44 protein-coding genes, 1 tRNA gene, 1 pseudogene and 1 riboswitch are annotated in these 43,579 nt (G+C 61.6%); of the genes and pseudogenes, 20 read left to right on the top strand and 26 right to left on the bottom strand.

The features are described from left to right. The 3 genes and pseudogenes from ACPYOI_RS15905 to ACPYOI_RS15895 form a co-directional block, all read left to right on the top strand. Positions 1 to 989 (top strand): alkene reductase (locus ACPYOI_RS15905; RefSeq protein WP_481423018.1); only part of this gene is annotated, 989 nt, incomplete at its 5' end. Between the two features lie 43 nt (positions 990 to 1,032). Next, positions 1,033 to 1,164 (top strand): annotated as a pseudogene (locus ACPYOI_RS15900) (ATP dependent DNA ligase); the annotation flags it as partial. A gap of 74 nt (positions 1,165 to 1,238) precedes the next feature. Next, positions 1,239 to 1,541, top strand: a complete 303-nt coding sequence (locus ACPYOI_RS15895; protein WP_481414596.1) for a hypothetical protein — start codon at positions 1,239 to 1,241, stop codon at positions 1,539 to 1,541. A 216-nt stretch (positions 1,542 to 1,757) separates the two neighbouring features. Here the strand turns inward: ACPYOI_RS15895 and ACPYOI_RS15890 are convergent, their stop codons facing one another. The 3 genes from ACPYOI_RS15890 to ACPYOI_RS15880 form a co-directional block, all read right to left on the bottom strand. Next, positions 1,758 to 2,879: an FRG domain-containing protein gene (locus ACPYOI_RS15890; RefSeq protein ID WP_481414595.1), complete on the bottom strand. Its 1,122-nt coding sequence runs from the start codon at positions 2,877 to 2,879 to the stop codon at positions 1,758 to 1,760. Between the two features lie 72 nt (positions 2,880 to 2,951). Then, positions 2,952 to 3,209, bottom strand: a complete 258-nt coding sequence (locus ACPYOI_RS15885) for a hypothetical protein (protein WP_481414594.1) — start codon at positions 3,207 to 3,209, stop codon at positions 2,952 to 2,954. Between the two features lie 322 nt (positions 3,210 to 3,531). Continuing rightward, positions 3,532 to 3,607: transfer RNA gene (locus tag ACPYOI_RS15880), tRNA-Val, on the bottom strand. Positions 3,608 to 3,868: 261 nt separating this feature from the next. Between ACPYOI_RS15880 and ACPYOI_RS15875 the strand changes: the two genes are divergently transcribed. Continuing rightward, positions 3,869 to 4,474 carry a class I SAM-dependent methyltransferase gene (locus ACPYOI_RS15875; protein ID WP_481423017.1) on the top strand — a complete coding sequence of 202 codons (606 nt, stop codon included), beginning with the start codon at positions 3,869 to 3,871 and terminating at the stop codon, positions 4,472 to 4,474. Positions 4,475 to 4,484: 10 nt separating this feature from the next. On the opposite strand, the gene ACPYOI_RS15870 is transcribed toward ACPYOI_RS15875, so the two are convergent. Both ACPYOI_RS15870 and ACPYOI_RS15865 read right to left on the bottom strand, forming a co-directional pair. Then, positions 4,485 to 5,216, bottom strand: coding sequence for a YoaK family protein (locus ACPYOI_RS15870; protein ID WP_481414592.1), 732 nt, complete (start codon positions 5,214 to 5,216; stop codon positions 4,485 to 4,487). A gap of 187 nt (positions 5,217 to 5,403) precedes the next feature. Beyond that, positions 5,404 to 5,610, bottom strand: coding sequence for a hypothetical protein (locus tag ACPYOI_RS15865; protein WP_168829814.1), 207 nt, complete (start codon positions 5,608 to 5,610; stop codon positions 5,404 to 5,406). A gap of 197 nt (positions 5,611 to 5,807) precedes the next feature. Between ACPYOI_RS15865 and ACPYOI_RS15860 the strand changes: the two genes are divergently transcribed. Further along, the gene (locus ACPYOI_RS15860) at positions 5,808 to 5,993 is read left to right on the top strand and encodes a hypothetical protein (RefSeq protein ID WP_168829815.1); all 186 of its coding nucleotides are present in this window, start codon (positions 5,808 to 5,810) and stop codon (positions 5,991 to 5,993) included. 46 nt (positions 5,994 to 6,039) lie between these two features. On the opposite strand, the gene ACPYOI_RS15855 is transcribed toward ACPYOI_RS15860, so the two are convergent. Both ACPYOI_RS15855 and ACPYOI_RS15850 read right to left on the bottom strand, forming a co-directional pair. Further along, a complete protein-coding gene (locus ACPYOI_RS15855) occupies positions 6,040 to 7,245 on the bottom strand; it encodes an MFS transporter (protein WP_481414591.1) in 1,206 nt (401 codons plus the stop codon). A gap of 321 nt (positions 7,246 to 7,566) precedes the next feature. Further along, the gene (locus ACPYOI_RS15850; RefSeq protein ID WP_481414590.1) at positions 7,567 to 7,764 is read right to left on the bottom strand and encodes a hypothetical protein; all 198 of its coding nucleotides are present in this window, start codon (positions 7,762 to 7,764) and stop codon (positions 7,567 to 7,569) included. Between the two features lie 24 nt (positions 7,765 to 7,788). Here ACPYOI_RS15850 and ACPYOI_RS15845 point away from each other — a divergent pair, with 24 nt between their 5' ends. The 10 genes from ACPYOI_RS15845 (at position 7,789) to ACPYOI_RS15800 (ending at position 17,806) form a co-directional block, all read left to right on the top strand. Continuing rightward, positions 7,789 to 8,691: a DMT family transporter gene (locus ACPYOI_RS15845; protein WP_481414589.1), complete on the top strand. Its 903-nt coding sequence runs from the start codon at positions 7,789 to 7,791 to the stop codon at positions 8,689 to 8,691. A gap of 234 nt (positions 8,692 to 8,925) precedes the next feature. Next, the gene (locus tag ACPYOI_RS15840) at positions 8,926 to 10,089 is read left to right on the top strand and encodes an isovaleryl-CoA dehydrogenase (RefSeq protein WP_481414588.1); all 1,164 of its coding nucleotides are present in this window, start codon (positions 8,926 to 8,928) and stop codon (positions 10,087 to 10,089) included. Then, positions 10,086 to 11,693 carry a carboxyl transferase domain-containing protein gene (locus tag ACPYOI_RS15835; protein ID WP_481414587.1) on the top strand — a complete coding sequence of 536 codons (1,608 nt, stop codon included), beginning with the start codon at positions 10,086 to 10,088 and terminating at the stop codon, positions 11,691 to 11,693. The genes ACPYOI_RS15840 and ACPYOI_RS15835 overlap by 4 nt, the downstream gene beginning before the upstream one ends. 7 nt (positions 11,694 to 11,700) lie before the next feature. After that, a complete protein-coding gene (locus ACPYOI_RS15830) occupies positions 11,701 to 12,084 on the top strand; it encodes a RidA family protein (RefSeq protein WP_481423016.1) in 384 nt (127 codons plus the stop codon). Positions 12,085 to 12,093: 9 nt separating this feature from the next. Further along, positions 12,094 to 14,070 carry an acetyl/propionyl/methylcrotonyl-CoA carboxylase subunit alpha gene (locus tag ACPYOI_RS15825; protein WP_481414585.1) on the top strand — a complete coding sequence of 659 codons (1,977 nt, stop codon included), beginning with the start codon at positions 12,094 to 12,096 and terminating at the stop codon, positions 14,068 to 14,070. Further along, positions 14,070 to 14,936, top strand: a complete 867-nt coding sequence (locus ACPYOI_RS15820) for a hydroxymethylglutaryl-CoA lyase (protein WP_481414584.1) — start codon at positions 14,070 to 14,072, stop codon at positions 14,934 to 14,936. The genes ACPYOI_RS15825 and ACPYOI_RS15820 overlap by 1 nt, the downstream gene beginning before the upstream one ends. Then, entirely contained in the window at positions 14,936 to 15,724 is a 789-nt protein-coding gene (locus tag ACPYOI_RS15815; RefSeq protein WP_481423015.1) for a crotonase/enoyl-CoA hydratase family protein, read from the top strand. The genes ACPYOI_RS15820 and ACPYOI_RS15815 overlap by 1 nt, the downstream gene beginning before the upstream one ends. Positions 15,725 to 15,785: 61 nt before the next feature. Beyond that, positions 15,786 to 16,157: an antitoxin Xre/MbcA/ParS toxin-binding domain-containing protein gene (locus ACPYOI_RS15810; protein WP_481414582.1), complete on the top strand. Its 372-nt coding sequence runs from the start codon at positions 15,786 to 15,788 to the stop codon at positions 16,155 to 16,157. Then, positions 16,150 to 16,668, top strand: a complete 519-nt coding sequence (locus ACPYOI_RS15805) for an RES family NAD+ phosphorylase (RefSeq protein ID WP_481414581.1) — start codon at positions 16,150 to 16,152, stop codon at positions 16,666 to 16,668. Before ACPYOI_RS15810 ends, ACPYOI_RS15805 begins: the two co-directional genes overlap by 8 nt. A gap of 136 nt (positions 16,669 to 16,804) precedes the next feature. Further along, positions 16,805 to 17,806, top strand: coding sequence for a LacI family DNA-binding transcriptional regulator (locus tag ACPYOI_RS15800; RefSeq protein WP_481414580.1), 1,002 nt, complete (start codon positions 16,805 to 16,807; stop codon positions 17,804 to 17,806). A gap of 33 nt (positions 17,807 to 17,839) precedes the next feature. On the opposite strand, the gene ACPYOI_RS15795 is transcribed toward ACPYOI_RS15800, so the two are convergent. The 14 genes from ACPYOI_RS15795 to ACPYOI_RS15730 all read right to left on the bottom strand — a co-directional run bounded on the left by ACPYOI_RS15795 (position 17,840) and on the right by ACPYOI_RS15730 (position 33,051). Next, a complete protein-coding gene (locus ACPYOI_RS15795; RefSeq protein WP_481414579.1) occupies positions 17,840 to 18,631 on the bottom strand; it encodes a transporter substrate-binding domain-containing protein in 792 nt (263 codons plus the stop codon). 22 nt (positions 18,632 to 18,653) lie between these two features. Further along, entirely contained in the window at positions 18,654 to 19,571 is a 918-nt protein-coding gene (locus ACPYOI_RS15790) for a glycosylasparaginase (protein WP_168829827.1), read from the bottom strand. Positions 19,572 to 19,580: 9 nt separating this feature from the next. Then, complete coding sequence (locus ACPYOI_RS15785) at positions 19,581 to 20,315, bottom strand: amino acid ABC transporter ATP-binding protein (RefSeq protein WP_168829828.1); 735 nt, start codon at positions 20,313 to 20,315, stop codon at positions 19,581 to 19,583. Position 20,316: 1 nt separating this feature from the next. Continuing rightward, the gene (locus ACPYOI_RS15780; RefSeq protein WP_481414578.1) at positions 20,317 to 20,988 is read right to left on the bottom strand and encodes an amino acid ABC transporter permease; all 672 of its coding nucleotides are present in this window, start codon (positions 20,986 to 20,988) and stop codon (positions 20,317 to 20,319) included. Continuing rightward, positions 20,988 to 21,662 (bottom strand): amino acid ABC transporter permease, encoded by a 675-nt coding sequence (locus tag ACPYOI_RS15775; RefSeq protein ID WP_481414577.1) that lies wholly within the window; start codon positions 21,660 to 21,662, stop codon positions 20,988 to 20,990. Before ACPYOI_RS15775 ends, ACPYOI_RS15780 begins: the two co-directional genes overlap by 1 nt. 175 nt (positions 21,663 to 21,837) lie before the next feature. Next, positions 21,838 to 23,331, bottom strand: coding sequence for a DegQ family serine endoprotease (locus ACPYOI_RS15770; protein WP_481414576.1), 1,494 nt, complete (start codon positions 23,329 to 23,331; stop codon positions 21,838 to 21,840). A gap of 232 nt (positions 23,332 to 23,563) precedes the next feature. After that, positions 23,564 to 25,045 carry an FAD/NAD(P)-binding protein gene (locus ACPYOI_RS15765; protein WP_481423019.1) on the bottom strand — a complete coding sequence of 494 codons (1,482 nt, stop codon included), beginning with the start codon at positions 25,043 to 25,045 and terminating at the stop codon, positions 23,564 to 23,566. A 157-nt stretch (positions 25,046 to 25,202) separates the two neighbouring features. After that, positions 25,203 to 26,894 (bottom strand): ABC transporter ATP-binding protein, encoded by a 1,692-nt coding sequence (locus ACPYOI_RS15760; protein WP_481414575.1) that lies wholly within the window; start codon positions 26,892 to 26,894, stop codon positions 25,203 to 25,205. After that, entirely contained in the window at positions 26,891 to 27,835 is a 945-nt protein-coding gene (locus tag ACPYOI_RS15755; RefSeq protein ID WP_481414574.1) for an acetamidase/formamidase family protein, read from the bottom strand. Before ACPYOI_RS15755 ends, ACPYOI_RS15760 begins: the two co-directional genes overlap by 4 nt. 68 nt (positions 27,836 to 27,903) lie before the next feature. Beyond that, positions 27,904 to 29,538: an ABC transporter substrate-binding protein gene (locus ACPYOI_RS15750; protein ID WP_481414573.1), complete on the bottom strand. Its 1,635-nt coding sequence runs from the start codon at positions 29,536 to 29,538 to the stop codon at positions 27,904 to 27,906. Positions 29,539 to 29,569: 31 nt separating this feature from the next. Continuing rightward, on the bottom strand, positions 29,570 to 30,490 hold the full coding sequence (locus tag ACPYOI_RS15745) for an ABC transporter permease (protein ID WP_481414572.1): 921 nt from the start codon (positions 30,488 to 30,490) through the stop codon (positions 29,570 to 29,572). A gap of 1 nt (position 30,491) precedes the next feature. Then, entirely contained in the window at positions 30,492 to 31,340 is an 849-nt protein-coding gene (locus ACPYOI_RS15740; protein WP_481414571.1) for an ABC transporter permease, read from the bottom strand. Next, positions 31,340 to 31,921: an ANTAR domain-containing response regulator gene (locus tag ACPYOI_RS15735; protein WP_481414570.1), complete on the bottom strand. Its 582-nt coding sequence runs from the start codon at positions 31,919 to 31,921 to the stop codon at positions 31,340 to 31,342. Before ACPYOI_RS15735 ends, ACPYOI_RS15740 begins: the two co-directional genes overlap by 1 nt. Then, the gene (locus tag ACPYOI_RS15730; protein WP_481414569.1) at positions 31,918 to 33,051 is read right to left on the bottom strand and encodes a transporter substrate-binding protein; all 1,134 of its coding nucleotides are present in this window, start codon (positions 33,049 to 33,051) and stop codon (positions 31,918 to 31,920) included. The genes ACPYOI_RS15735 and ACPYOI_RS15730 overlap by 4 nt, the downstream gene beginning before the upstream one ends. A 248-nt stretch (positions 33,052 to 33,299) precedes the next feature. Next, a riboswitch (TPP riboswitch) is annotated at positions 33,300 to 33,411 on the top strand. A 93-nt stretch (positions 33,412 to 33,504) separates the two neighbouring features. On the opposite strand from ACPYOI_RS15730, the gene thiC reads away from it, so the two are divergent. Genes thiC through ACPYOI_RS15705 form a run of 5 tightly spaced genes read left to right on the top strand, consistent with a single transcriptional unit; the run spans position 33,505 to position 37,889 of the window. Beyond that, entirely contained in the window at positions 33,505 to 35,331 is a 1,827-nt protein-coding gene (gene thiC / locus ACPYOI_RS15725) for a phosphomethylpyrimidine synthase ThiC (protein ID WP_481414568.1), read from the top strand. Between the two features lies 1 nt (position 35,332). Continuing rightward, positions 35,333 to 36,301 carry a glycine oxidase ThiO gene (gene thiO, locus ACPYOI_RS15720; protein WP_481414567.1) on the top strand — a complete coding sequence of 323 codons (969 nt, stop codon included), beginning with the start codon at positions 35,333 to 35,335 and terminating at the stop codon, positions 36,299 to 36,301. Continuing rightward, positions 36,298 to 36,495 carry a sulfur carrier protein ThiS gene (gene thiS / locus ACPYOI_RS15715; protein WP_481414566.1) on the top strand — a complete coding sequence of 66 codons (198 nt, stop codon included), beginning with the start codon at positions 36,298 to 36,300 and terminating at the stop codon, positions 36,493 to 36,495. The genes thiO and thiS overlap by 4 nt, the downstream gene beginning before the upstream one ends. Before the next feature lie 3 nt (positions 36,496 to 36,498). Then, on the top strand, positions 36,499 to 37,272 hold the full coding sequence (locus ACPYOI_RS15710) for a thiazole synthase (RefSeq protein WP_481414565.1): 774 nt from the start codon (positions 36,499 to 36,501) through the stop codon (positions 37,270 to 37,272). Beyond that, the gene (locus ACPYOI_RS15705; RefSeq protein ID WP_481414564.1) at positions 37,269 to 37,889 is read left to right on the top strand and encodes a thiamine phosphate synthase; all 621 of its coding nucleotides are present in this window, start codon (positions 37,269 to 37,271) and stop codon (positions 37,887 to 37,889) included. Before ACPYOI_RS15710 ends, ACPYOI_RS15705 begins: the two co-directional genes overlap by 4 nt. 29 nt (positions 37,890 to 37,918) lie before the next feature. Here ACPYOI_RS15705 and lpdA read toward each other — a convergent pair whose 3' ends face one another. The 5 genes from lpdA to ACPYOI_RS15680 all read right to left on the bottom strand — a co-directional run. Continuing rightward, positions 37,919 to 39,316 (bottom strand): dihydrolipoyl dehydrogenase, encoded by a 1,398-nt coding sequence (gene lpdA, locus ACPYOI_RS15700; RefSeq protein WP_481414563.1) that lies wholly within the window; start codon positions 39,314 to 39,316, stop codon positions 37,919 to 37,921. 3 nt (positions 39,317 to 39,319) lie between these two features. Further along, entirely contained in the window at positions 39,320 to 40,573 is a 1,254-nt protein-coding gene (locus ACPYOI_RS15695; protein WP_481414562.1) for a dihydrolipoamide acetyltransferase family protein, read from the bottom strand. Between the two features lie 3 nt (positions 40,574 to 40,576). Then, positions 40,577 to 41,590, bottom strand: a complete 1,014-nt coding sequence (locus tag ACPYOI_RS15690) for an alpha-ketoacid dehydrogenase subunit beta (protein WP_481414561.1) — start codon at positions 41,588 to 41,590, stop codon at positions 40,577 to 40,579. A gap of 1 nt (position 41,591) precedes the next feature. Next, positions 41,592 to 42,824 (bottom strand): thiamine pyrophosphate-dependent enzyme, encoded by a 1,233-nt coding sequence (locus tag ACPYOI_RS15685; protein ID WP_481414560.1) that lies wholly within the window; start codon positions 42,822 to 42,824, stop codon positions 41,592 to 41,594. Positions 42,825 to 42,889: 65 nt separating this feature from the next. Beyond that, on the bottom strand, positions 42,890 to 43,579 hold a 690-nt coding region (locus ACPYOI_RS15680), incomplete at its 5' end, for an acyl-CoA dehydrogenase family protein (RefSeq protein WP_481423014.1).

The raw sequence follows: 43,579 nt of genomic DNA, 5'->3' as shown, positions 1-43,579 counted from the left end.
ATTTTGCGCAGCGTGCCGGCGCCGCATTCATCGTGACCGGCAGTATCGCCATCAGCGAATGGGCCCGGACCTGGGCGTTCGAGCCTGGCCTATATACCCGGACCCAAATCGAGGCCTGGCGCCATGTTACCGGTGAGGTGCATGATCATGGTGGGGTGATTTTCGGTCAGCTCCGGCATGGCGGCCGAGCGAGTCATGTCTCGCATCAGCCACATGGCCAAGCCACTGTTAGCTCCACAGACGTAGGGGCGACGAAAGCCATCTCCATGGCCTTCGACGCGGGCGGCAAGCCAGCTTTTCTTCTCCAAAGTAAGCCCCGAGCTCTGCTGACGGACGAGGTGCCAATTATCGTTGGCGAGTTCGCGCAGGCTGCCCGCAATGCCCTCGAGGGCGGCTTTGACGGCGTCGAGATTCATGCCGCCAATGGCTATCTCCACGACCAGTTTATCAATGGGGCGTTAAACACGCGCAACGATCGTTACGGCGGTTCGATTGACAATCGGATCCGCTTTACACTCGAAACAGTAGACGCCGTAATCGACGCGATTGGCCGCGAGCGCACCGGCATCCGCTTGTCCCCCTTTGGCCGATTCAATGAAATGCCTGCGTTTGAAGACGAGGCTGAGACCTATCTACGGCTGGCGGCTGAACTCGCAAAGCGCGACATCGCCTACGTACACGTTAGCGATCAAACGCGCTGGGCCGACGATGTCTCGATTCCCAGCAATTACCTTCGAGATTTTCGGAAGGCCTCTCAGCGACCGCTGATTCTTTCCGGCGGCTACCTCGAAACGAACGGGCAAGCCGCAATCGACAATGATGAGGCAGACCTGATCGCGGTGGGCAAGCCGTTTCTGGCCAATCCTGACCTGGTTGAGCGGCTTCGTAACGGATGGCCACTCAATGAGTGGGACACCAAAACCTTCTACACGCAGGGACCCGAAGGCTACATCGACTATCCGTTCTATCAGGATAGACCTGCCTCGTGAGCGGATGGTCAGCCGCCGATACCGGCAGGAAGAGCGCGATGCGGTCTATGTGAAACCGATACTCATTGCCGAGATCGAATACCGCGCCTGGACGCATGACGGGAAGCTGCGGCACGCCTCTTATAAGGGGCTTCGAGAGGAGCAGGACGAGGCGGCGATTTACGAGATCGAGTGAGAATTTAAGGTGGAACTAATTTTTCATGCTGGAGTTCGCCCCCCCAGAAGCAAAAGCAAGAATAGGAGAATCCAATGCTTTTGAAACTCATCACGGTCTCCGCACTTTCGATCGGTCTTGCAACGTCGGCGATGGCTCAGGCCAGCGGCGGATCGGGTGGGAGCGGCGGTTCCGGCAGCACGAGCGGTTCCGGCGCCACCGGCGGTTCTGGCGGCGCGCAAAATCAGAACACGAGCGGTAACTTCAATGGCGGGAGTGATGCCGCCGGGAGTGATATCAGAGAGTCCTCGGACTGCGTTCAGGGCAAGACCGCAGCCAACAAGGCGGGTAAGCCCGTAGCTGGTACAGCCAAGGATGCCGGTGGCAACTGCCAGTAACATTAAGCAGACGATCGAGAAAAACCCCGCGGTCGCTCTGCGGGGTTTTCTTTGGTGTGCCCGGCAGGTGCGAAGAAGCGGCGATCTACGAGATCACGTGAGACACTACCGGCGAAAAGCAAGATGATTTCGCAAACCGTCTTTTTGTCTCAAAAAATTGGCAAGCTGTTGACTCTGACGGATTGCCTTACTCCCGCATGGGGCACCATCGCAGCGCTAATACCGAAAATTTTTCAGTTTCATCTCTTCGCATGCTCCGTCAATTCCTGGAAAAAGAGAGCCGGCGGCCACTCCCATCAAGCGAAGTTCCGTTAAAACTGGGCCACGCTCAGTAAAGGGTAGTTCGAAAACGCTGAGGTATGTCTTGTTCGCTGCCTTGCCACATTGGGTCAAGTAATCTTCGACATCATCGACGGTTGTGATCGAGCAAATTGCTTGTTGCGGCAATGCCCGCGGATTTTCAAGTGCGATGGGATTGAGAAGAGAGAAGTGCGGCCTGACGTTTACAACGCTGTAAATCTGACGAAAATCGCTAAGCCAAGCAGCCCGATCGAACATAAATATCCTGATCTTACGGTTTGCCTCAATTGCGCCTTGGGGCTTTTCTCTGAAAGCAAAGTATGCGGCGACATAGGGTGAATGCGTCCAATCTAGCAAGGGCGTGGGATAGCCATGATGTTGGAGCAAATTCCAGAAAGCCGCATTCTGTACGTTGTCACGAAGATCGAAGTAATGGTTTGTTTTTGAGGTCACCATTGCATGCAACTGAGGGATGTCGTCCGCTTGAAACTTATGCAAGTCGCTTCGATTGGTCCGATGAAATGAGGTTCTAAGTCGGTTAACAACAGGCTGACCTCGAAAGATGAAGCGGTCAGGCTCCATCGATCCCACCATTTGTTTGAACCTTTCCCAGCTCCTGACCGTCTTGTCTACGACCAGCTTGCTCTTCTTTTCCGCAGATCCACGGGTCAGCAGAGAAGTAATTGTTCCAAGCGTTTTGGTGTCCATCATCGTTGTGGCGGTAACGCGCAGCCCTTTGCTCAACATTTTCAGGTCGATCAAAGCGTGTGTAGGAAAATCAATACCGGGGAAAGAGGAGGATAACTCCGATCTGGGTATGTCGGTGGCATCAAGATATCGCTGAATTGTGACCGGCACTTTAAGCTGTTGATGATCCTTTTTGTCCTGAGTCTGGAACCCGCAAACGTAAATTCCGTAGTCGTTACCGGCCTCGAATACGCACGCTCTGCCGGCGAAGTGCGTTTCGTACTCGTCAATCTGAAGCGTAACTTGTCCAGAAGAATACCCGCTATAATTGCCTTGCCACTGCCCTCGCATCGACACCTCTCCGCAATCACACTTGGTCTTTAATCGCTTAAATACACCGGCCTATCTGCTAGTCGCTTAATGTCAGTCGAGCGGAAGTTCAGCGTCAAGGGCATCGTGGGCCTGGATTTTCGTCAACAAGCCAAGCAGTCTCTCTCCCAAATAGATAGCCGTATCCAAGTCCTTGTTAGGCAACTCATCGGCGTGGATGGCTGCACTTGCTATCCGGAAGAAAACATCAAAGCTGTCACGCTGCCCGCTTAGTTCGGGATAGAGCCCCATGGCTACTTTTACAAGCTCCCGTGTTGACATCGAACGGCGTCTAACACCCCACTCTGGCATGCGACGTTCCCCGAGTTCCCGGTGGGTTGATACCACGGGGGCAACTGCCGGAAAATGTGGATCAAGATTTATCCGGAGACATTTCTGATGAATAGATTTTCTTCAAGCTAAATTTCCCGGAGACCCTAGGGGCGCGGTCTACGCCATAGAGCCGCTAAAGCGCTTGTAATGTCTGCCTGCTGGAGGGGTGAGGGGAGCGTTTCGGGTTCCCTTTTAAAATCAAGGGGCGGTTTAGGCCGATAGGTGAGGGGAATTGCACGTGGACGAGAGTTGCTAAGCAATTAATTTTGCTTCGAGAACGAACGATTTTTTATGGAAAGCATGGTGGGCGATGAGAGACTCGAACTCCCGACATCCTCGGTGTAAACGAGGCGCTCTACCAACTGAGCTAATCGCCCCCGGGTGCCGCAGCACCTAGCGTGGATGGCTCTCTAACGATATCGGCGTCGAACTGCAAGACCGTTGCCGGGATTTTTCTCCAATTTTTTCTGACCGGCAATCACCATCCTGCCGCAGCACGCCCTTCAGATTGTTGTGAAGGGCGGCGGATGCCTCGCCTCGTGAGTTTCGCAAGCCGGGATTTGTGTATAGAGATAGACTGCATCCCGGCACCCTTGGTGCTGTGCCGATCATGAAATCATTCTCTCATGGAGCATAGAGTGAAAACGCGCGAAGAGCGGTTACGCCTGAGGAATAGCACACCGCGTACAAGGCTGGATTTCGTTCATACCGAAGGCGCCAAGCTGCTGCCGGATCGCAACGAGCTTCTGCATCGTCTGCCGAATGGCGGGATCGCGGCCGAGATCGGCGTCGCCGAAGGCGAGTTCACGGCAGAAATTCTCAAGCGCAATCGCCCCGCCAAGCTTTTCCTCATCGACCCATGGGGCATGGATCGCTACTCCGCCGGCATGGCCACTGTGCGCGAGAAGTTCGGCGGCGAGATAGCCGATGGAACGGTGGAGATAAGGCAGGGTACGTCGCTCGACGTCTTGCGCACGTTCGAGGACGGCTTTTTCGACTGGCTATACATCGATACGGACCACTCCTTCGACCTCACCTGGCAGGAACTGGTGCTCTCAAACAGCAAGGTCAACCGGGGTGGCAGGATTGCGGGCCACGACTTCTGTACCGGCAACACCGTCAAGCCGATCGTCTATGGCGTGGTGGAAGCCGTCCACAAGTTCTGTGCCGATTACGGATGGCGCTTCGAATATCTGACGCTGGACCCGGATGCGCATTTTTCCTTTTGTCTGCAGCGCCTCTGAGGTAGCGCCTCTACGAGACGGCCTGCGCGCGCTGGTTCCGTGCGCGGGAAATGCCGGTCGCGGCGATCATCAGCAGTAGTGCGGCGGCGCCGATCAGCATGAAACCACCGACGGCGCGATAGGCCAGAACCCCGACGATCCCGCCAACCAGAAAGGCGAGGATCGTATGGACATGCAAAAGGAGCTTGGCGCGGTTATGTCGTGCCTCGCTCGACGGCTCCTTACCGCGGAGGATGTCAAATGCCATCCCCAGCTCGATCCCGATATCGGTCGCCATTCCCGAGATATGGGTTGTTCTCACCCGCGCGTCCGAAATGCGCGTGACGACAGCATTTTGAAGGCCCATGAGAAAGGCAAGGCCGATGACCAGCACCGGCGCGCGCCAGGCTCCAAGCAGCCAAAGGTCGGCGCAGCCGAGGATCGCAAGCAGGATCGCTTCGGTCAGGATGCTATAGGCATAGATGCCATGCATGTTGCGTCTGCGGCCGGCATTGATGAGCAGGGTCGAGATGGTGGCGCCGACGATGAAGGTGACGACGATCGCAAGATAGAACAGGCCGGAAAACCATGCGCCAACGGCAATATGATCGGAGAATGTCGAGACGTTTCCGGTCATGTTAGCGGAGAAGAAGCCGACCGCGTAAAACGCTGCTGCGTTCAACGCGCCCGCGATCGCGGCGAGCCACGAGGCTAGCTTCCTATCGATTTGTTCGTTTCGTTCGTGCCCCTGGCGGATCAGCATGCGCTTTGTCGGTCGTGCGAGATGCCGACAGCATAGAAAGGAAAGGGCCGGCAGGAAAGGCCCAGCGCCAGCATTGTCCCGTTATTCTCTGATCCGGAAAACGAGAGCGTCAGAACGCTGCCGCCGACCCCTTTGAGGGATCGGCGGTCATCGGAGCCATCCGTCCGTCGGCCGAAAAAAGGCCGGCTTAGTGCGCCGTACGCAGCTTCGAGGCGAGAGCCAAGATCATGTCGTCAGCAGCATCGGCGATCGCCATAGCGACCTCAGCCGGCTCAAAGCCGTTCTTCTGCGCTTCCTTGATGATCTCAAGAAACATTGGTTCGAAGGATGCCCGGCAATCGAGAAGGCGCTGCGCATACTGCGTTGGTTCAGCATTCAGGCTGTGAATATCCATGCTCTAAACCCCTCAATTGAGCACTCAGCATGGCAAGAAAATTCGGCTTAGGCAAGAACATGCTTAAATATCGGTTAATTCCTAAGGATGATCCCGAGTTCGTCAGCGGGCAAACCGCGCCGGGAGCGTATGATCACTCGGATTGACTTCCGGCTAAAATAAGAACATATAGTGAACAAACTTTCGTGGAGGTTCTCATGACTCACGCAGAGCTTGTCATCAAGAATGCCCTGGATTTCGTTGCCGCGTCGCGTTCGGCCCGCGAGCGCGACCTCGAACGTCGCGGGCGGTTGCTCCAGCGGATTGAGCTGATGAGAGCGCCGAACCCTTACCTCGTAAAAACCCGCGGCGGCGAGCAGCTGAAGCTTGATCTGGATCGCTGAAGAAAAGCGGCCGCCGCCGCAATGCAGGATGTTGGACTGCTCCGTGTCAGCTTTCTTCCGGTGGTTTGAGCTGCCGGAACTGCAGCAACAATAGCAGGTCATAGACGATCTTCAGCGTAGCGCAGATGAGGAGCGGCCAGGCTCGGTATGAGGCGGCAAAGAGAGCACCCGCAAGCGCGGGGCTGGCCGCTGCGGCTAGGCTGCGCGGCACGGATGTGAAGCTCGCGGCGGCCGCTCGCTCCGCCTCCGTCACAACGGCCATCACGTAGGAAGATCGCGTCGGCACATCCATCTGCGAGAGCGCCGCCCGGATCAGCAGCAAGCTGAGTGCGACGGGCAGGGTGGGCGCAAATGCCGCCAGCATCAGGGCAACGCTCGATGGAATATGGGTGAACACCATGGTGTTGATCAGTCCGATGCGCCGCGACAGCCATGCGGCGACAGGAAAGGAGAACGCCGACAGCACGCCCGTCCAGAAGAAGAACACTCCGGCTTCGGAGAGCGACAGATCGAAACGCTTGAACAGCCAGAGGGCGAGTAGCGACTGGACAACGAAGCCCCCTGCGAAGGCGTCGAGGCTGAACAGCGCTGCAAGCTTCAAGACAATGGCGCGCGAGGGACCGAGTGCGGCGGCTTGGGTAGGCTTGTGGCTAGCAATACGCGTTGGGATGCGTGCATAAAGGAGGCCGCCGGCAGTGCCCAGGAGCGCGTAAAGCACGAACATCAGCTTGATTGCGGTCAGTTGGCCAAGCCCTATGGCACTTGTTAGATCGGGCAGGGCGGCCGCGAGCGCGCCGGCGGCACCTGCGAGCGCCCCCACGAGGCTGTAGCGAGCAAACATCTTCGTCCGCAGCGCATCGTTCACTTCGCGGGTGAGTGCCGCGTGTTCCAGTGGCACGAAGACACTCACGCTGCCGGCCGACGGATTGATTGTGCCGGCGAATGCGATCACCAGCAGCAGCAAGTAATCGTCCATCAGCGACATTGCCACACCCGTGGCAGTCATCAGGCTTGCGGCGGCCAGAAGTAACCAGCGGAGATCATAGCGGACTCCGAGGAAGCCGACGGCGATCGTCAAGAGTGCAGAGCCAAACAGCGATGCTGTCGCGATGATGCCGACCTGCAGCGGGGAAAATCCGAGAACGAGCAGGTAGACCGGTAACAGGATGGCGACGAAGCCGTCACCGAAATCGCGCAGCGCGCGCGCCGCGAAAAGACATGTGGCGGGATGGCTACTTTGCACGGGTCTCACTGCCGAAATGACCTATCGCTTGGTCCCGGCCTTTTGCGTTGCCGGCCGGATGGCCGCGCCCGGCGCAGGATTCGAGGCCGCCTTCCGAGCCTGGTATCAAGGTGCGGGTTGCCGCCGAAGCCCTCGTCGATGCGGACGTCGGCGCTAACTTGCCGGACAAATTTTCGGAGGAAATTTCAAGAGGTGATGACATCATGCGTCCTCCGGGTGAGCGGTCGAATGGACGCGATGCTTCGGCTGTCGCCTCGTGGGGTGATCGCAACCCCATGCGCGATCTTTCCTCTCTTTGCCGGAAGCTGTCAAGCGGCGCGACCGCTCAGATCAGCGCATCCAGACCTCGTGAATCGCGACGATGACAAGGGTCGATTCTGTCGCAAACTCCGGGGTAGCCGTGATCATCAATGCCATCACATCCGTCAGCAAGAAGTTTGCAGCAGAACCATGAGAAAATATGCATGCTTGCGTCGCGTTGCCATTGTCAACGCGAGCGCTGGTTGCTACTCCGGGTGGCGTATTCAAACGCATTTTCCTTCGCAGGCTCCCATGTTTTTGAGATCAGCCGATGAGGCGCCGTCGCCGCTTTTTGGCATAGCGCTGGCGTGCATCGGCTATTCGCTCTTTGCCGTCCAGGATGCGATCGTGAAATGGCTGGTCGCGGACTATTCGGTGCCGCAGATCCTTTTCCTCCGTAGCATCGTCATCGTCATCTTCGCCGGCATCTTCGTGCGTCGGCGCCGTCATCCGTCGATCCTGAAAAGCGCCCAGCGGGGCCTGCTCCTGACCCGCGCGCTGCTGATGTTCGTCGCCTGGCTCGCCTATTATTCATCAGCGCGCCATCTCGGGCTTGCCGAGATCACGACGATGTATTTCTGCGCGCCTGTCATCGTTGTTGTTTTGTCGATTTTCGTGCTTCGCGAGAAAGTCGGTCCGGTTCGCTGGCTAGCCTGCATCGGCGGCTTTGCGGGCGTGGTGCTTGCCGCGAACCCGGCACAGGCGCCAAGCCTCATCCCGGCCGGGATGGTCCTGTTTGCAGGTTTCTGTTGGGCCTGGAGCGTCGTCCTTCTGCGGCTGAGCCATGCGGAAAGCACGATGAATCAGATGATGGCGACGAGTTTGCTTTTTGTCGTCGCTTGCGGAGCGGCGCTTCCCTGGGTCTGGAAATCGCCTGATCTCTTCGACTGGTGCCTGATGATCGGGCTGGGCTGCGTCAGCGCTGCCGGCCAGTATCTGCTCTACGAGGGTTTTCGCCATGCGCCCGCCTCGACGCTTGCGCCCATCGAATATAGCGGCCTCGTCTGGGCCTTTCTCTATGGTTATCTCATCTGGGCAGAAGTTCCGACGCCGAACGTCTTTGCCGGTGCGCTGTTGATCGTCGCTTCCAGCCTCGCGCTCATCTGGTGGGAGCGCCGGCTCGTGGTCGCCTCAAGGCGACGTCTGGCCGCCTAGCGTCCGACAGGTGCGATGCCATTACGAAAATATCGCGATCATAGTAAGCTGCTTTTCGATTGATGCGCGCCAGCGCCATTTTTGGCGCGGAAATTCCGCGGATCGGGTGCTATTGTCCTGATCGTGGACGGATGGGCGGAAGAGGAGCTGCTTTCCGGACTACTGATCAACCTGCGATCTCGGGAGGGGAATAGATTTGCTGACGCGGGATCGGCGGCTAGGAGGAGAGGCCGGATGTATTCAGGCGGTTTGAATTTCGCCCTCGGCGACGAGATCGAGGCATTGCGCGAAAGCGTCAGGCGGTTTGCAAGCGAGCGTATCGCACCGCTGGCGGAAGAGACCGATCGCAGTAACAGTTTCCCGGCGCCGCTCTGGCGTGAGATGGGAGACATGGGCCTGCTCGGCATCACCGCCGATGAGAGCCATGGTGGTGCTGGCCTCGGCTACCTGGCGCACTGCGTCGCCATGGAGGAAATCAGCCGGGCGTCGGCCTCGGTCGGATTGAGCTACGGCGCGCATTCCAATCTCTGTGTCAACCAGATCAACCGCAACGGCAATGACGCGCAGAAAGCCCGCTATCTGCCGAAGCTGATTTCGGGCGAGCATGTCGGCGCGCTGGCCATGTCGGAGCCGGGCTCCGGTTCGGATGTCGTCTCCATGAAGCTTCGGGCTGACAAGCTCGGCGACCGCTATGTGCTGAACGGCAGCAAGATGTGGATCACCAACGGTCCGGATGCCGATGTTCTGGTGATCTATGCGAAGACCGATCCGCAAGGGGGGCCGCGCGGTATCACCGCCTTCCTCGTCGAAAAGACCTTCAAGGGCTTTTCGACTGGCCAGAAACTCGACAAGCTCGGAATGCGCGGTTCGAACACCTGCGAGCTGGTCTTTGCGGATTGCGAGGTGCCCGAGGAGAACGTCCTGGGGACCGTCGGCGGCGGCGTCAAGGTACTGATGTCGGGGCTGGACTACGAGCGTGTGGTGCTTTCCGCCGGACCGCTCGGCATCATGGCGGCATGCATGGACATCGTCCTGCCCTATCTGCATGAACGCAAGCAGTTCGGACAGGCGATAGGCGAGTTCCAGCTGATGCAGGGCAAGGTTGCCGACATGTATGTGACGCTGAACACGGCACGCGCCTATGTCTACGCGGTCGCGGCTGCCTGCGACCGCGGCGAGACGACCCGAAAGGATGCCGCCGGTTGCATTCTCTACGCAGCGGAAAAGGCGACGGGAATGGCGCTCGAAGCGATCCAGGCGCTGGGCGGCAACGGCTACACCAACGACTACGCCGTGGGGCGGCTGCTGAGGGATGCCAAGCTTTACGAGATCGGCGCCGGAACCTCCGAAATCCGGCGCATGCTGATCGGGCGCGAACTCTTTGCGGAGACGGCATGACCGTACTCAAATCCCAGATTTCGACCAGTTCCGAAACCTTCAGGGTCAATCAGGCGGCGATGCGGGCGGCAAGCCAGATCGTTGAAGAAGCAGCGCGCACGGCCGCGAACGGCGGCGGCGCAGGGGCGCGGGAAAGGCATGTGAGCCGCGGCAAGATGCTGCCGCGGGATCGGGTGATGGGACTGATCGATCCGGCAACGCCGTTTCTGGAAATCGGCACGACCGCCGCCTACGGCATGTACGGCGACGAGGCGCCGGGCGCCGGGCTGATCACGGGCATCGGGCGTGTCGCCGGACGCGAATGCATGATCGTCTGCAACGATGCGACCGTCAAAGGCGGTACCTACTATCCGATGACGGTGAAGAAGCATCTCAGAGCGCAGGAGATCGCGGCAGAGAACAATCTGCCCTGCCTCTATCTCGTCGACTCCGGCGGTGCCAATCTGCCGAACCAGGACGAGGTCTTTCCAGACCGCGAGCACTTCGGCCGCATCTTCTACAATCAGGCGAACATGTCGGCGGCCGGTATTCCGCAGATTGCCGTGGTCATGGGCTCCTGCACGGCGGGCGGGGCCTATGTTCCGGCCATGTCGGATGAAGCGATCATCGTCGAGGGACAGGGAACGATCTTTCTCGCCGGCCCGCCGCTCGTGAAAGCAGCGACCGGCGAAGTCGTCTCGGCGGAGGATCTCGGCGGCGGCGATGTGCACACCCGCGTTTCCGGCGTTGCCGATCATCTGGCGCGCGACGACGCCCATGCCTTGGCGCTGGCGCGCCGGGCCGTTGCTTCGCTGAACCGGGTGAAGGCGCTGACGATCGAGCTTCGCGAGCCGGAGCCGCCGCTCTACGATCCGGCGGAAATCGCAGGCATCATACCGGCCGATCTTCGCACACCCTACGAGGTTCGTGAGGTGATCGCCCGCATTGTGGACGGTTCGCGGTTCGACGAGTTCAAGGCGCGCTACGGGACCACTCTCGTCTGCGGCTTCGCCCATATCCATGGCATTCCGGTCGGGATCATTGCCAATAACGGCGTGCTCTTTTCCGAATCCGCAGTAAAGGGCACGCATTTCGTCGAGCTCTGCTCACAGCGGAAGATCCCGCTGGTCTTCCTGCAGAACATCACCGGTTTCATGGTCGGGCGGAAATACGAGACGGAAGGCATTGCCAAGCACGGCGCCAAGCTGGTCACGGCGGTGGCAACAACCAGGATGCCGAAGATTACGATGCTGATCGGCGGCTCCTTCGGCGCTGGCAACTACGGCATGGCCGGCCGCGCCTACTCGCCGCGCTTCCTGTGGACATGGCCGAACAGCCGGATCTCTGTCATGGGAGGTGAGCAGGCGGCGGGCGTTCTTGCCACCGTTCGAAGCGAAGCGCTCAATCGCGCGGGAACAGCCTGGAGTGCCGATGATGAGGCGGCCTTCAAGAAGCCCATTCTCGATCTTTTTGAGAGCCAGAGCCATCCGCTCTACGCCTCCGCACGCCTTTGGGACGATGGCATCATCGATCCGTTGAAGAGCCGCGACGTGCTCGGGCTCTCGCTTTCGGCGGCGCTCAACGCGCCGGTCGAAGAAACGCGTTTTGGTTTGTTCAGGATGTGAGGAAGACATGAAACGGGAAGCGATCAACGCCCTCGATGCACCCCAGCCGCAGGGCGGTTACTCCCAGGCCGTGAGGCTGGAGAATTTCGAAAGGCTGCTGTTCGTCAGCGGCCAGGTTCCGGTCCTGCCGGGGCAGGCGATCCCGGAGGATTTTGCCGCGCAGGCCCGGCAGGTCTGGCAGAACATCGATGCCCAGCTCCGGGCCGCGGGCATGAGCAAATCGGACATCGTTAAGATCAACACCTACATCGCCGACCGCAGCTATTTGGCAGTCAATCGCGAAGTCCGCAGCGAATATCTGGGTTCGCTGCTTCCGGCCTCGACGCTCGTCGTCGCCGGGCTCGTCGATTCCGCCTGGCTGCTCGAGATCGAGGTGGTCGCGGTGCAATAGGAAACAGCGATGTTCTCGAAGGTCCTGATAGCCAATCGTGGCGAAATCGCCTGCCGCATCATCCGCACTGCGCGTCGCATGGGCATCCATACGGTCGCCGTCTATTCCGACGCCGATACCGGCGCGCTGCACACCGAGCTTGCCGACGAGGCCATCCGCATTGGCGGTGCGGCGGCGCACGAAAGCTATCTTTCGATCGAGCGCATCGTCGCGGCTGCCACGCGTGCCGGGGCTCAGGCGATCCACCCGGGCTACGGTTTCCTTGCGGAAAATGCCGATTTTGCCGAGGCCGTCGAAGCGGCCGGGCTGGTCTTCATCGGACCCCAGCCATCCGCAATTAGGGCAATGGGTCTGAAGGATGCCGCCAAGGCATTGATGGACAGAGCACGCGTTCCGGTCGTGCCCGGCTATCATGGTGACCGTCAGGAGCCGGACTTCCTGGCCGACAGGGCCGCTGAGATTGGCTTCCCGGTGCTCATCAAGCCGCGGGCAGGCGGCGGCGGCAAGGGTATGCGCCGTGTCGACCGGGCCGAAGACTTTCCCGCGGCGCTCGAAGCAGCAAAGCGCGAGGCGCATGCGGCTTTCGGCGACGATGCGGTGCTCCTCGAAAAATACCTGCTCCTCTCCCGCCATATCGAGGTGCAGGTTTTCGGAGACCAGCACGGCAATGTCGTTCACCTTTTCGAGCGTGACTGCTCGCTGCAGCGGCGGCACCAGAAGGTGATCGAGGAGGCGCCGGCACCCGGCATGACGGCCGAGATGCGCCGCGCCATGGGTGAGGCAGCCGTGCGTGCGGCGCATGCGATCGACTATCGCGGCGCCGGGACAGTGGAATTCATCGCGGATGTTTCGGACGGGCTCCTGCCGGATCGATTCTTCTTCATGGAAATGAACACGCGCCTGCAAGTTGAGCATCCGGTGACGGAGGCGACCACAGGCATTGATCTTGTCGAATGGCAGCTGCGGATTGCCGCCGGTGAACCATTGCCTGCAAGCCAATCCGACCTCTCCATCGATGGCTGGGCGTTTGAAGCGCGCATCTATGCGGAGGACCCGGCGAAGGGTTTCCTGCCTGCAACCGGCGTTGTCGAACAGATGCGCTTTCCGGTCGAAGTGCGGATCGACGCGGGTGTCAGGTCCGGCGACCGGATTTCCGCACACTACGATCCGCTGATCGCCAAGATGATCGTGCATGGACCGGACCGCCAAACCGCGCTTGCGAGGTTGACCCATGCACTGCAGGCGTCGCGGATTGCGGGAACGGTCAGCAATATCGATTTCCTCGCCAATCTGAGCCGGCAGAAAGATTTCGTCGCAGGTCATCCCGATACGGGCTTGATCGATCGCGATCTTGAGATGCTTACGGCAATTCCGCCTGCTGCCGATACCGTGGTTGCGCTTGCCGCGGTGCTGTCGCTTGATGCCAACGTGTCCGGCGGCAGTCCGTGGGATACGCTCGGTCATTGGCAGCTCTGGGGCGAGATGCAGCGCATCGTGACCCTGGAACATGCAGGCGAAGGCGCTTCTCTGCGGGTCGTGGCACGTGGCTTTGACATGTTCGCCGTCCATGACGGCCGCCGTGTGATCCCGATCAGGATTGTCAGCCGCGATCGAGATCGCGTTCAGGTTGAGGTCGATGGCAGGCAGGTTCCGGTCGAGATCGAGCGCGGGCCGCATCGGCTGAGCCTGAGCCTCGACGGTTATACGCATCTCTTCACGGTTCCCGATCGGCTCGATGGTGCTGCGTCGGAAACCGAGACAGGAAATCGACTCATCGCGCCGATGCCGGGCTTCATCAAGATCGTGCGAGCGAGCGAAGGTGCGACGGTGTCGAAAGGCGAGCCGTTGATCGTCATGGAAGCGATGAAGATGGAACTGACGCTGACTGCGGCGCGTGACGGCGTCGTGGAAAGCGTTGAGGCGAGCGAGGGCCAGCAGGTTTCAGAAGGCGCCGTTCTCGTGACGCTGAAGCCGGAGGAGGCGTGATGGCGTCCGCGGAGGAATATGTTTCGATTGTCGAGATGGCTCCACGCGATGGACTGCAGAACGAAGAGCGTTTCATCGGGACGGCGGACAAGATCGCGCTTGTCGATATGCTTTCGGATTGCGGCTACGAGCGCATCGAGGTCACGAGCTTCGTGAGCCCGAAATGGGTGCCGCAACTCGCGGACGCAGCGGAAGTGATGGCGGGCATTCGGCGCAAGCCGGGCGTCCGCTACGCCGTGCTGACCCCGAACATGAAGGGCTTTGAGGCAGCACTTGCGGCAAGGGCGGATGAGATCGCGATCTTCGCCTCAGCCTCCGAGAGCTTCTGTCAGCGCAATATCAATTGCTCGATCCCCGAAAGCATCGAGCGCTTCCGGCCCGTCGCCGACGCCAGCCGTGAGCACGGTATCAAGATGCGCGGCTATGTCAGCTGTGTCGTTGAATGCCCCTATGAAGGTGCCGTTTCCCCGGCCAAGGCCGCGGAGGTTACGGCACGGCTGAGGGATCTCGGCTGCTATGAGATAAGTCTTGGCGACACGATCGGCCGCGGGACCCCGGAAGCCGTCGCAAAGATGCTGGCGGCCGTGTTGCAAGAGGCACCTGCTGCGATGCTGGCCGGCCATTTCCACGATACGTCCGGTCGCGCGCTCGAAAACATCGATGTCGCGCTGGACCACGGGCTTCGCACCTTCGATGCCTCAATCGGCGGGCTTGGAGGTTGTCCTTATGCGCCGGGCGCCAAGGGCAATGTCGACACCCTGGCGGTCGCGCGCCATCTTGCCGCGAAAAGCTATTCGACCGGGCTTGCGGAAGAAAGGCTGCAGCAGGCGGCCGCCTTTGCTCGTACTTTGAGGAGTGCTTCGTGATGCCTCAGACACTTCGCATCGAGACCGACGCGCGTGGTGTCACGCGGCTGACGCTTGCGCGAGCCGAGAAGCACAATGCGATATCGGCAGAGATGATGGATGAACTTACGGCCGCGGCAAAGGAGCTTGGCGCCGACCGCCGCGTGCGGGTCATCGTGCTTGCGGGAGACGGCGCAAGCTTTTGCGCAGGCGGCGATCTCGGCTGGATGCGCATGCAATTCGAAGCCGAACGCGCCGAGCGGATTTCCGAGGCAAGGCGTCTTGCAACCATGTTCCGTGCCTTGAACGATATTCCGAAACCAGTAATCGCCAGGGTGCAAGGCAATGCTTTCGGCGGCGGTATCGGCCTACTTAGCATTTGCGATCTGGTGATCGTCTCCGAAGGCGCGCGTTTCGGGCTCACGGAAGTTCGCCTCGGCATCATCCCGGCGACGATCAGTCCTTTTGTCATCGCGCGCATCGGCGAGGGCGCCGCGCGACCGCTGTTCATGTCCGGCAAACTTATCAGCGCATTGGAAGCAAAGGCCGCCGGTCTTGTTCAATATGTCGTTCCGGCGGAGGACTTGGATGCAGCAGTCGAAGCCGAGGTCGCGCATTTCCTGAAGGCATCACCCGGGGCAGTCGCGCGAGCCAAGACACTCGCCCGTTCGTTGGGTACGCCGATTACAGATGCGGTCATCGAAGGGGTCATAGAGCAACTGGCAGATACCTGGGAAACGGATGAGGCGCGCGAAGGCATTGCCGCTTTCTTCGAACGGCGCGATCCATTCTGGCGAAGCGAAACTTGAAATGAGCGTAGTTTGAGCATATTTTGATTGCACAGTGATCAAAATATGCAAAGGCTAGGCCATGGTAGCCGCGAGGTTCAATAATATCGCTGCTCACTTCGGTGACGAGCACTCCTCGTTTCTGTCCCCCCGCCGCGTTGCTGAAGAGCTTGGCGTCACGCTCGCCGAACTCGCGCGGCTGATCGGCGTTGCCCGCAACACGTTGACGGCGCAGTCGAGCGCCCGCAAGGTCGATAGCGCGCTCAGCAACGTCGTCCGCATCCTTTCCATGGCAAGCGAGATGGCTGGCGACGAGAACCGCGCGGTGATCTGGTTCAAGCATCAGCCGATCCCCGGCTGGGGCGGCAAGACGGCGTTCGATCTCGTCGGCGAAGGCAAAGCCGACCGGGTCCTTGCCTATCTCGAGGCCGTGCGGTCCGGCGTCTATGCCTGAGACGCAACCCGGCGCAGCTACGCTTCTCTGGCGCGCCTTCGTTCCGAAATGGGCCTATGCGCCGCTATCCGGCGAGGGCGCCGGTCGCTTTGGCGGCCGGTGGAATCCAGTGGGAGCGCCGACGATCTACGCGGCTCGGGAGTTGTCGACGGCCTGGGCGGAATATAACCAGGGCTTCGTCCAGCATCCTGCAATGATCGCACAACTAGAGCTCAAAGGCGCGCGCCTGGCGGATACGATGGACGCGGCACTTCTGCGCGAGTTCGATACCTCTGCCGACATCCATCATTGCGAATGGCGCTTGCTGATGGACGAAGGCAAGGTACCGGCGACCCACCATCTCCGCGAACGGCTGATGGCATCGGGTTATCACGGCGTGATCTATCCGTCCTTCATGTCGCATGGCGGCACATGCGTGGCACTATGGACGTGGAACGAGCCGGGCGGGCCGGAGCTCCGTGCAATCGATCCCGAAGGCAGATTGCCCAGGTCACCGGCCTCCTGGCTATAGCTGCAGTTCCTACAGCACAGGTGGAATTGCACAGAGCGTCGCATTCTGGCAGTTTTGACCGCGAAAAGGCGGGGGCCAGCTAGCCAAGGTCGTTGAGCTTGCGATATCACACCGGAAAAAGGTTGGAACTGCAGAAATGAAGTCATCGACGAGCCGCGACGCCGCGCCGACGATCGCAGATGTTGCGCGCGTTGCGGGTGTTTCGCGCGCGGTTGCAAGCCGTGCTCTTTCCGCCGAGCCGCGGCCGGTTTCCGACGAGAAGCGCGAGCGGGTGATCGAGGCTGCGACGGCCCTCGGCTACAAGCCCAATCTGCTGGCCCGGAGCCTGACGACCAAGACGGTCAATCTCGTCGCGGTCGTCGTCAATCATATCCACGATCTTTCTGACCTCGACCTTTTCGACCGGCTGATCGACCAGATCCAGGCGATCGGCAAGCAGGTCATCCTCATCCGCATCGGCTCCGTTGCGCGCGTCGAGGAATTCTTGCGCAACGGCGTCGCCTATCACGTCGATGCCGCACTGGTGTTTTCGGACTTCGCCGATGCTGCAACCGTCAGGCGCATGTTCCGGTCAGATCTGGTCGTCATGCTGAATGGCCTGCACGACCAGCTGGCCCCGGTGGTGATGCCGGACGAAGCGATCGGCATCGAGGACGCTGTGGCCGACGCGGCGCGGAAGCGTGTGAAGACTGCCGGGCTCGTCACGGGCCGCGCCTCTTCACCGGTAGAGCACGCGCGCATCGGTCTTTATCGCCAGGCTTTTGCAAAACATCGGATCGAGCTGGTGCGAACGGTCCAGGGTGACTATTCCTACGCCAGCGGCCATGCTGCCGCGTCGATCCTGACGGGCGACGATTGTCCGGACGCGATCTTCTGTACGTCCGACGCCATGGCCATGGGTATTCTCGACGTCTGCCGTTCCGACTTTCCGGGAGATAGACCGCCACGCTTCAGGCTGTACGGTTTCGACAACCTGTCACTGACGGATTTCGACGCCTACCCGATCTCTTCCATCGGCTACGACAAGTCGGATTACGTCCGGCATATCGTCGCCTTCATCGCAAACCCCGAAGGTTTCGAGCCGGGTCAGCCGCCGATCACCGTTCCGACGCGTTTCGTGCTCCGCGCCACGTCTTGAACGGAAAAGGCCGCCCGAAGGCGGCCTTGGGTTTTACCACTGCGGGTTCAGAGCCGGCGGGTTGGATTCCGCACCCCACCATTTCTTGTAGTTGGCTTCGTAAGCGCCCGATTGAATGTAGTCGGAGACGAACATATCGAGCCACCGGACGAACTCCGGGTCGCCCTTGGCGACGGCAATGCCGATCGGATCGTTGGAATAGAGGCCGGGCAGCGTGACCAGCGACGGGTTCTTCGTTGCGAGATAGTCGAGCAGCGAGGAATCTTCGATCGCCGCAACAACGCGTTTCTGCTGCAACTGCAAGACGCCATCCGGCGCAAACTGGTCGACATAGACCAACTGGGCTTCCGGCACGGCGGCCTTCAGGAAGGTTTCACCCGTGGTGCCGCGGCCGACGACGACCGCCTTGCCAGCCAGGTCCTTCAGTTCCTTGATGCCCGCATCCTTCTGCACGATGACGCGGAGCCCGGCGCGGTTGTAGGGGATCGTGAAATTAACAGTCGTGGCCCGCTCGAGCGTTGCCGACGTATTCGCAACGGCGACATCGATCTGGCCGGAAACGAGCATCGAAATACGGGCATCGCCGGAAACATCAACGAACTCGACGGGAACGCCGATCTTTTCGGCAAGCCGCGTCGCGACGTCGACGTCGTAGCCGACTGGATTGTTCTGCGCATCGCGGAAGCCGATCGGCTCGCCGCCGAGCGAGACGCCAATGCGCACGGTGCCGCGTGAACGGATGTCGTCCAGCATGCCGGCGACCGACGGCAGCGCCGAGCCGGCGACGACGGCGAGTGCTGCAAGAGCAGTGAGTATGCGTTTCATGTTCGATTCCCTCTTTTGTTGATTACGCCGATTTCGCTGTCCGCAATTCCGGTTCGGACATTGAATCCTCCCAGAGCCAGTAGCGGATCTCGCCCTCGCATCTGAAATTCACCACCTCATGGTTCCCCTTGGCGTCGACCGCGTGAATAACGACGCCTGCCAGGAAGCCAGAGTCAAGTTCCTTGAGCTCTTCGACCGCAAGTTTGATCGCATCGGAGAGCGAATAGCCAAGTTTGAGCGCCAGGACGATCGTGCGCGAGGTCGAACAGCGCATCGTCATTTCGCCGGTATGGGTGCAGGCGGCGGCCCCATAGCGGCTGTCGGCGTAGAAGCCGGCGCCGGGGATGGGTGAATCGCCCAAGCGGCCGGGATATTTCCACGCCCAGCCGGATGTCGAGGTCGCCGCATGGATGCCGCGCTGTGGGTCGGCCGAGAGGAAGACGGTCGTGTCGCGCACCCGTTCGGGATCGGTGATCGCGCGGCTCAGCGGCGCCAGCGGGATGTCCGGGAATTTTGCCAGGTCCTCCGGCGAAAGCTCCTTTTCCAGCCGTTCCCACCAGACGCGCTTGCTGTCTTCGAAGAGGACGTTGTCTTCCGCGAAACCGATTTCACTCGCAAAACGCCGGGCGCCATCTCCGGTCAGCATCACATGCGGCAGGCGTTTCATCACTTCATGGGCAAGGGCGGCGACCGGAAGCGTATTCGGCACGGCACCAACCGAGCCGACCTCGCGGGTATTGCCGTCCATGACGGCGGCGTCGAGTTCCATATTCCCGATCATATTCGGCCAGCCGCCGTAACCGACGCTGCGAACCTTCACTTCGCTCTCGACCTTGCTGATGCCGGCAACCAGGGCGTCGAGACTATTGGCCCCCTCGCGCAGCATCTGCACGGACGTCGGAAAACCAGGCCAGGCTTCTTTATTGGCCACAAGCAGCATGAAAAACCTCTAATCTTTGCGCATCTTGGAAAGGAACTGGGCAACGCGGGGCTGCGCCATGCCGCCGTCGGCGGCGAAGAATTCTTCGGTCGGCAGATCGACCAGCAGCTTGCCCTTGTCGAGGAAGACGATCCGATCCGAGATATGGCGCGCAAACTCGATCTCATGGGTCACGAAAAGCATCGTCGTGCCTTGCTCGGCGAGTTTTGCCAGGATCGCCAGCACCTCCGCCGTCATTTCCGGGTCAAGCGCGCTCGTCACTTCGTCAAGAAGCAGATAGCGCGGTTGCATGGCAAGGGCCCGGCAGATGCCGACGCGCTGGCGCTGACCGCCGGAAAGCTGGGCCGGATAGGCATCGGCGCGGTCGCCAAGGCCGACGGACTGCAACAGGGCACGTGCTTCCGCTTCCGCTTCGCCGCGGGACCTTTTCAGAACCTCGATCGGCGCAAGCGTGATGTTGCCGAGCACCGTCATGTGCGGATAGAGATTGAAAAGCTGAAAGACGGTCGCGGAGCGCTTGCGGGCTTCCGCCAACTCTTTCGGTTTGCCGACGTCGAACTCGTCAACCGTGATCCGCCCGCCGTTGAGCTTTTCCAGTCCGTTGATGCAGCGGATCAGCGTTGATTTGCCGGACCCGGACGAACCGAGAATCGACACTACCTCGCCGGGCTGGATCGTCAGATCGACACCGTCGAGAACGGTGGCATGGCCGAAGGCTTTCCGGACGTTTTCTACATTGAGCATGTCAGAGCCCTCTCCAGGCGCTGTAGGCCCTCAGGCGGTTTTCGAAACACGTGCCGAGAAGCGCGACCAGCTTGGCAGCGGTGTAATAAAGCAGGCCGACAGCCGTCCAGACGATGAAAGGCTTCAAGGTTCGCATGTTGAGGATGTTGCCGATCTTGGTGAGATCGACGACGCCGATGACGGAAATCAGCGACGTCACCTGCAGCTGATTGACAAGCAGCGCCACCAGCGGGCCGATCGCAAAGGCCGCGGCCTGCGGTGCGACGACATACCGAAGCACCTGCCAGCGAGTAAGTCCGAAGACGCGTGCGGCCTCGATCTGCTCGCGGCCGATGGATTCGATCGCCGAGACGGCGATGACATAGACGAAGGCAGCGGTATTGGCCGAAAGCGTGATGGTCGCGGCGGTCACCGGCGCGACGCGGATGTGCAGCAGGCCCGGCAGGCCGAAGAAAACGAGGAATAGCTGCACGAGCACCGGCGAGTTCTTCAGAAGCTCGGAAAAGAAGGTGACGATCGGCGTCAGGACCGGCACCTTGTAGAAGCGGATTACCGCCCAGATGAGGCCGATGACCAGGCCGATCAGCGACGTGCCGAGGAAAAGAGCGAGGCTGACGCCGAGCCCCTGTGCCAGCAGGACGAGATCGTAGGATGTGAAATCCGTAAAGCGCATCAGGCCACGTCCTCCATCATGTCGCGATTGAGGCGCCGGTGCAGGAGGGCGACGGCGAGCGAGACGAGATAGGTCAGCGCCGCATAGACAACAAGCAGCACGACATAGACTTCAAATGGCCGGTAGGTCTGCGAAACGACGATCTGCGCCGAGCCGGTGAGTTCGTTGAGCGTGATCGTTGAGAGGATAGAGGAGGTGAGGACTAGGTTTATGAGTACCGAACCAAGCGGGCGAACCGAGGTCCTCAAAGCGATCGGAAGCACGATGCGGGTGAAGATCACCCGCCGCGACAGGCCGCTCACTTCAGCCGCTTCGATAATGCCCTGATCGATCGCTAGAATGCCGGCGCGGATAACGTCGGATGCGTAGGCGCCGCCGGCGATCGACAATGCGATGACGCCCGTTGTGAAGGCATCAATGTAGATCCCTATCTCCGGTAGTCCGTAATAGAAGAAGAAAAGCTGAACGATGAACGGTACGTTGCGGAAGATATCGACATAGACGAAGGCGACCTTGCGCAGCGCATTCGAAGACGACGTACGGGCGAGCGCGACGAAGGCGCCCATAAGCACGCTGCCGATCAGCGCCAGTGAACAGGCCTCGGCGGTCAGCAGCGCACCTTGACCGAGAAAGCCCAGGTGAGGCAAGAGGATCGAAAGGTCGAGCCGCACCATTCCTCCCGTGCAGGATTGAAACCGGTTTCATCTTGTTTGCTGACGGGGAGCTTGTCAAGTTCGGGCGCAAGGACCTTCACGAAGGGATTCGTGGTCGGGCGGAACAGCCGATGCTGAAACGATGACGCCCCGCATCCGGGGATGCGAGGCGCGCTACATTTGGTGAGTTTGAAGGTCAGGCCGCCGAGAACGGCACGGCTACGAAGATTTTGTTGCCATCGCGTTCGACAAGCAGGAGCACCGACTTGCGGCCCGAGTTTTCGGCATTGGCAACGGCTTTCTTCACATCGCTTGCATTGGCTATGGGCTGGTCGTTCACCGAGACGATCACGTCGCCTGTCTGAATACCCGCGGCGGCGGCCGCTGCGTCCTGGTTCACGCCGGTGACGACAGCGCCCTTCGCGCTTCTCGGCAGGTTCAGTTCGTCCCGGATATCTGGCGTCAGGTTGGAAAGTGCCATGCCGAGGCGCGGGCTACCTTCCTGCTTGCCGTCGCTCTGTTCAGCCGCCGCCTGCTTGTCGCCGGTGTCGCTGCCGCCGATAGTGACATTGAGTTCTGTGCTGCTGCCATCGCGCCAGACCGTCAGCGTTTCCTTGTTGCCCGGTGCCATGTCGGCAACCAGGCGCGAGAGGTCCCTCGGGCTCTTCACGCTTCCGCCGCCGACAGCCGTGATGACATCACCGGTCCTGAGACCCGCACGGGCCGCGGGGGTGTCGCCGGTGACTGCGGCGACCAGCGCGCCCTGGGGAGCGCTGAGACCGAGAGCGTCAGCAACATCGCGTGTTACCTCTTGGATTTGAACGCCGAGATAACCATGCTCGATGGAGCCGTTCTTCTGAAGCTTGGCAGCGATCGCCTTTGCTTCGTTCGATGGTATCGCGAAACCGACGCCGACACTGCCGCCATTCGGCGAATAGATTGCCGTGTTGATGCCGACGACGTTACCGTCACGGTCGACCAGCGGGCCGCCGGAATTGCCGTGATTGATCGGCGCATCGATCTGAATGAAATCGTCATAGGGGCCGCTGTGCAGGTCGCGGCCTCGGGCCGAGACGATGCCCGCCGTCACGGTCGTGCCGATACCGAAGGGGTTGCCGATGGCCAAAATCTCGTCGCCAAGTTTCAGCTTGTCGGAATCGCCCCAGGCAACCGTCGGCAGCGGCTTCGATGCCTGGATCTTCAAAACGGCGATATCGGATTTGGGATCGGTGCCGACCAGCTTGGCAGGGAGTTCCGTGCCGTCATCCAAGGTCACTTTGATGTCGATGGCGTTGTCGATGACGTGGTTATTGGTAACGATGACCCCGTCCGGGCTGATGATGAAGCCGGAGCCAAGCGCCATGGCGCGCTCACCTTGCTGATGCTGCGGAGCCTGCTTCGGAAGCGGAATGCCCTGCTGTTCGAAGAACTGGCGGAATTGCTCCTCCATCGGTGACTGCTCGCTGCTGACATCCGTGGTCTTCATCGTCGTGGTGACGGTAACGACTGCAGGTTTGTCGGCGTCGACAACCGGTGCGAAGGAGGTGCCCGATGCAACCGTGCCGTTGACCCCGGCAGGTGCGGCTACGGCACTTGAGGCGTCGATGGCAAAAGGCACGACGGCCGTGCCGGCAATCAGGGCGGCGCCGACCAGAGCTGCGGCGCGATGCTTGGAGATGATCATTGACATGGTGGAAAGGTCCCTTGCGAAATCAATGCATGGCGGCGTCACGGTTCCGTGTCGGGGAACCCGGCCGTCGGGCGAAACTGGCGTCAATTCTTTCGTCTTCTGAATGAAACCGTCAGCGTGTGACGGCGAATACTGTCAAGCGGAAGAACTATCGCTTAAGAGTCATATGCTCCGCTGGGGCCGTATTTACAAATTAAATGTTCATTACAGATTCATTGCAAAAATTTAAGCATTACAAAGATTTAATACTTGGACGGAAAGCAGATTCCACAGCTTCTGGTTGGACGATTTCCGTCCCTGAAACGGCGGCATCAAGCTTACCGGCGAGCTGCGCAGCAACGAAGGTAGCGTGTTCCGTCACCTGCGGCAAACCCATGAGTTCGCCGAACGTGCCGCGCGCAAGCGGGCCTGAAATGATCAGTGTCGGGTTGGGTTGGTCGCCGGTTCCAATTGCCTCAGAGATTTCGTTGCAGGCGATGCCGAGGCCGGTCGGGTCGAGCTGTAGATGTCCGGCTTCGTTGAGCTCATGCAGCCATCGCTGGCTTTCGAGTATGCCGCCATGAGCGGGGCCCGTTGTCACGACCACTGCGTCGAAGCATTTCTCCACGCGCTGGCCGTTTCTTTTGCGAAGAACCACATCAATGCCACCGCCATTGACCGTCGCGTCAGCGACGGAAGCGGCGAGAACCTGAAGCCTTCCTTCTGCAATGGCACGGTCGAGAACTTCCTCGACCTGCGGCGCGATCCGGAAACGATGGACATCCCAGTAGGGCCGCAAATGGCGAACGATGCGGCAGCGTTCCGCGACCGGCAGATTGCGCCAGATTTCATGGCCGTTGCTGCGCACCTGGTCGATGACCGCATGCCAGCTTGCCCCGGCTTCGACAGCTTGCCTGATCGTCTCGCGAACCTTCCGGAGAAGAGCGGCAGCGCTTGCCGACGGGTCGGAAAGAAAATCGCCAAAGGGGTCTTGGCGGGAGGGCGGATGGCCGCGCGAACGAAGTCCGCGGCGCGAAATCGAGATAATCGGCCCGCGATGGCCTCCGCGCGTCATTGATGCGACGATGTCAGCGGAGGTCAATCCATTGCCGACGATGAGGACGCGATCGTCGGGGCGAATGACATCCAGGGAGCCGTGCCGCGTCGAATCCGCAACGAAGCGCGGATGATCGGCCAATGCCGCCGAAAGGCTGCGCGGTGCCGACGGCGCGGGATGGGTCGCGGCGATCACGAGAAAATCGGCTCGTGTTTCATCATCATTCTCGTCGGTTATCAGCCAGCCTTCGGGGCTCGAGGATACTTTTGTGACCCGCGCCTTCCTATGCTCGACCGCACCGCCTTCGAGGAGGGGGCGCAGTTTCGCAACCGCGTAAGCGCCAAACAGACGGCGCTGCGGGAAGAGATTGCCATTCGGCCACAGCGCTTCCGGATCGTCCGCGACCCTATCCTTATCCACCACCCATTCGAGGAAGTCTTCCGGCTGATCGGGAAGCAAGCTCATGCGTGCCGCAGGCACGTTGATGCGGTGGGCGGGGTCTTCGGTGTCATAAGCAAGCCCGCGGCCAATCTCGGCACGCGGTTCGAAGACGATGATCCGCGGCGGTTTGGCCGCCGTTGCCTTTGCCAGATGGTAAGCGACGCCCGCGCCGGAAACGCCACCGCCAATGATGGCGACGACCGGCCCTGCCAATGCATCCGTCTCGTTTTTCGTCACCGCTGCCGGTCCAACCGAGTTCTTGCGCAGATCTTGAAGACAAGGCACAGCCAGCTTCTGCACGAAGCCGCAGAGAATAATCTATGAAATTTATGGAATTGTGCAAGCGGCTGCAGTCCAGCGGTCGCCACGAAGCTGAGCTCCGCGGCATCGCCGGTCAGGCGACGGTGCCCCGCGCTCTTCTTTGGTAGACTTCAGGATCAGGAATCGGCACTGCGGCGATCAAGGTCCGCGTATAGTCGTCCTTCGGGTTTTCGAAGATCTCCCGTCGCGTCCCTGTCTCGACGATCTGGCCGTCGCGCATCACCGCGACGTGGTGCGACATGCGCTCGACCACGGCCATGTCATGGGAGATGAAGAGATAGGCGAGCCCCATCGTTTCCTGCAGTTCCAGCATCAGATCGAGAACGCGTGCACGCACCGAAACGTCGAGTGCGGCAACGCTCTCGTCGGCGACGATCAGCTTCGGCCCGACCGCAAGAGCGCGGGCAATGCAGATGCGCTGGCGCTGACCGCCGGAGAATTCGTGCGGGTAGCGGGTCGCGGCATCGGGCGTCAGCCCGACCCGGCGAAGCAGCTCGGCGACGCGATCCCGTCGCTCGCTCTTGCTGCCGATGCCGTGGATCACCATGGGCTCGGCGATCGCTGCCCCCACCGCCATGCGGCTGTCGAGCGAAGCGTAAGGATCCTGAAAGATCATTTGAGCCGAGCGGCGTACCGGGCGCATCGCTCGCTGGCCAAGACCGGCAATGTCCTGCCCGTGGATCTGGACATCGCCGGTGAAGGGAATGAGCCCAAGCACCGCCTTGCCAGTCGTCGACTTGCCCGAACCGCTTTCGCCGACGAGCCCGAGCGTTTGTCCGGGCAGGATATCGAACGAGACGTCATGCACGGCCTGAACCGGCGCTTTGCCCTTGAAGAAACGGCCGACAGGGCTGCCGTAACTCACATTCAGCCCACGCACGTTTATGACTGGCGAGCGATCGGTGCGCTCCGGCTCGATCTTGCGCTCAGTCACCCGCGGCGGACCATCCGTTCCCGCCAGGGCTCCGAGCCGCGGTACGGCGGCCAGCAACTGCTTGGTATAGTCTTCCTTCGGCCAGTTGAAGATCGCAAGCGAGGGGCCTTCCTCGACGATCCGGCCTTGCTGCATGATGGCGACGCGGTCGGCCATCTCGGCGACCACGCCCATGTCGTGCGTGATCAGGATGATCGAGGTGCCGAACTCGACCTTCAACTCGCGCATCAGCTTCAGGATCTGGGCCTGAACCGTGACGTCGAGTGCCGTTGTCGGCTCATCGGCGATCAGCACTTTGGGCCGGCAGGAGAGCGCCATGGCGATCATCACGCGTTGGCGCATGCCGCCGGAAAGCTCATGCGGAAACTGCTTCAGCCGCCGGGCCGGGTCGGTGATCTGCACGGCGTCGAGCATCTGCAACGCCACCGCTTCGGCATTGCCGCTGCCCTGATGCTCGCGGATCGCCTCGGTCAGTTGCGCGCCGACCGACATCACCGGGTTCAGCGACGTCATCGGTTCCTGAAACACCATGGCGACATCGCCGCCGCGCACGCTGCGCATCGTGCGATTGGAGAGCTTCAGAAGATCGCGTTCACCGAGCAGGATATTGCCGGATGTGACGCGCAGCGACGTCTTCGGCAGCAGCCCCATGACGGCGAGCGAAGTCACCGATTTGCCGGAGCCGGATTCTCCCGCGATGCAGAGCGTCTCGCCGCTTGCAAGATCGAAACCGACATCCCGAAGGACCGGTTTCAGACCCTCCGGCGTCAGGGCATCGACGCTGAGATTGCGTACGGAAAGAACGGGCGCGGCAATGGAGGACAAGGTCAAGCGAATACGATCCTCGGGAAGTAGAAGGAGACCACCCAGTTCGGCTGATCGACGATTTCGCTGATGCGGAGATCGCCGCAGACAGAGCAGAGCAGATATGCATCGACCGCGCTCAGGCCATGCTCGGCGCCGAGCAGGTCGATCATGCGCATGACGCTTTCGCGGGCGCCGGTCATCAGGTCCGGACCGATGCCGGTCGTCACCTCGTAGCCGGCGCCGTCGAGATGGCGGCTGACGGGCTCGGTTGTCGTGAAGCGCGGCGTCTGGAGCTTGGCATCCTTGACGAGTTCGATCGTCGCCTCGACGTTCATCTGGCTTTCGATCGCGGTGCCGCAGACTTCGCCGTCGCCCTGGGCTGCGTGCGTGTCGCCGATCGAGAACAGAGCGCCTTCGACCTCTACGGGCAGGTAGAGCGTGACACCGGCAGTCAGGTCGCGAATATCCATGTTGCCGCCGACGCGACGCGGAGGCACGACGGAATGGGTGCCGGGTTCGGCAGGTGCAACGCCGATCGTGCCGGCGAACGGCTTCAGCGGCACACGGCCGCCCGGGCCGTAGAGGGCAGGAACCATGCTGTTGGCATCGTAGGACCATACATGCAATGCCGGGTCCTTGAACTGGTCGGCAAGCAGGCCGAAGCCCGGGATATTGGCCGTCCAGCCAGTCCCCGACGGGATGAATTTGCGCAGCGTCACCTTCAGCGCATCGCCGGGCTTGGCGCCCTCGACATAGACTGGGCCAGAAACTGGGTTGATCTTGCCGAAATCGAGATTGTTCAGCGTGTCGAGCGTCGCGTCGCGACCGAGCTGGCCGCCCGAGGAATCGAGGCACTCGAAGTGGATCGTCTCGCCTGGCTTGGCAACGACGGCGGGCGCGAAATCCTTGTTCCAGCCGAAATTATGCTGGGCGCGGTGAATGGTGTGGGTGCAGACGATGCACATGCTTGTGTCTCCCTAGATTCATGGCCCTCTCCCGGCGTACCGGGAGAGGGTTCGATCCTTTTGAGGACCTATTGGTTCACGTAGATCGCCTCGTAGTCGATGACGCGGGTCGGATCGATGTAGATCTCGTCCGGGCCGCCCATGCGCTTCGACTTGGCGACGACGCGGCGCTCGTTGAAGACCGGGATCCACGGTGCGTCCTTTTCCTGGATCTCCGTGAAGATCTTGCTCCAGGTTTCCAGGCGCTCCTTCTCCTTGGCCGGCAGCGGCATGGCGTCCGCGGCCTGAGCGCGCTTTTCCATGTCCTGGTTGCAGTACCACGACCAGTTCCAGCCGCCGGGCACGGCGCTGCCGCAGGCAAGGATCGGTCCGTAGAAGTCGGAAGGATCCGGGAAGTCGGCAATCCAGCCCATGCCGCCCGACCAGATCATCGGCGCCTCGCCCTTGGTGCCGCCGGCGGCGATCACGTTCGGGTTGGCGAGCGCCTTGATCTCGACCTTGACGCCGATCGCGGCCAGATCCTGCTGGATCGCTTGGGCGATACGCGGCTGCGGATCCGTGTTGGAGGTGTAGAGCGTGGTGCTGAAGCCGTCCTTGAGGCCGGCCTCGGCGAGCAGCTTTTTCGCCCCGGCCTGATCGAAGGGATAGCCCTTGTAGTCCTTGTCGTAGCCCGGCATCAGCGGCGGCAGAACCTGGCTCGCGGGTTCCGCACGGCCGTTGATGATGCGGACGATGCGGTCCTTGTTGATCGCCATGTTGACGGCCTGACGGACGCGGGCGTCGTCGAGCGGCTTGACCTGCGTATTGAGCGTCACATAGCCCGTCTGCATCTGCTGGCGGTCGACGATCATGCCCGCGAATTCCGGAGACTTCTTCATTTCCAGGAACTTTGCCGGCGGGATGCCGTCGCCGGCGATATCGACTTCACCCTTCTGCAGGCGCAGCAACGCTACCAGCGGCTCCTGGCCGATCTCGACCTTGTAGCCGTCGATCAGTGGACGCTCCTTGATGAAGTAGTCCGGATTGCGCTCGAAGGTGAGACTCTGGCCGACCGTCCAGTCCTTCAGGATGAAGGCGCCGGAACCGACCGGCTTCTTGCCGAAATCGCCGCCAGCCGCTTCGACCGCTTCCTTAGGCACGACGGAGGAGAAATTGAGCGCAAGCACGTTGAGGAAGGTCGCGTCCGGCTGGACGAGGTTGAACTGGATCGTGTGGTCGTCGACGACCACGATGCCTTCCATCGTCTCGGCCTTGCCTGATGTCATGGCATCTGCGCCGACGATCGAATGGAAGAAGCCGGCGCCGGGGCCTTGCGTCTTCGGATTGACGGCGCGCTCGATGGAATACTTGACGTCGGCGGCGGTGAGCTCGCGGCCGTTGGTGAACTTGACGCCCTTGTGGAGCTTGAAGGTGTAGGTCTTGCCGTCCGAGCTGACCTCATAGCTCTCGGCGAGCGACGGCTTCAGCTCGGTGGTGCCCGGCGTGTAGTCGACCAGGCGGGAGAACATGGCGTTGATCATCGACCAGTTCTGCCAGTCGTAGCCGATCGCGGGATCGAGCGTGGCGATATCGTCCTTGTAGGTGACGACGATGTTGCCGCCTTTGGCCGGGGTTTCGGCGGCGTGGGCCGAGACGGCCGGCGCCAGCGCGGTCGTGGCGAGCATTGCGGCGAATGCCGCCTGGCGTAGGAATGTCTTTTTCATCAGGGAACTCCTCTGTTGGTTTTTTGCTCGGTTATTGCGCGCGGATGCGCGGATCGATGAAGGGCGCGACGACGTCGGCAAGCAGGTTGCCGAGCACGATCGCCAGCGCCGAGACCAGCGTCACGCCCATGATGATCGGCACGTCGACCTGCTGGATGGCTTGCCAGGCGAGCTGACCGATGCCCGGCCAGCCATAGACGGCTTCCACCACCACCACGCCGCTCATGAACTGGCCGATATCGATGCCGATCATGGCGATGATCGGCAGGATGGCATTCGGCAGCGCGTGCCGGAAGAGAATGCGCCGCGAGGAAAGGCCTTTCGCACGGGCGGTGCGGACATAGTCCTGATTGAGAACGTCGATCATGGCGGAGCGCACCATGCGGGCGTACCAGCCGGCGCCGAGAACGCCGAGGGTCACGGCCGGCAGGACGACATGGTTGACCGTACCGAAGCCCGACATCGGGAACCAGCCGAGCGTGGCGGCAAAGACGTAGAGCAGGAGCAGGGCGACGACGAACTGCGGCGACGAGACGCCGACGAAGGACAGCATCATCACCGTGCGGTCGACAAAGCCGCCTCGCTTGACTGCGGCGATGACGCCGAAGGTAAGACCGAGCGCAACTTCGACGAGAATGCCGGCCGCCATCAGGATGAGCGTGGCGGGCAGGCGCGCGACGATCAACGGCAGTACCGCGGTCTTCTGTGTATAGGAGCGCCCGAGATCGCCGTTGATGAGCCCGCCGAGATAGTGGAGGAACTGGACGACGAGCGGCTGGTCGAGGCCCAGTTCATGGCGGATGGCTGCGACCGTCTGCGGCGTCGCACTGCGGCCCGCGATCAGCACGGCGGGATCGGCCGGCAGCGCGTAGAGCAGCAGGAAGGTGATGACGGCGACGCCAAGAAGAATGAGAACGGCCTGCACCAGCCGGCGAAGCATCAGGAACGCCATCTCAACCTCTCCCGCGCTGCGTCGGATCGAGGATGTCGCGGAGTGCATCGCCGACGAGATTGAAGGACAGCGCCGTCGCCAGAATGACGGCGCCGGGGATGAACACCAGCCAGGGCGCGTCCTGGAAATAGCTCTGGCTTTCGAAGATGATGTTGCCCCAGGACGGCTGCGGCGGCTGAACGCCGATGCCGAGGAAGGAGAGTGTCGCCTCCAGAAGCACGGTCGTCGCAATGCCGAGCGTTCCCCAGACGATGGCCGTGGGTATCAGGTGGGGCAGGATATGCATGAAGAGCACGCGCAGATGACCGGCGCCGAGTGAGCGTTCAGCCATGATGAAGTCGCGCTCGGCAAGGCCGCGTGTCTCGGTATAGACGATACGCGCGACCTGCACCCAGTTAACGAGCGCAATCACCATCGCGACGATCCATAAACTGGGCTTCAGGAGGGCTGCGAGCACGATCGCCAGCAGCAATGCGGGAAACGCCATCATCAGGTCGGTGAAGCGCATCAGCACGCTGCTTGCGAAGCCGCGGACATAGCCTGCGACGATGCCGATGAAGAGGCCGATCGTGACGGCAATGCCATTTGCCACGAGGCCGATGACCAGCGAGGTTCGGGCACCAAAAAGCAGGCGGGAAAAGAGGTCGCGGCCGAGCGTATCCGTGCCGAGCAGGAACTGTCCGCCCGGCGGCAGCGGCGCGCCCTCCAGCGACAGGCCGTCGAACATCTGCTCTTCCGGGCTGAAAGGTGCTATCAGCGGCGCGGCGATTGCCATCGTCACCACGACGACGACGACCACGAGGCCGATCAGGGCTGCAGGCTGGCGCAGCATGGCTTTGAGTACTCGCATCAGCCAACCTCCGGCAATGGTTCGGCGCCGCCGAGAATGAACGCGGCGATCTGCTCCATCGGCAGGCGCCGGCGCATGGCGCAATCGCGCAGGATCGCATAGGCGCGTTCCTCGTCGAGCCCGCGGGCCGTCATGAGTTTCTCAACGGCGGCATGGACCAGCGGACGAAGCCGCACGCGCTCTTCCAGATATTGCAGCCGTTCGGCATTGTTCTTGCGCTCCTGATAGATGGAGACGGCCATGACGAGCGCGGGATAGACGGCCGATGTTGCGATCGGCTTGGCGATGATTGCTCCAGCACCTTTTTCGAGTGCCCAGGCAATGCGGCCCGGTGCTTCGGAACCGAGCAATGCGACGACCGGGCAGGCCGGATTGGCGCCCGTCCATGGCAGGAGGTCGTCCCAACCCTGATCGGCATCGACAATCACGATCTGAGGGAGTTCGGCGGCGGAAAGCGGAGCCCACTGCAGCGTCGCGCGAATGCCAAGCAGGCGCAGTTGCCGGATCAGCCTTTCGGTGTTGCCATCTTCGCGGTGGATAATCGCGGCATGCCAGCCTGTAAAATTAGGGGTCTCTCTCATGACACCACCCGCAGCTTCGGCGGCGCCTGCTTGTCGCGCCTGGTGAGATAGGGGTCGGCGGCGAGCGGCGGGCGCGAGGCGATGACATCGAAGCCGTTGTTGGGATTGATGCGGCCGAGATGGAAGGGCAGCGCCGCATGATTGGTTTCGGGATCGATCGACAGCGCGCCGAATAGCGTCGGCCAAGTATTGGCGTAGAGTTCTCGGCGTACCGACGGGGGATCGTCGCTGCCTGCGGCGAGGATAGCTTCGGTGCAGAGCTTGACGGCTGTATAGGCACTGGCAAAGACGCTCGAGACGCGCCGTACACGGCCATATCGCTGAGCGACTCGGACTTTGAACGCGGCGTTCTCCGGCGTACCAAGATTGTCGAAATAGGAAGCGGCGCAAAGCTGCCCGACTGCCGCGCCGGCCGCGATTTCATCCAGCTCGCATTCCATCAGGTCGCAGCTGACGACCGGGCAATTTTCAGCACGGAATGCCGGGTCGCGAACCCCAAGCTGTTTGATGGCCTCCAGGAAGGCGTAACTAGAGGGGCCGATCAAATTGTTGAGAATGAAGCTCGGGCGGCGCTGCTCGATGTCCGCGACGATGCGCTCGACAGCCGTTTCCTCGAGTGGCAGGTAGCGCTCGCCGAGAACCTCGCCGTCGGCATTGCTGATAAGTTCGCGGGCGAGACGGTTCATCTCCCAGCCCCAGACGTAGTTCGCTCCAACGAGGTAGGGGCGGGCGCCGAATCGCGGGATGAGATGGTCGAAAAGCGGGATCAGATGCTGGTTCGGACAACCGCCGACATAGATGACATTCTCGTTGGCCTCGAAGCCCTCATAGGGGCACATGTACCAAAGGAGGCCATCGTGTTTTTCCACAAGCGGAATGACTTCCTTGCGGGCGGCAGACGTGATCGTACCGACGATGTGGCGGCATCCGGCACGCAGCAGGTGGCGGGCGCCTTCGAGATAGGCAGAAAGATCGGCGTGCGGATCGAAGAAGACCGGCTCGATCGTTTGCCTGCCTGCCGCGGCGAGCTCCTCCATCGCAAATTCCGCGCCGTCGCGCGCATCGCGGCCCATCGACCCGTAAGGGCCGGTCGTGGAGAAGAGGATGCCGATCTTCAACGTTTTATCCATGCGGAATCCAAAAAACAAAAAACCCCACGACGCGGTCCCATCGGTTGATGGGGCGTCATGAGGCGAAACTGCCCAGCGACTATCGAGGTCATGTAAGCGCGGAGGCAGTGCCTAATCCACAGGCGTGAATAAAATACCGGCAGTTCGGCTTGTCAAGGGCAGCGAGAACACGACTCATGGTTTTGTTGTCGAGGCAGGCAAGATGTTCCATTCGTCTTGACACCAGCGGCGCCCGATCCTAACCTTCACGCATTCACCAGGGGGGTCCCGGCAAGGGGCTGAGATACTGCTGACGTGCGCAGTGACCCGTTGAACCTGATCCAGTTCATACTGGCGTAGGGACGGTGCGAGCGCTCGAAAGGCTTTGGATTCCGCCAAGGAATCCGTGCCGGCGTCTTTCCATCATTCCGGCTGAGGACTGGGTCTCCAAATCGCAACTTGGAGCCTCAAACCATGAATATTGCCGCAAAAATTCCCACCCCGACCGTCACAACCGGCCCGCTGCCGGCATCGCGCAAGATTTACGTTCCGGGGGAGATTCACCCCGATATCCGGGTGCCGATGCGCGAGATCAGCGTTCACCCGACCTCGGGCGAGCCACCGGTCACCGTCTACGATTCCTCCGGCGCCTATACGGTCGAGGGCGCCGATATTCGCATCGAGGAAGGCCTGCCACAGCTTCGGCGGGACTGGGTCCTCGCCCGCGGCGACGTCGAGGCCTATCAGGGCCGCGATGTGCGCCCCGAAGACAACGGCTTTGCCAAAGGCGAACGTTTGACGCCCGAGTTTCCCGCCAAGCGCCAGCCGCTGCGCGCAACGAATGGCAAAGCGGTCACCCAGCTCGCCTATGCGCGCGCCGGCATCATCACGCCGGAGATGGAATTCATCGCCATCCGCGAGAACCTCGGCCGCAAGGCACAGAAAGAGGCCATGGTGCGTGATGGCGAGAGCTTCGGAGCCCATATTCCGGATCACGTCACGCCGGAGTTCGTCCGCCAGGAAGTGGCGGCAGGCAGGGCGATCATTCCCGCCAACATCAACCATCCGGAATCCGAGCCGATGATCATCGGCCGGAACTTCCTGGTGAAGATCAATGCCAATATCGGCAACTCCGCCGTCACCTCGTCGATGGCGGAAGAGGTAGAAAAGATGGTCTGGGCCGCGCGCTGGGGCGCCGATACCGTCATGGACCTTTCGACCGGCCGCAACATTCACAACATTCGCGAATGGATTATCCGCAACTCGCCTCTGCCGATCGGCACCGTGCCGCTCTACCAAGCGCTGGAGAAGGTCGAAGGCATTGCCGAGGACCTGACCTGGGAAATCTACCGCGACACGCTGATCGAGCAGGCGGAGCAGGGGGTCGACTACTTCACCATCCATGCCGGCGTCCGGCTCCACTACATTCCGCTCACCGTCAACCGCGTGACCGGCATCGTCTCGCGCGGCGGCTCGATCATGGCGAAGTGGTGTCTGCATCACCACCGCGAGAGCTTCCTCTACGAACATTTCGAAGAGATCTGCGATATCTGCCGCGCCTATGACGTCTCCTTCTCGCTGGGCGACGGCCTGCGCCCGGGTTCGATTGCCGACGCCAACGATGCCGCGCAGTTCGCCGAGCTCGAGACCCTTGGCGAACTCACGAAGATAGCCTGGGCGAAGGACTGCCAGGTCATGATCGAAGGGCCCGGCCACGTGCCGATGCACAAGATCAAGGAGAACATGGACAAGCAGCTCGCCGTCTGCGGCGAAGCGCCCTTCTATACGCTGGGGCCGCTGACAACCGACATCGCGCCCGGCTACGACCACATCACCTCCGGCATTGGGGCGGCGATGATCGGCTGGTTCGGCACGGCGATGCTCTGCTACGTTACGCCGAAGGAGCACCTTGGCCTGCCGGATCGCAACGACGTCAAGACCGGCGTCATCACCTATAAGATCGCCGCCCATGCAGCCGATCTCGCCAAGGGGCACCCGGCCGCTCAGGTGCGCGACGACGCGCTGTCGCGCGCCCGTTTCGAATTCCGCTGGGAGGACCAGTTCAACCTCTCGCTCGATCCCGAAACGGCACGTTCCTTCCACGATGAGACGCTGCCGAAGGAGGCGCACAAGGTCGCGCACTTCTGCTCGATGTGCGGCCCGAAATTCTGCTCGATGCGGATCTCGCATGACATCCGCGCCGAAGCGCAGAAGGAGGGCTTGGACGCTATGGCGGCTCGCTACCGGGACGGCGGCGATCTCTACATGCCGGTCGATGGCATCAAGCCTTCGGACGGCTGACATGCGCATGCTTGTCAAAGGGGCCGGCGTTGCCGGCCTCACGGTGGCCCATGAGCTTCGCACCCGCGGAGCCGAGGTTACCGTGTTCGACCAGTCTCCGGGATTCCGCCGTGCCGCATCGTGGCTGGCCGGCGGAATGCTGGCGCCCTGGTGCGAGCGGGAAAGTGCGGAGGAAGCTGTGCTCGTGCACGGCCTCGACGCAGCCGACCGGTGGGATGCGATACTGCCGACGGAAGTTCGAAGGAACGGCACGCTCGTGGTGGCGCCCGCGCGCGACCAAAGCGAGTTGCAACGCTTCGCTAGCCGCACTTCAGGTTACGAGTGGCTTCGTGAAGAGGATATTGCCTCGCTGGAACCGGCGCTTGCCGGGCGCTTCAGGCAAGGTTTGTTCTTTTCCCGCGAAGCGCACCTCGACCCGCGCCGAGCGCTGACGATGCTGCGAGAGAAACTGACGATGCAGGGTGTGTCGTTCGTCGGCGAGTGCGCTGACGAGCGCGGCTTCGACGACTGTGTCGACTGCACCGGCGCTGGGCAAATCGGAAAGACGGAGGGCCTGCGAGGCGTCCGCGGCGAAATGCTCTACCTCCAAACCCATGAGGTGACGCTCGACCGTCCGGTTCGTCTCCTGCACCCTCGCATTCCGGTCTATGTCGTCCCCCGTGGCGGCGGGCTTTTCATGATCGGTGCCACGATGATCGAGACCGAGTTCGATGGTCCGGTCTCGGCGCGCTCGTTGATGGAATTGCTGAACGCCGCCTATGCGCTGCACCCCGCGTTTGCCGACGCAACGGTTGTCGAAACCGGCGTCGGCATCCGGCCCGCCTTTCCCGACAACTTCCCCCGCGCGACCCGCGAAGGAAAGGCAGTCGTTGTCAACGGTCTCTATCGCCACGGCTTTCTGCTCGCACCGGCGATGGCCGCCAAAGCCGCGGATCTTGTCTTCAACCCAACTGGAAGGAATGCCCCATGAGACTGATCGTCAATGGTGAGCCTCAGGATATCGCCGCAACGACGCTCTCCGAAGTGCTGACGCTGATGGAATACGAGGGCGATTGGCTGGCGACCGCCGTCAATGGCGAGCTCGTTCACCGGGAGGACCGCTTGGCCCACAGCCTCAATGAGAACGACAGGATAGAAGTCCTGACGCCGATGCAGGGAGGCTGACCGATGCTGAACCTATACGGAACCGATGTTACGTCCCGCCTACTCCTCGGCACTGCCCGCTATCCTTCGCCGGCTATCCTTTCCGAGGCGGTGAAGCGATCGGGAACGGAGATCGTGACGGTCTCGCTGCGCCGGGAAGCCGCCGGCGGCCGAAACGGCGGCGCGTTTTTCGAGATGATCAGGGCGCTGGACGTGCGCGTGCTGCCCAATACCGCAGGCTGTCATGGCGTCTCGGAAGCGGTGCTGACGGCCAAGATGGCGCGCGAGGTGTTTGGAACCAACTGGATAAAGCTCGAGGTGATCGGCAATCACGATACGCTGCAACCCGATGTGTTTGGGCTCGTGGAGGCTGCGCGCATTCTCTCGAGTGAAGGCTTCGAAGTCTTTCCCTATACGACTGACGACCTCGTCGTTGCGGAACGGCTGATCGAAGCGGGCTGCAAGGTCCTGATGCCCTGGTGCGCGCCGATCGGGAGCGCCGCCGGGCCGCTCAACCCCTCCGCGCTTCGTGCGATCAGAGCGCACTTCCCCGATATACCGCTCATCGTCGATGCAGGCATCGGCCGGCCGTCGCATGCCGCAATGGTCATGGAACTCGGTTTCGATGCCGTGCTTCTGAACACCGCGGTCGCCGGTGCCGGCAACCCCGTCGAGATGGCCGATTCCTTCGCCAAGGCGATTGAGGCCGGAAGACTGGCATTCGGCGCCGGCATGCTGGAACCGCGCGACATGGCCGTGCCCTCGACCCCGGTTATCGGGAAGGCGGTGTTCGCATGAGGCTCGACCCCTTCTACCTGATCGTTGACAGCGCCGAGTTGATCGCTCGTCTCGTGCCGCTGGGCGTTAAGCTTGTTCAACTGCGCATCAAGGACCGTACGGAGGCGGAGATCCGCGTTGAGATCCGTACCGCAAAGGCGATCTGCTCCGCATATGGCTGCCAGCTGATCGTCAACGACTATTGGAAACTGGCAATCGACGAGGGATGCGATTTCCTCCATCTTGGCCAGGAAGACCTTGCTGAGGCCGATCTCAACGCGATCCGTGCGGCTGGCCTGAAGCTCGGCCTCTCGACCCATGACGAGGCTGAACTGGAGGCGGCGCTGGCGGCGGAGCCAGACTATGTCGCCCTCGGCCCCGTCTATCCGACGATCCTGAAGCAGATGAAATGGGCGCCGCAAGGCCTGGAACGGCTGCGTGAATGGAAGGCGCGGATCGGCAGCCTGCCGCTCGTCGCCATCGGCGGTCTCAATATCGATCGCATCGACGGCGTCTTTGCGCATGGCGCAGACAGTGCGGCCGTGGTGACGGACATCACGCTGCATACTGATCCGGAGGCACGTACCCGGCAGTGGCTGGAAGCCACGGCCAGATGGAGAGCCGCATTGCCCTCGTGACCGCAGCAAGGTACGCGGCTTAGCCGCGTCTAGATGTGCAACGCGTGGCCAAGCGCCTTGAGGGCGGCCTCCTGCACGCCTTCGCTGCGCGTCGGGTGGGCGTGGATCGTTCCTGCGATATCCTCGAGCCGCGCGCCCATTTCCATGGTGTGCGCGAACATGGCTGAAAGCTCGGAGACGCCGACGCCGACAGCCTGCAAACCGAGCACGAGATTGGTATCGGTTCGTGCCACGACGCGCACGAAGCCGTCTTCCGAATGCATCGTCATGGCGCGGCCATTGGCATTGAAGGGAAACTGGCCGACGCGGACGTCATAGCCCTGCGCGCGCGCCTCGCCGGGAGAAAGGCCCGCCGTCACGATCTCCGGGTCGGTGAAGCAGACTGCGGGGATGCAGCGCTTGTCCCAGGCGCGTTTACGCCCGGCGACGATCTCGGCCACCATTTCGCCCTGCGCCATGGCGCGATGGGCAAGCATCGGCTCCCCGGTGATATCGCCGATCGCATAGACGCCCCGCATTGAAGTTCGGCAGTGATCGTCGATGCGCAGGTAGGGTCCCGAACGATCGAGGTCCAGTTCCTCCAGTCCCGATCCCGAAGTTCTGGGCCTTCGTCCGACGGTGACCAGAATACGATCGGCGGGCAGCTGTTGTTCCTGGCCATCCGCTGTCTCGACCGCCAGCGCGCCGCCGTCGCCGGAGAGCCCTTTTGCCTTCGCCCCTGTCAGTATGCGGATGCCGAGTTCCCCCAACTTTCGCTGGACGGGGCGTACGAGATCAGCGTCATATTGCGGCAGGATCTGCGGCATGGCTTCGACGACGGTCACTTCGGAACCCAGCTTGGCAAAAGCAGTGCCGAGCTCGAGGCCGATATAGCCGGCGCCGACAACCACGAGCTTTTTCGGCAGTTCGGTCAGCGACAGCGCTTCGGTGGAGGAAATGACGCGGCCACCGAAGGGAAGGGCACTGAGTTCCACCGGCGCCGATCCGGTGGCGATGACGACGGTTTCGGCGCGGATGATCTGCGCGCCGGTCTCCGTTCCAACCTCGACGGTCTTGCCGTCGCGAAAGGTCGCCCGCCCATGAACCACCTTTACCTTGGCCTTTTGCAGCAGCGCCGAAACGCCGCCGTTCAGGCGGCCGACGATGCCGTCCTTCCACGCGATGGTCTTCGCAAGGTCGATGGCAGGATCCGCGACCCGGATGCCGATCGGGCTCTTGCCATTCGTCATGCTGCGCACGGCGGCAAATTCGTCCGCCGCATGGATAAGCGCCTTCGAGGGGATGCATCCGACATTCAGGCAGGTGCCGCCCGGCTTGCTTTCCTCGACGATCACCGTGTCGATGCCGAGTTGTCCTGCGCGGATGGCGCAGACATAGCCGCCCGGGCCGGCGCCGATGACGAGCAGCTTGCAGACGATCTCTTTCATGTCTCAGCCTTCAATGAAAATCAGTGCTGGCGTCTCGAGCAGCGTGCGGATGCGCTGGACGAAGGTCGCGGCATCCCATCCGTCGATGATACGGTGGTCGAAACTCGAGGAGAGATTCATGATTTTTCTCGGCACGAACTGCGTGCCGTCGAAGATCGGGCGGACGGCGATCTTGTTGACACCGACGATGGCAACCTCGGGGTGATTGATCACCGGCGTCGAGACGACGCCGCCGAGAGCGCCGAGCGAGCTGATGGTTATGGTCGAGCCGCTGAGCTCGTCGCGCGTCGCCGTGCCGGCGCGTGCGGCTTCCGCTAGCCGGCTCATCTCACCGGCGCAATCCCAGACGCTGCGCGCCTCGGCATGGCGGACAACGGGAACCATGAGTCCTGCCGGTGTCTGCGTCGCAATACCCATATGGACGGCACTGTGACGCGTGAGAATGCCTGCATGGTCGTCGAACGTGGCGTTGAAATTTGGCTGCTCGGCTACCGCCTTCACGATTGCTCGCATCAGGAAAGGCAGAACAGTCAGTTTCGGTTGCTCCGGCTTGCGATTGCTGTTCATGGTGGCCCTGAGCTCTTCCAGCGCCGTCACGTCGATTTCCTCGACATAAGTGATGTGCGGAATGCGGGAGGCCGCGACAGACATTTTCTCAGCGATGCGGCGCCGAAGACCCGTGAGCTTGATCTCTTCGGTTGCGGTCTTCCTTGCAGGTGCTACCGGCGCCGGAGAGGAGGCAGCGCCGCGGGCGACGAACTGGTCGATGTCTTCGCGCAGAATCCGGCCTACGGGGCCGCTTCCCGCCACCTGCCTCAGGTCGACGCCATGCTCCCGGGCAAATAGCCGTACCGCCGGGGACGCCAGGGGTTTTTCCGCCAGCGTTGCGGTCGCTTCGCGAGGAGCCGCCGGCTGCTTTTCTGCCACTGGCATTGCCGGTTCGACAAGCCGCAGCGGCTGGACAGGCTTCGGAGGCGCTGGAGCGGGTGCCGCCGCCTTGTCCTCGCCGCCTTCCCCCGCAGTCTCGATGCGAACCAGTGGCGCCTTCACAGCGATCTTGTCGCCGATCTCGGCTCCGAGCCAGACGACAGTGCCGGTCACTGGCGAGGGGATCTCGACCGTAGCCTTGTCGGTCATCACGGCGGCGATCACCATATCCTCGCGCACCGGATCGCCGGCCTTGACGTGCCATTCCACGAGCTCTGCCTCGGCCACGCCTTCGCCGACGTCAGGCATCTTGATCACGAATTCGCCCATGGCTCAGGCCTCCAAGACTTCGGTAAGCGCCCGTCCGACGCGGCCGGGCCCGGGGAAATAGTCCCATTCCTGCGCATGCGGGTAAGGCGTGTCCCAACCGGCAACCCGAACAACGGGCGCCTCCAGATGGTAGAAGCAATGCTCCTGCACGAGCGCTGTCACTTCGGCGCCGAAGCCGGAGGTGAGCGTTGCCTCGTGGACGACGACGCAGCGCCCGGTCTTCGACACGGACTGGACGATGGTATCGAGGTCGAGCGGCAGCAGGCTGCGCAGGTCGATCACCTCGGCATCGATGCCGGTATCTTCGGCAGCTGCCAGAGCCACATGCACCATGGTGCCATATGCGATCACCGTTACCGCCGATCCGGTCCGGCGCACCTCTGCCTTGCCGATCGGGATCGTGTAGTGCCCCTCGGGAACGTCGCCAAGTTCGTGTTTCGACCATGGCGTGACCGGGCGTTCATGGTGGCCATCGAATGGGCCGTTGTAGAGCCGCTTCGGCTCCAGGAACATCACCGGATCCGGATCCTCGATCGAAGAGATGAGCAGGCCCTTGGCGTCATAAGGATTGGAGGGCACCACGACCTTCAGTCCACAAACATGGGTAAACAGTGCCTCCGGGCTCTGGCTATGCGTCTGCCCGCCGAAGATTCCGCCGCCCGTCGGCATGCGCAGCACGATCGGGCAGGTGAAATCGCCGTTCGAGCGGTAGCGGATGCGGGCCGCCTCCTGCGTGATCTGGTCGTAGGCCGGGTACATGTAGTCAGCGAACTGGATCTCGACGCAGGGCTTCAGCCCGTAGGCTGCCATGCCGATTGCGGTGCCGACGATCCCGGACTCGCTGATTGGCGCGTCGAAACAACGAGTCTTGCCGTATTTTGCCTGAAGCCCCTGTGTGCAGCGGAACACGCCGCCGAAATAGCCGACGTCCTCGCCGAAGACCACGACGTCGTCGTCGCGTGCCATCGAAACGTCCATGGCGCTGCGCACGGCTTCGATCATTGTCATTCTTGCCATGTCAGTACCCGGCCTTCTGCCGCTGGCGGCGAATATGCGGGGGCATCTCGGCGTAGACACCCTCGAAGATGTCGCGCACGGAGGGCTTGCCGCCCGCATGCAGCGTGCCGTGATGTTCCGCCTGCTTCTGCGCCTCGATCACCTCGTCCATGATCTCGGCCTCCGCCTGGAGATGGCGCTCTTCGGACCAGGCGCCCCTGACGATGAGATGCTTCTTCAACCGAAGCACAGGATCTCCGAGCGGCCAGGCCTCGGACTCGGTCTTCGGGCGGTAGGCGCTCGGATCGTCCGAGGTCGAATGGGCGCCGACGCGGTAGGTGACATACTCGATCAGCGTCGGACCGAGATTGCGCCGGGCGCGCTCGACCGCCCACTGGGCAACGGCATAGACCGCGAGATAGTCGTTGCCGTCGACGCGGAGTGCCGGGATGCCAAAGCCAAGGCCGCGGGCGGCGAAGGTTCCAGAACCGCCGCGTGCGATGCCCTGGAAGGTCGAGATCGCCCACTGATTGTTGACGATATTGAGGATGACCGGCGGTTTGTAGGTGGAGGCGAAGACGAGCGCCGAATGGAAGTCGGATTCAGCGGTCGATCCATCGCCGATCCAGGCGGCGGCAATGCGTGTGTCTTTCTTGATGGCGGAGGCCATTGCCCAGCCGACCGCCTGAACGTATTGCGTCGCCAGATTGCCGGAAATGGTGAAGAAGCCGTGCTCCTTCGAGGAGTACATGATCGGCAATTGCCGGCCGTGCAGCGGATCAGCCTCGTTGGAGTAGATCTGGTTCATCATCTCGACCATCGGATAGTCGTCGGCGATCAAAAGACCCGCCTGCCGATAAGTCGGAAAGTTCATGTCCCCCTTGCTAAGCGCCTTTCGAAAGGCGCAGCTCACGGCCTCTTCGCCGAGATGCTGCATGTAGAAGGACGTCTTGCCCTGGCGCTGCGCCATCAGCATGCGGGCGTCGAAGGCGCGAAGCTTCATCATGTTGCGGAGACCGGTGAGCAGTTCCTCGTCGGAAAGCATGCCGGCCCACGGACCCACCGCCTCTCCCTCGCGATTGAGGACGCGAATGATCGAGTAGGCGAGATCGCGGATATCCTCGGGCGCGACATCGACCTCGGGGCGCGGCACCGCGCCCGCTTTGGCGATCTTGACGTTTGAAAAATCAGGCTGGCCGCCCGGACGGACGGCGGGTTCTGGGACATGCAGGCTCAGTTGAGCGGCTTGCGTCATATGGTCTCGTTCCTCCCTTTGCCGCCCCGTTCCGCTCCTCCCGGAAACAGGACGGCCCGTGTTTGCTATAGATTGCGTGCAATCACCATGCGCTGCACGTCACTGGTTCCCTCGTAAATCTGGCAGATGCGGACATCCCGGTAGATACGCTCGACCGGATAGTCGGCCATGTAGCCGTAGCCTCCGTGGATCTGGATCGCGTCGGAGCAGACGCGCTCGGCCATTTCGGAGGCGAAGAGCTTCGCCATAGATGCTTCCGAAAGGCAGGGGAGCCCGTTTTCACGCAGCTCGGCCGCATGGAAAACGAGGTTGCGTGCTGCCTCGATCTGCGTCGCCATGTCGGCCAGGCGGAAGGCGACCGCCTGATGTTCGATGACAGGCTTGCCGAAGGCTATTCTCTCCCGGGCATAGTCACGCGCCGCCTCGAAGGCCGCGCGCGCCATGCCGACCGCTTGCGCGGCGATGCCAATCCGTCCGCCCTCGAGGTTTGCGAGCGCGATACGGTACCCTTCGCCCTCCTCGCCGAGCCTGAGCTCCACGGGGATGCGCATGCCGTTGAAGGCGATCTGGCAAGTGTCGGTGGAATGCAGGCCAAGCTTTTCCTCGACGCGGATGACCTCATAGCCGGGCGTGTCGGTCGGCACGATGAAGGCAGTGATGCCCTTCTTGCCGGCCTCGGGATCGGTGACGGCGAAGACGATGATCATCTGGCCGTTTTTGCCTGACGTGATGAACTGCTTGGCGCCGTCGATGAC

Source organism: Rhizobium sp. SVR5-2C, from assembly GCF_056755115.1.
The sequence above is the reverse complement of the archived record's forward strand: the minus strand, read 5'-3'. Positions and strand labels throughout refer to the sequence as shown.

Excerpts from the sequence above, each read along its gene's own strand:
- ACPYOI_RS15890 (WP_481414595.1), bottom strand. The coding sequence starts at position 2,879 with ATGCGAGGGCAGTGGCAAGGCAATTATAGCGGGTATTCTTCTGGACAA.
- ACPYOI_RS15780 (WP_481414578.1), bottom strand. The coding sequence starts at position 20,988 with ATGCGCTTTACGGATTTCACATCCTACGATCTCGTCCTGCTGGCACAG.
- ACPYOI_RS15840 (WP_481414588.1), top strand. The coding sequence starts at position 8,926 with ATGTATTCAGGCGGTTTGAATTTCGCCCTCGGCGACGAGATCGAGGCA.
- ACPYOI_RS15690 (WP_481414561.1), bottom strand. The coding sequence starts at position 41,590 with ATGGCAAGAATGACAATGATCGAAGCCGTGCGCAGCGCCATGGACGTT.
- ACPYOI_RS15685 (WP_481414560.1), bottom strand. The coding sequence starts at position 42,824 with ATGACGCAAGCCGCTCAACTGAGCCTGCATGTCCCAGAACCCGCCGTC.
- ACPYOI_RS15860 (WP_168829815.1), top strand. The coding sequence starts at position 5,808 with ATGACTCACGCAGAGCTTGTCATCAAGAATGCCCTGGATTTCGTTGCC.
- ACPYOI_RS15740 (WP_481414571.1), bottom strand. The coding sequence starts at position 31,340 with ATGCGAGTACTCAAAGCCATGCTGCGCCAGCCTGCAGCCCTGATCGGC.
- ACPYOI_RS15815 (WP_481423015.1), top strand. The coding sequence starts at position 14,936 with ATGCCTCAGACACTTCGCATCGAGACCGACGCGCGTGGTGTCACGCGG.
- thiC (WP_481414568.1), top strand. The coding sequence starts at position 33,505 with ATGAATATTGCCGCAAAAATTCCCACCCCGACCGTCACAACCGGCCCG.
- ACPYOI_RS15750 (WP_481414573.1), bottom strand. The coding sequence starts at position 29,538 with ATGAAAAAGACATTCCTACGCCAGGCGGCATTCGCCGCAATGCTCGCC.
- ACPYOI_RS15810 (WP_481414582.1), top strand. The coding sequence starts at position 15,786 with ATGGTAGCCGCGAGGTTCAATAATATCGCTGCTCACTTCGGTGACGAG.
- ACPYOI_RS15895 (WP_481414596.1), top strand. The coding sequence starts at position 1,239 with ATGCTTTTGAAACTCATCACGGTCTCCGCACTTTCGATCGGTCTTGCA.
- thiS (WP_481414566.1), top strand. The coding sequence starts at position 36,298 with ATGAGACTGATCGTCAATGGTGAGCCTCAGGATATCGCCGCAACGACG.
- ACPYOI_RS15795 (WP_481414579.1), bottom strand. The coding sequence starts at position 18,631 with ATGAAACGCATACTCACTGCTCTTGCAGCACTCGCCGTCGTCGCCGGC.
- ACPYOI_RS15735 (WP_481414570.1), bottom strand. The coding sequence starts at position 31,921 with ATGAGAGAGACCCCTAATTTTACAGGCTGGCATGCCGCGATTATCCAC.
- ACPYOI_RS15835 (WP_481414587.1), top strand. The coding sequence starts at position 10,086 with ATGACCGTACTCAAATCCCAGATTTCGACCAGTTCCGAAACCTTCAGG.
- ACPYOI_RS15730 (WP_481414569.1), bottom strand. The coding sequence starts at position 33,051 with ATGGATAAAACGTTGAAGATCGGCATCCTCTTCTCCACGACCGGCCCT.
- ACPYOI_RS15770 (WP_481414576.1), bottom strand. The coding sequence starts at position 23,331 with ATGTCAATGATCATCTCCAAGCATCGCGCCGCAGCTCTGGTCGGCGCC.
- ACPYOI_RS15790 (WP_168829827.1), bottom strand. The coding sequence starts at position 19,571 with ATGCTGCTTGTGGCCAATAAAGAAGCCTGGCCTGGTTTTCCGACGTCC.
- ACPYOI_RS15845 (WP_481414589.1), top strand. The coding sequence starts at position 7,789 with ATGTTTTTGAGATCAGCCGATGAGGCGCCGTCGCCGCTTTTTGGCATA.
- ACPYOI_RS15705 (WP_481414564.1), top strand. The coding sequence starts at position 37,269 with ATGAGGCTCGACCCCTTCTACCTGATCGTTGACAGCGCCGAGTTGATC.
- ACPYOI_RS15755 (WP_481414574.1), bottom strand. The coding sequence starts at position 27,835 with ATGTGCATCGTCTGCACCCACACCATTCACCGCGCCCAGCATAATTTC.
- ACPYOI_RS15710 (WP_481414565.1), top strand. The coding sequence starts at position 36,499 with ATGCTGAACCTATACGGAACCGATGTTACGTCCCGCCTACTCCTCGGC.
- ACPYOI_RS15745 (WP_481414572.1), bottom strand. The coding sequence starts at position 30,490 with ATGGCGTTCCTGATGCTTCGCCGGCTGGTGCAGGCCGTTCTCATTCTT.
- thiO (WP_481414567.1), top strand. The coding sequence starts at position 35,333 with ATGCGCATGCTTGTCAAAGGGGCCGGCGTTGCCGGCCTCACGGTGGCC.
- ACPYOI_RS15785 (WP_168829828.1), bottom strand. The coding sequence starts at position 20,315 with ATGCTCAATGTAGAAAACGTCCGGAAAGCCTTCGGCCATGCCACCGTT.
- ACPYOI_RS15800 (WP_481414580.1), top strand. The coding sequence starts at position 16,805 with ATGAAGTCATCGACGAGCCGCGACGCCGCGCCGACGATCGCAGATGTT.
- ACPYOI_RS15825 (WP_481414585.1), top strand. The coding sequence starts at position 12,094 with ATGTTCTCGAAGGTCCTGATAGCCAATCGTGGCGAAATCGCCTGCCGC.
- ACPYOI_RS15805 (WP_481414581.1), top strand. The coding sequence starts at position 16,150 with ATGCCTGAGACGCAACCCGGCGCAGCTACGCTTCTCTGGCGCGCCTTC.
- ACPYOI_RS15695 (WP_481414562.1), bottom strand. The coding sequence starts at position 40,573 with ATGGGCGAATTCGTGATCAAGATGCCTGACGTCGGCGAAGGCGTGGCC.
- ACPYOI_RS15885 (WP_481414594.1), bottom strand. The coding sequence starts at position 3,209 with ATGCCAGAGTGGGGTGTTAGACGCCGTTCGATGTCAACACGGGAGCTT.
- ACPYOI_RS15865 (WP_168829814.1), bottom strand. The coding sequence starts at position 5,610 with ATGGATATTCACAGCCTGAATGCTGAACCAACGCAGTATGCGCAGCGC.
- lpdA (WP_481414563.1), bottom strand. The coding sequence starts at position 39,316 with ATGAAAGAGATCGTCTGCAAGCTGCTCGTCATCGGCGCCGGCCCGGGC.
- ACPYOI_RS15830 (WP_481423016.1), top strand. The coding sequence starts at position 11,701 with ATGAAACGGGAAGCGATCAACGCCCTCGATGCACCCCAGCCGCAGGGC.
- ACPYOI_RS15870 (WP_481414592.1), bottom strand. The coding sequence starts at position 5,216 with ATGCTGATCCGCCAGGGGCACGAACGAAACGAACAAATCGATAGGAAG.
- ACPYOI_RS15820 (WP_481414584.1), top strand. The coding sequence starts at position 14,070 with ATGGCGTCCGCGGAGGAATATGTTTCGATTGTCGAGATGGCTCCACGC.
- ACPYOI_RS15775 (WP_481414577.1), bottom strand. The coding sequence starts at position 21,662 with ATGGTGCGGCTCGACCTTTCGATCCTCTTGCCTCACCTGGGCTTTCTC.